Below are 57,671 nucleotides of genomic sequence, written 5' to 3' on the forward strand. Positions count from 1 at the left end.
GATCGTCCTGGCCACCAGCGAAAATCCCCGCGTCAAAGCGGTACTGGTTGCACTCGGTGTCATCGGAGCCATCGCCTTCGCGCAGAACATCCCGCAGGTGCTGGCGCCGGATATCGCTGTGGCATACAGCGATACCGACGGCAACGGCGAGCGCGGGGACAAGCGACCTCCAGGGGCCGAAGCCAATTACGCGGACATCGACCGGATCATCCGCGAACAGTTGGGACGTGAACCCCATGACACGGTGGTACTCACCGCCGACATCGGCTTCCTGAGCTTCTACCCGTACTTCGGTTTCCAAGGTCTGACGTCGCACTACGCAAACCCCCTCGCCGATTTCCGTGCCCGCGCCGCACTGATCGAGCAGTGGTCGGAACTGAAGACCCCTGACGAACTGATAGCTGCGCTGGACGCGTCGCCGTGGCGCAGTCCCGACGCCTTCGTCTTCCGCCAGGGCGCCGACGGGTACACACTGCGGTTGGCCGAGGATGTCTACCCCAACGACCCGAACGTCCGCCGCTACACGGTCACGTTCCCCAAGGAACTGTTCGACGATCCTCGTTTCACAGTCACCGAGCAGGGCCCGTTTGTGGTCGTTACCCGCTCTGACGCGATCTAACCAGGAGATACGTCACAAAAGGCTTACCGTCGGGGTCGTTGACGCGACCCCGACGCACCCCTAACTTCATACCGTGACCCGAACCGATGCCCGAGCGGCAATGATCGATGCAGCCGAGCGTCTGGTTGCCGAACGAGGTCTGGCCGCTCTGACGCTTCGTGATGTTCAGACCGAAGCCGGACAGGCCAACAAATCGGCTGCGCAGTATCACTTCGGTTCACGTGAAGGTTTGCTGGCGGCCGTCGTCGAGTCCAGAATGCGACCTGCCGGTGAGCGTCGACGCGAGTTGCTCGACACGATCGATCTCGACGCGAATCCACCGACGATGCGTGCCCTCGTCGAGGCTCTCGTCCTGCCGTTGGCGGAACAGACCATCTACCGCGAGGGCACGTTGTACGCACGGTTCCTGGTGCAGTCGATCTTCGACCCCGCCATGTCGTCGACCATCCGTGATCACATGCAGGCCGAGAGTTTCCGCGAAGTTCAGCGGCGGATAGTCACTGCGTCCTCGTTGCCGGCAGAGATCGCCGAACTTCGGGCGGCAACTCTGACCGTGCTCGCCGTCGTCACTTTTGCCACGTGGGAGGGTCGCGTCGACAGCCGAGAACGTGCTCACGTGATTGTTGCCGACCTGATCGAAAGTTGCCTCGGAGCACTCTCGGCCCCGGCTGCGCAAATCTGACACGCTGTCCGGCGAGTTTGTTTCCGAAACTGCCGGGGTACTCAGCCCCTCCAAGCGCAGTCGAGCAAACGGCCGCATCAACCACCGGCGGGGTAGGTGATGACAGTGAGCGAACTCGTTACGCAAAGCCGCGAGCTTGTACCGCATCGTGCAGTTCTCGATTCCGCAGAACATGTTCTGGTCATTGCGCGCGGCAAACCGTTCGGGCGCGAGCAGGCCTTCCACGAAGTGTTGAGCGTCGCGATTCGCAATCGCATCGAAGTACTCACTCTGGCAAGGGCACTCATCGACGTTTCCGAGTCCCGCGACTACCGCGCGATCCCGACCGACACCGCACACACCGTTGCGGTGCTCGAATGGGGTGAGCTACTCGAGATCCCGACCGAACACCACGAGAAGTCCAGAGCCGAATCGGCTGGAGACGCCGATGAATCGAACGACTTCGACGATCCGATCGAGCCGGAGTATCTGGTCGAGACCGACGTGGGAGGACGCGTCGTCTTCGTCGCCCTCGCGTTCACGATCGGCGGGATAGTCGGATTTTTCGCGCACGACTGGGCGCTTCTGCTTCTGATCACCGCCGTGTACCTCGTGTGGATCGCGGCACGGCTGGTCGCGAAACTCGTCAGTGTTTCCCGCAGTGCCCATTGGGCGGACGCCGAGCCTATTCGTGGCACCGATTCGACAACTCACAACTCGGAACGCTCCCACCACCACGCTGTTGCAGCGTGAGGGCGGGAGCGCCGGTACTGCACTACAACCGTTGCGGCACACCGTAAGTGACGACGGTATCGCCATTCGACGTGACAGCCTTCGCGTACGGCCTGATGGTCACCGGACCGATTGCTCCCTGTACATAACCGTGAACTCCGGACAGACGGACAGCGGCTTCGGGACCGTCGAACTCCTGATCTTCGAGCAGCGCGACGTCGGTGATACCGCCCGGCGCCAGGTCGACGTCCAGTTCCTGCGACGGAATGATGTCACCACCGATGACGAACCCATTGGAAATATCCAGGCCCAGTTCGAAATCCGGAACCAGACCGATCCCGAGGTTCGTTCCACTCTCGACTGCCCAGTCGAGACCAGGACTGTTGAGAACGACCGTCGCGCCGGTCAGCGCGATCGGGTAACCGATCTGATAACCGATCGTCAGCTTCGTTCCGGTGAAGCTTGCCGCGTCCGGCCCGTCGATCTTCACGCCGGCAACCCCGTCGTGGAAGAACTCGACACTCAGCGGTGAGCTGTCGAGAGGCGGAAAGACGTGGATAGCGGTATCAGCCTGGAAGACTTCTATCCGATTCCCTTTGACGTCGGTGATCGAACTGGTGTTGTCAACGCCTGCCGACGCCGTCCCACCCCCCAGGACAACGGCCAACAAGGCCACTGCTCCTACTGCGCTACTACGAACTGCTGTCTTCGACATGCACAAGCACCATCCCATCCGGTATAGGCCCCGGACGTAGGTTCCAACTCTTCGTCGAGGATGGGATTCGTCGGGGCTGCCTGAACAAACGCGAGCAAGATCCTTGTTGCGATACCCCGGTCACGAACCCGTCAAACGGTGCACGAAAACATTACTTTCCGGACAAGTCGGGCGGACCGGTTTGTCCCGCTGACTGCGCCCGCTCGCGGACGCGAACCGTTTTGTTCGTTACTCTGACAGTGGAAGTTATCGAATCGAGACCTAAGTAGGCCACCCCGAACTTCTGAGATCGCCACTTCAGGGATGGGCGCCAGAACCGAAAGGCACCGACTGCATGACCGAGACCTTGCCCGACGTCCAACTGCTCGAAGAAGCACGTCCAGGGCGAGTCCGTTCAGCAGTGCGGCGCTCGGTCGTCCAGCGCGGTCGTCTGGTCGACCTCGCGATCATGGCGACGTTCACCGTCGCGGCGATCTACGTGATGTCCAACCTGTGGAGCGATCTGCAGTCCGGCTATCTGTTCAACGCGGGCCGCGACCAGGCCATGTGGGAATGGTTCTTCGCCGATACCGCTCACGCCCTCGCCCAGTTCCGCAGCCCACTGTTCAGTGACCTGCAGAATTATCCACTCGGCGTGAACCTGATGGCCAATACCGCGATGTTCGGCATCAGTATCCCGTTGGCCCCGATCACGCTGATCTTCGGACCGACCGCCACGTATGCGATCGGGCTGACCGCCGGCCTCGGCGGCACCGCCATCGCTTGGTACTGGGCATTCTCGCGGCACGTACTGACCGGAGTCTCCGTCCGCTCCAAGGTCGCCGCCGCCGTCGGAGCGGGGTTCTGCGGATTCGCGCCCGCCATGATCTCGCATGCCAACGGCCACCCGAACTTCGTCGCGTTCTTCGTACTTCCGTTCATATTCTTGCAGGTAGTGCGCATTTCGAACGGCAAGCGTCCGGTTCGCGACGGTGTCGTCCTCGGCCTACTCGTCGCCTGGCAGATCTTCCTCGGTGAAGAACCGCTCCTCATCTTCACGATGTCAGCCATGGTGTTCGGCGCCGCCTATGCACTGCCCGGCCTGGCCAAGTCGCGCCAGGCGATCAAGCGCGCGATGCCCGGCCTCGTGATCGGCGGCGCGGTCACACTCCTGATCACTGCGGTGCCGCTGTGGTCGCAGTTCTTCGGCCCAGCGAGCTACGACGGCGTCTCACACGGTCAGGCAGGCAACGACACCGCTGCACTCACCACGTTCCCGACCGAATCGGTTGCGGGCGACCCCGAGGGCGCGGAGTTCCGAATGAACCCGACCGAGGAGAACGCGTACTTCGGATGGCCGCTGGTGCTCCTGCTTCTCGGTGCAACGGTGTGGCTGTGGCGCATCCGTCTGACCCGCGCTGCCGCCGCCGTGATCGTGGTCATGGGTGTGCTCTCGCTCGGTTCCGAACTGACCATCGACGGTGACAAGACCGGCATCACTCTGCCGTGGAAACTCCTCGCCGACCTGCCGTTGTTCGAATCGGTGCTCGAATCCCGATTCGCGATGGGCGCGATTCCGGCGATCGGGCTGCTGCTCACCCTCGGCACCTACCGCGCTTTTGTCGAACTTCGTGGACCGCGCCGCACGGCAGCCGGTGTCTGGCTGGTGGCTCTCGCCGTCGCGATGATTCCCCTGATCCCGACCCCCATCGACGCCGATCAGCGATCTGCGACGCCCGAATTCATCACCAGCGGCTCGTGGGAGAACTACGTCAGCGACGGCACCCTGGTGACGGTTCCCGTCGCGAGCGCCGAAGACGCCCGCGCACTGAGCTGGCAGGTCGACGCCGACTTCGGCTTCCCCATCGCCGGCGGGTACTTCGTCGGCCCGGATTCGAAGACCCGCGCCGGAATCTACGGCGCCGAGTCCCGGCCCACCTCGACCCTGCTGGTCAATGCCAAACAAACCGGCAAGGTCCCGTTGATCGACGTGGGCACCAGAGCGAACGCACTGACCGACCTGCGGTACTGGCACGCCGACGTACTGGTGCTTCCCCGATTCTCCGGCGACGACGCCCTGCGCCACACGGTCGACGAGCTGGTCGGCTTCGACGCCAAGCGCGTCGACGACGTGTGGGTGTGGGACGTACGAGACCTCGTGAGCGGCAAGACCTCCAACCAGAGCTGAGCGGGTTGATCAGCGGGTCATGATCACCGGACCGTCTTCGGTGATCGCGACCGTGTGCTCACTGTGCGCAGCCCGGGCGCCCGAAACGGTGCGAAGGGTCCACCCGTCGGCGTCGTGCCGGTAGTCGTCGGTTCCGTCGGCGATGAGCATCGGTTCGATGGCGATGACCAGGCCGGGACGCAGCCGGAAGCCTTTGCCTGCTCGACCTTCGTTGGGCACGTCCGGGCCTTCGTGCATCTCGCGGCCGATGCCGTGCCCACCGTGATCGGCCAGCATGCCGTACCCGCGGCCACGCGCGTACTGTCCGATCGCGGCACCGATGTCGCCCAATCGGTTTCCGGGCTGGGCAGCGGCAATGCCACGGGCAAGTGCCTCATCGGTCGCGTCGATCAGTGCCTGATCCTCACTACTCCCCCGCCCGACAGTGAAGCTGATGGCGGAGTCGCCGCACCAGCCGTCGAGTCTCGCGCCGCAGTCGATGCTGACCAGGTCACCGTCGCGAAGCCGGTACTCATTCGGGATACCGTGCACCACAGCATCGTTCACACTCGCACAGATGGCGCCTGGGAACGGCGTCGATGCCGTTGCCGGCCGGTAGTTCAAGAACAGCGCCGAGGCGCCGGCCGCCGAAATAACCTCCGCGGCAACGGCGTCCAATTCGAGCAACGTCACCCCGACGCTTGCCGCCTCACGCGCCGCAGCCAGAGCCTGCGCCGTGATTCTCCCAGCCGCCGCCATCGCGTCGATTTCCCCTGCGGTCTTGATTTCGACCATTTCGAACACCTTCCTTGTCGAATAACTATACCGGTATTACTATAAGCACATGGTGCGCGTGCCGCTGACGGCGGAAGAACTCGAACGAGGACTACGACTGGGTGAACTCCTGCGATCGGCGCGGGGGGACCGAAGCATGGTTCAGGTAGCGCTCGACGCCGGCATCTCGGTCGAAACTCTGCGCAAGATCGAAACCGGCCGCATCGCGACACCCGCCTTCTTCACCATCAGCGCGGTCGCGGAAGTGTTGGGTATTTCACTCGACACCATCGCCCGAACACTTGAAACACCACAATCCGAACAGGAAGTTGCATCCTGAGTAGTTCTCTCAGGATGTGCGGGCCCGCACTCGCCTAACATCGTTCCTTGTGCCGTCTGAAGTAGTAGTGCCCCCGAAACCCGTGCCCACTGGCCCCGAAGCTCCCCGAGAATCGGATTCCCAGAGAGTCCGGACGGCACGACTCATCGCGATAGTCACCGGCCTTCTTGGCCTGCTTCTTGCACTCGCTACGCCCTTCCTGCCCGTCAAGCAGGAAGCCGCGAGCATCGACTGGCCGCAGGGTGGGACCGTCAACAGCGTTTCGTCGCCGCTGATCTCCTACTCGCCCACATCGCTCGACATCACCATCCCGTGTTCCACTCTCGGCCAGTTGGGCGGCAGCGGCGGCACACTGCTCTCGACCATGCCGAACGGGGCGCCGGACCGAAACGCCCGCGGCCTCACCGTCCGCACCACTGCCGACCGCCTCGAAGCACTCACCCGCGATTCGGTATTGATCTCGACCCCGCTCGATCAACTGAGCGGGTGCACGGCGATCACCATCACGACCAACTCCGAGCAGACCGTCGCGGCGGTCATCGGTATCGACGGCGTCGGCACCACCCTGACCGGTGACTACCGCCCACAGGTTGTCGGCATCTTCACCGACCTGCAGGGCGCAGCGCCCGCCGGACTGTCCGCCCACATGGACGTCGACTCGCGGTTCTCGTCCAGCCCCACACTTCTCAAACTGTTCGCGATGATCGTGGCGGCACTCTCGACCATCGTCTCGCTGTACGCACTGCACCGGATCGACGGCGTCGACGGCCGTCGTGCGCGGCGGTTCCTGCCGGCGCGATGGTGGAAGTTCACCGGCATCGACGCCCTGGTTATCGGCACGCTGGCGCTGTGGCATGTGTTCGGCGCCAACACTTCCGACGACGGTTACCTGCTCGGCATGGCCCGAGTCTCGGAGCACTCCGGGTACATGGCCAATTACTTCCGCTGGTTCGGAGTCCCCGAAGCGCCGTTCGGTTGGTACTACGACGTGCTGGCGCTGTTCGCGAAGGTCAGCACCGCGAGCATGTGGATGCGCCTGCCCGCGTTGATCGCCGGCATTCTGTGCTGGATGGTCATCAGCCGCGAGGTGATACCGCGACTCGGTGTTGCGGTGCGCCGCAACAAGGTTGCCATCTGGACGGGCGGGCTCGTGTTCCTGGCCTTCTGGTTGCCGTACAACAACGGCCTGCGTCCCGAGCCCATCATCGCCCTCGGCGCCCTGCTCACGTGGTGCTCCATCGAACGCGCCATCGCCACCGGACGTCTGTTGCCCGCCGCGATGGCCGTGCTGATCGCCGCATTCTCGCTGGCCGCCGGGCCTTCCGGGCTGATCGCCATCGGCGCGCTGATCGCCGGAGCCAGGCCGATCCTGCAGATCCTGATCGCCCGCGGCAAGCGCGTCGGCTTCCTGTCCCAGATCATGCCGATTCTCGCCGCCGGAACCGTGGTGCTCGTCGCGGTCTTCGCAGATCAAACCCTCGCGACAGTTCTCGAATCGACCAGAGTGCGAACGGCCGTCGGGCCGAACGTTCCGTGGTTCGAGGAACGGTTGCGTTGGGACGCACTGATGACCATCTCCCCCGACGGCTCACTCGCACGCCGCTTCGGCATGTTCGTCATGATCGTCGGACTCGTCTTCTGCGTCATGATGATCCTGCGCAAGGGCCGGATCCCCGGCACCGCTATCGGGCCCTCGCGCCGAATCCTCGGCATCGTGTTCGCGTCGCTGCTCCTGATGCAGTTCACCCCCACCAAGTGGACTCACCACTTCGGTGTGTACGCCGGTCTGGCCGCCACGGTGGCCGTCCTTGCCGCCGTCGGTGTGAGTGCGTCGAGCATGCGTTCCAAACGAAACCGCGCGCTGTTCGCCGCGGGCATCCTGTTCATCCTCGCTGTGGCGTTCACGAGCTCCAACGGCTGGTGGTACGTCTCGAGTTACGGCGTCCCGTGGTGGGACAAGCCGCCGTCAATCGCCGGCAAGGGATTCTCGACGGCCTTCCTCGGCCTCACGATTCTCGCGCTGCTGCTGGCCGCGTGGTACCACGTCATGGAGCCGCGCCGGCGAAACGGCACAGAGGACAGCGTCAAGAAGACCAGGCGACTCCGCCTTCTCGCCCCGTCACCGTTGACCATCGCGGCCGGAGCGGTCGTGCTGTTCGAGGTGCTGTCCCTGCTCAAGGGCGCGGTCGCGCAGTACCCCGCGTATTCGATCGGCAAGTCCAACATCGAATCCGTCTTCGGCGGAAGCTGCGGTCTCGCGGGTGAGGTACTCGTCGAGTCCGATCCGAACGCCGGCGTTCTGCAATTGACGGATCGGCCCACCGATCTCGCCGGCGCAGGTGCATTCGGTGCGAGCGAATCAACCGGGTTCTCGCCGGACGGGGTTGCAGGCGACCTCACGGCCGACGCCGAGGACTCGACAGCAGGCAGTGCAAACAGCCTCGACACGACAACATCTCAGTCCGGCACCACCACGCCGGGAACCGGATCCGGCACCGCCGGTGGCTCGCAGTCGACGGCCGGCGTCAACGGCAGCAACGTCGCGCTCCCGTTCGGGCTCGACCCCGCAAAAACCCCGGTGCTCGGTAGTTACGGAGCACCTCAGAACGCGTCACTGACCACCGGTTGGTATTCACTCCCCGAGCGCAACGACGCCGCACCGCTCCTGACCGTCGCGGCCGCCGGACGCATCCGCTACGTCAACTCCGACGGCATCGTCACCCCCGGCGCAGTGCTGCAGGTCGAGTACGGCAAGAAGCAGGCCGACGGGAGCGTCGACGCACTGGGACGTGTCGATCCGATCGACATCGGCCCGTCGCCGTCGTGGCGCAACCTGCGCGTTCCGATGGATCAGCTGCCCGCCGACGCCGACACCGTGCGTCTGGTGGCCAGTGACACCGACATCAGCGCCGACCAGTGGCTGGCGGTCACACCGCCACGAGTGCCGACCATGCGCACGCTGCAGGACGTCGTCGGATCCACCGATCCCGTGCTGATGGACTGGGCTGTCGGTCTGGCCTTCCCGTGCCAACGTCCGGTGGATCACCTGTACGGCGTCGCCGAGATCCCCGACTGGCGCATCCTGCCCGACCGCATCGGCGCGGAGTCCACCAACGCCTGGCAGGACCACTACGGCGGCGGACCGCTCGGCTGGACTACCGAACTGCTCTCGGCCAGGGCATTGCCGACCTACCTGGACAACGACTGGGATCGTGACTGGGGTTCGCTCGAGCAGTACACACCGCTCGATTCGGACGCGGTTCCCGCGCAAATGAACGTCACCACCGAGACCCGATCGGGCACCTGGACACCGGGCCCGATTCGTTACCAGTCGTAACTGTTACGCGTGGACCTACCAACCACCCAGGCACGGTAGGTCCACGCTCAGCCCTGACATACCATCGGTAGCCGTGCCCGACGCCGTGACAGCTTCACCTCAGACTTCGAGTTCGCCGCCTCCTGCTGGTCAGGATGCCCGCGAGCGTTTCCATCGCACGCGATGGGTCGCGATCATCGCCGGCTTGCTCGGCTTCGTGCTCGCACTGGCGACTCCGCTGCTTCCTGTCGTGCAGACGACGGCTTCGGTCAACTGGCCGCAGAACGGCGTGATCGGCGACGTCGAGGCACCGCTGATGGCGCAGGTTCCCATCGACGTCAACGCATCGATCCCCTGTACCGCGGTCAGCTCGTTGCCGGAGGGCGGCGGCATCCTGCTGTCGACGGCACCTGCTCAGGGCGACGGCGCCGCGCTCTCGTCGATGTTCGTCCGCGTGTCCGCTACCAGCGTCGACGTGCTCGATCGCAACGTCGTCGTCGCTTCGGCGGCACGCGAGGACGTCGAGTCCAGTCGCTGTGGCGCCATCGCGTTCAGCTCTGACGTCAACCGAACCACGGCAGAGTTCGTCGGACTGACCTATCCCGACGGCAACCCGATTCGTGGCCAACTCGACGGTGACTTCCGCCCGCAGGTGGTCGGCGTCTTCAGCGACCTGCCCGACGGCGCTGCCCCCGAGGGCCTCGGCTTCTCGATGACGATCGACTCACGTTTCTCGTCGAGCCCGAGCGTCTTGAAGCTGGTCGCGATGATCGTGGCCGTCCTCTCGACCATCGTCGCGCTGGTCGCCCTGGCTCGCCTCGACGGCACCGACGGCCGCAAGCACCGACGCTTCCTGCCCGCACGCTGGTGGAAGTTCTCCGGTATCGACGGAGTGGTGGTCGGCACGCTCGTCGTGTGGCACTTCATCGGCGCGAACACCGCCGACGACGGCTACCTCCTCACCATGGCTCGAGTCTCACCGGACGCGGGATACATGGCCAACTACTTCCGTTGGTTCGGCGTTCCCGAGGCCCCGTTCGGTTGGTATTACGAAGTGCTGGCCGTGATGGCGAAGATCTCGACCGCGAGCCCGTTCATGCGTCTGCCCGCTCTGCTCGCCGGAATCCTGTGCTGGATGGTCATCAGCCGCGAGGTCGTCCCGCGTCTCGGCCGGGCGGTTCGCCGGAGCAACGTCGCCCTCTGGACCGGCGGTCTGGTATTCCTGTCCTTCTGGCTGGCGTACAACAACGGTCTTCGCCCCGAGCCCATCGTGGCTCTCGGCGCACTGCTCACCTGGTGCTCCATCGAGCGCGCCATCGCCACCGGACGTCTGCTGCCCGCGGCCACGGCAATCTTGATCGGCGCCTTCACTCTTGCCGCCGCACCCACCGGATTGATGTGTATCGCAGCCCTTCTCGCCGGTGTGCGCCCGTTGGTGCGCATCGTCGTCAAGCGTCACCGACTGGTCGGCACCCTGCCGCTTCTCGCTCCGATCGCCGCTGCCGGAACCATCGTGCTGGTGGTCATCTTCGCCGACCAGACCTTTGCCGGCGTCATGGAAGCCACGCGCGTCCGAACGATCATCGGGCCCAATCTCGAGTGGTACCAGGACTTCCTGCGCTACTACTACCTCTTCGTCCAGACGGTCGACGGCTCGGTTGCCCGACGCTTCGCGTTCTTGACGATGATCCTGTGCCTCTTCACGACGCTCTTCGTGTTGTTGCGCCGCGGCCGCGTCCCCGGCGCGGCAACCGGTCCGTCGTGGCGCCTGGTCGGCGTCGTCTTCGGCACGATGTTCCTGATGATGTTCAACCCCACCAAGTGGACTCACCACTTCGGTGCGTACGCGGGCATCGCCGGTTCTCTCGCCGCGCTGACCGCCGTGGCTGTGTCCGCGTCTGCCCTGCGCTCGCGTCGTAACCGATCGGTGTTCGTGGCCGGACTGCTCCTGATGCTCGCGTTGACGTTCGCCGGCATCAACGGCTACTGGTACGTCTCGAGTTACGGCGTTCCGTGGTTCGACAAGACCATCTCCTACGACGGCCGTGAATCCAACACACTGTTCCTCGCGCTCTTTGCTCTCGCCTTGGCCTTTGCCGCCTGGCAGTACCTGCGTGAGGGATTTGCTGCCCCGCCCGAGAAACCGAACACGGCCAAGGGCAGACGAATTCGCAAGTTCGCGGCCGCTCCGCTCACCGTGATTGCCGGTCTGATGGTCCTGTTCGAGGTGCTCTCACTACTCAAGGGCGCTGTGTCGCAGTACCCGGCGTACTCGCTGGGCCGAAGCAACATCGAGGCACTCGCGGGCAAGACCTGCGGCATGGCCGAGGACGTTCTGGTCGAGACCGACGTCAATTCCGGGAATCTGCGGCCTCTGCCCGCTCCCGGATTCAACGCCGAGGATCCGTTGTCCGGAGTCGATTCGAAGGGCTTCTCCCCCAATGGGGTCCCCAGCGATCTGACTGCGGATTACATCGAAGTCAAGCAGGGCATGGGTAATACCGACAGCCAGAGTGTCGGCCCCACCTTCGCCACCGGTTCCGGCGCCGGAACCAGCGGCGGCACCGGTAACCTCGGCGTCAACGGCAGCACGGCCAAGCTCCCCTTCGGCCTCGATCCGTCGAAGACGCCAGTCATGGGCAGCTACCAGCCCGGCGTGCAGGAACCTGCTTCCCTCATCTCGAGTTGGTACGGATTGCCCACTCGCAGTGAAGAATCACCGCTGGTGGTCATGTCCGTAGCGGGCCGCGTGTGGTCCGTCGACAACACCGGTGCGATCACGTACGGCCAGTCGCTTCTGGTCGAGTACGGCAAGACTCAGCCCGACGGAACAGTGCAGGTTCAGGGTTCGTACATGCCGCGAGACATCGGCCCGGCGCCGTCGTGGCGCAACGTCCGTATCCCGATCGACGAACTCGCGCCGGACGCCGACGCCGTTCGGGTGGTCGCGTTCGATCCCAACCTCACGGGCGATCAGTGGATGGCGTTCACGCCGCCGCGCGTGCCCAAGCTCGAGTCCCTGGACTCGTACATCGGCAGCGAGCAGCCGGTCCTCCTGGACTGGGCTGTCGGCCTTCAGTTCCCGTGCCAACGTCCGTTCACACATCAGAACGGTGTGGCCGAGATGCCGAACTTCCGCATCCTCCCGGACCGTCCCCTGGCCGTCAGCTCCACCGATACCTGGCAGTCCGCAGACAACGGTGGACCGCTCGGATTCACCGAGGTCCTCGCCGGTGCTACGACGGTTCCGACGTACCTGAAGGACGACTGGGCACGAGACTGGGGATCACTCGAGCGCTACGACCGGTACTTCCCGAATGCTGTTCCGGCAGAGGTGGAGACGGGCACCGCAACCCGCTCGGGCATGTGGATGCCCGGCGAGATGCGAGTGCACTAGCCTGCGCTACCTACTCGGGTGACTGCTCGGGTGCGACGTATGGAGACGGCCGAGACCGCTCCGACAACGACGACGCACCCGAGTAGTTGCCCAACGCCCGGCCGTTCGCCGAGCAGCACAACCGCCAGCAGCACGGCGAGCACCGGTTGCATGAGCAGGAGCGTCGCGCCCACCTCGGCGGGCAGCCGAGGGAGCGAGTGCCCCATCAGCATCCAGCCGAACACCTGGCCGACCAGCGCCAGTGCCGCGAGCCAGCCGAACGCTTCCCAACCCGGGACGAAATCGATCCGGCCCCACAGTGATCCGATGACGGAGCCGGCGATGCCCGCGGACGTCGTCGAGATCAACACCTGGCTCGCGGCCCGATCCGCCTCGCCCGTACGGCCGACCACGAAGATGTAACCGCCGTACGCGATTCCGGAGACGAGCGAGAGCGCCGTTCCCCACAGCAGTTCGTCGCCGGTTCCCCCGCCCCCGAACACGCCGCCCGCCAAGGCGATTCCCGTGAACATGAACGGTAGGGCGAAGACGAAGCGCATCGGCACCCGATTGCCGAACACCAACCAGGACAGTGCGGGCACCACGATCACCTGCACGTTCACGACGACGCTCGCCATACCCGCGCCGATCATCAGAATCGACTGCGACCACAACGCAAAATCCAGTCCGAGCAACAGACCGCCGAGCACCTGCAGAACGACTGCCCGCCGGCTCGGCTTGCCCACCCGGCGGAACTCTCGCCACGCCAACCACAACAGCGGCGGCAAGGCCAGGAAGCAACGGAAGAAGACGGCCGTCGAGGGCCCGACATCGGCCAGCTTGATGAGGAGCGAACTGATCGAGATCGCGGCTGCGCCTCCGACGACGAGCAATCGAGGGTCGATGCGCCCCCGAGGAGTTCGGGTGGGTGTCGGTGTCTGCGCGGTCGCGGAGGTCAGAGTGGTCACTCGACAATGTTCCTGCCGCTAACTATTCAGCACAAGCAAATGTTCAGACCGTATATTCGGTAGCATTTCTACTGTGTTGAATCTCGAAAGACTTCGCGCCCTGCACGCTGTCGCCGAGAACGGATCAGTAGCGGCTGCCGCCCGCACCTTGCATGTCACACCCTCCGGAATTTCGCAGCAGTTGAACAAGCTCGAGCGCGAGGTCGGTGTTCCGCTCCTCGAACCGCAGGGCCGCGGTGTACGACTCACCGAAGCGGGCCGGATCCTCGCGCGCCGAACCGCAGAGGTTTTCTCGACGCTCGCCCAGGCCGAGGCGGAAATCGCGTCGCTGCAGAGCGAGGTGACGGGCCGCGTACGCATCGGGGCCCTGGTCTCCCCCAGCAGGACAGTGCTGCCGCGAGCCATCGCCGAGATCAGGCACGCGCACCCCCAGCTCGAAATCACCTTCAACGAAGGCGAATCCGAAGAACTGCTCCCCGCACTGATTCGCCGCGACCTCGACGTCGTGGTGGTCGACAGTTGGAGCACTCTGCCCGTCGAACTTCCCGACGGAGTCTCCTTCACGCCCGTGTACGACGACGTGGCGCTGCTTGCTCTCCCCGCGTCACATCCGCTGGCGGAGAACAAGGTCGTCGCGCTCAGCGAGCTGTCCGAGCATGCCTGGGCGACGTGGACCCGGGGAACGGACTTTCACACCTTCACCGTCAGGACCCTGCGCGCGCAGGGGTTCGACCCACGAATCGAGTACGAGGTCGCCGAGTTTCCCACCCAGGTCGAATTCGTCGCTCAGGGCCTCGCCGTCGCTTTGATCCCGCGCCTGGCGAGAGTTGTACCACCGGAAGGTGTTCGAATGCTCGACACCCTTCCGCCGCTGGGCCGCGACATCTACCTCGCCTGGCGGACCGACAGCGAAAGACCTGCCGTCCTGGCGGCGATAGAAGCGCTACGCCGCCAGTTCGACGCCCTCGGTGACAAGAAGAATTAGAGCGGCATCAAGTTGTGCTTGCGCGGGTTCTTGAAAATCGTCTTGTCCTTGAGCAACTTCAGAGCCTTGCGGATTTCGAGACGCGTCTGCGAAGGCTCGATCACCGCGTCGATGTATCCGCGCTCGGCCGCGATGTACGGCGTCGCGACGAACTCGTTGTAGAAGTTGATCAACTGAGCACGCACCGCGGGTGCGTTCTCTCCCGCCTCGGCGAGCTGACGACGTCCCATGATGTTGACGGCACCCTCGGCACCCATCACGGCGATACGAGCGGTCGGCCACGCGAGGTTGATGTCGGCACCGAGCTGCTTGCAACCCATGACGGCATAACCGCCGCCGTACGCCTTACGAACCACCACAGTCACCTTCGGGACAGTGGCTTCGATGTATGCGAAGAGGAAACGCCCGCCACGCTTGATGACACCGACCTTTTCCTGATCGACGCCGGGAAGAAAGCCTGGTGTGTCGACGACAAAAACGAGCGGGATGCTGAAAGCGTCGCACAGGCGCACAAAATGGGCAGCCTTGTCGGAGCTGTCCGCATCGAGGGCGCCACTGAGGTACGTGGGCTGGTTGGCCACGATACCGACGGGCAGTCCGTCGACGCGGGAGAACCCGGTTATCACGTTGTGCGCGACCTGGGCTCCGATTTCATGGAAGGTTCCGTCGTCGAAGATCCGCAGAATGATGTCGTGCATGTCGTAGCCGGCATTGTCGGCATCCGGCATGAAGGCGTTGAGTTCGAGATCCGACTCGGTGATCTCGGGTTCGAGACCCGGGTTGATCAGCGGCGCCTTCTCCGTGCACGAGGACGGCATGAAGCTCAGGTACTCACGCACCCAGTCGAATGCAGCCTTCTCGTCGGGAGCGACGTGATGGATGTTTCCGTACTCCGCCTGCTTGCGCGCTCCGCCCAGGTCCTCGAGGCTGACCTCTTCGCCGGTGACCGACTTGATGACGTCGGGTCCGGTGACGAACATGTACGACTCTTCGGTCGCGACAACGACGTCGGTGTTGATCGGTGCGTACACGGCACCGCCGGCGCACTTACCGAGGATGACCGAGATCTGCGGGCAGACGCCGGACAAGGGCTCCTGACGTGAACCCATGTTGGCGTACCAGGCCAATGAGGAAACGGCATCCTGGATTCGAGCTCCACCGGAATCGTTGATACCGACGACCGGGCAGCCCACCTTCAGTGCAAAATCGTTGACGGCTGCGACCTTACGGCCGAACATCTCTCCGGCGGCACCGCCGAACACAGTCTGATCGTGCGCGAACACGGCAACCGGACGCCCGTCGACAGTTCCGTGACCGGTCATGACGCCGTCGCTGTACGGGTTGTCCTCGCCCGCCATCTTCACCAGGGCGCCGACCTCGACGAAGCTACCGGGATCGAGCAACATGTCGATGCGCTGGCGCGGCGTACTGTGCCCTGCTGCATCGCGCTTCGCAATGGCCCGAGCCGAGCCGGGTTCCTTTGCCTTCTCCAACTTTTCGCGGAGTTCAGCGAGCTTCTCCGCGGTGGTTGTCGTCACTTCTGAACTCCGGTTTCCGCTGCTTTGGTCTGAGCTGTCTCGATCTGGGCCAGCTTGGTGGTGAGGTCTGCCGCAACCTTCGCGATGTACGGCTCGTCGACGATCTGCAGGTGGTCCCCGCCGATGTAGACGACCTCGAGGTTCTTCACGTAGTCACCCCAACCACCATCTGCCTTGCGGGTCTTGAATGCAGGCTCGAGCGTCATCAACTCGTCGTGGTACTTGTCGGCCATGTAGAGCACGACGTCGCCGTCGTAGCTGCTGAACTCGGCCGTCTGGATGGCGCGGTTGTCCAACCACGACGTCCGCTGATGCTCGATGATGCCGCCGGGAATCTTGGCGCCGCTCATCTTGATCATGTCCATCAAGATCTGGATCTGATCCTCGTCCGCTTCGGTGGAGGCCAGAACGTCAAGCGGCAGCGGAACATCCAGGTTGTAGGTGCGCTTGGCGAACTTGCCGTAGCGCTCCCAACGCTTGCGTCGTTCCGCCTCGGTGTCCGGCACTACCTCGCCGGCCATGACGGTGTCGAGCAGTCCGACCACACGCACGTCAGCGCCCTGCTCACGCAGCAACTTCGCGACCGCATACGACATCACGCCGCCGAACGACCAGCCACACAGTACGTACGGTCCGTCGCCCTGGATCTCACGCAGCAGCGGAACGTAAGCAGCAGCACGGGTTTCGATCGAGCCCTCGACCCGCTCGAACCCGTACATCGGCGTGCCGGCGGGCAGGCGCTTGAGCAAAGGCTCGTACGTCACCGTCGAACCACCGGCAGCATGGAAGACGAATACCGGTACGGCAGTGGAGCCTTCGGGACGGGCACGCAGAGTGCGTACGAGTCCGTCGATCTTGCCGTCGTCCTCGAGGTACTGGCGCACGACGTCCGCGAGCTCTTCGATGGTGGTGGAATCGAGAACGTCGTCGAGAGTGATCTCGCCGCCCGCACGCTCGGAAAGCCGAGCAGCAAGCTTCTCGGCGACCTCGTCACCGACGATCGGCAGATCGTTGAAAATACCCTTGGCGGACTTCCCGGTGACGACGGCCCACGTCGCAAACGTCAAGCGCTCGGCCGCATCTCGCGGCGGAACATCGGAGCCGGCATCGTCGGCAGTTCCGGCTCGAGAAGGATCGGAAGGCGCAGCAGCAACCGGAGCAGTCGCCGGCAGTTCCACCGACTCCTCAGCGGGAGCAGCGTCCTCGTCAGCCGCATCGGCTGCCAACTTCTCGGCAGCCTGCTTGTCGGCCATCGCCTGAACCTCTTCGCGATTGTCGATCGCGTAGCGCAGGTACTTGTTGACCTCGTTGAGGCTCGCGTCCTTGACTGCCTGGAGCTGGAGCTGCGGAATGTCGAACTCGTACTCGACGCGGTTCTTGATACGCATCGCCATGAGCGAATCGAGACCCAGTTCGATGAGCGGAACCTCGGCCGGAAGATCTTCCGGCGAGTACCCCATCGACTCGGCCACAACGATCTTGAGGCGGTCGTCGAGGCTCTGTGAACCGTTCGGATCCCACTTGTCTCCGGCGTCTTCGACGACCTCGGCCAGGGTTTCCATCGGCGCACTGGTCTTGACCGGCGCGCTGACGACCAGCTCGGGCAGCGGCTCACCGGACGTGACGACGGCGTCGAACAGCAAACGGAACGTAGCGCCCTCACGAGCATGCACCTGCACCGAGGCTCCACCCGGGTGCGGGTTGAGAGTTGTCGTCAGGGTCGCAGCGCCGGCCAGTTCACCGTGCGGAACGGCAGCGGTGAGAGCGACATCCGAGAGCACCTGTCCGGCAGCAGCGCTCACGAGCACAGCCAGATCGGTGACGGCGGATGCGTCGACCTCCCACACGTGGCGGCCGTCGGGCAGAGCGACGTGCGAACCGGGTACGCGAGCCGAACCGCCGGCACTGACGCGAATGTCGAGCCAGTACGGCTTACGCAGGAATGCAGTACGCGGAACCGAGGCGAAATCGCCTGCAGGAAGCAAGGACTCGAGGTTCACGGCATGGCCGTGCACGTACAGCTGCGCGAGAGCGGCAAGCACACCCGCGGACTCGTCTTCCTTACGCTTGAGCGTCTGGATGAGTTCCATGTCGTGCAGGCCCGAATCGAAAGCGGTAGCCGCCACCGACATCAGCGTCACCGGGTTGGGTGCAAGCTCGACAAAAGTGGTGTGGCCGTGGGCAACTGCACCGCGTACCGCATTGGTGAAGTACACGCTGTGGCGAAGGCCCTTGACCCAGTACGCCTCTTGATGGATCGGCTCGTGACCGGGACGGTAGAAGGTGTCCTTGTCCACGGACGAGTAGACGCCGAGCTTCAACGTGGTCGGCTCGATACCGGCCAACTCCGCGGCAAGCTCGCCGAGCAACGGATCGACCTGTGAGGTGTGGCTGGCGCCCTTGGTCTGCAGGACACGCGCCATCTTGCCGTCGGCCTCGGCGGCCGCGACGATCGCCTCGATGTCCGGCTGCGGTCCACCGATCACCGTGTGCGTCGGAGCTGCGTAAACGCAGACCTCGAGCTTGGGGTACGTGGGCAGCAGCGCCTCGATCTCGGATGCGCTGTACTCGAGCAGTGCCATCAGACGGATGTCGTCACCGACGAGTGCGCCCTCGGCCTCACCCATCAGCCGTGAACGTGAACAGATCACGCGCACAGCGTCTTCCAAGTTCAGACCACCGGACACGTATGCGGCAGCGGCCTCACCCATCGAGTGCGGAACCACGGCTTCGGCTTCAGCGCCGTGGTGACGCAGCAATGCGGCCAGACCGACCTGGATGGTGAAGATTCCCACCTGTGCGGTCTCGACGTTGTACTCGATCGAATCGTCGAGGAACATCTCGACCATCGAGTAGCCGGCCTCGTCCTGGATCAGCGCATCGACCTCGTCGACGGCTGCCTTGAAAGCCGCGTTCTCCGTGTAGAGCTGCTTGGCCATCTTGCGGTGCTGCGAGCCGAAGCCCGAGAACACCCACACCGCGCCCTTGGGCGACGGCGAGTCGGCCGAGAAGACTCCTTGAGCCGGCTTGCCTGCGGCGACGGCGCGCAGCGAGCTGATGGCCTCGGATCGCGTCTTCGCCAGAACAGCGGCACGCGAGCGTCCGTGGTTGCGACGCGCGAGTGTGCGGGCAACGTCGGCGAGGGGCGTCTTGCTTCCCTCTTCGGTTTCGAGCCAGTCGGCCAGATCTGCAGCTGCGCGGCGACGACGCGAAGGCAGCGCACCGGACACAGCCAGCACAACGGTGCTCTCGTCCTCTGCTGCCGGTTCGTCAACTACCGGGGCATCCACGACTGGTTCATCGACTGCCACGTCGGCGGGCACGTATTCCTTGACCACGACGTGCGCGTTGGTTCCGCCGAAACCGAAACCGGAAACACCGGCGACAGCCTTGCCGGTGTAGCGCGGCCAGTCGGTGGCCTCGGGCGTCACCTGCAGGTGCGCCTTCTCGAAGTCGATGTGCGGGTTCGGGCCCAGGTAGTTGATCGTCGCGGGAATCTTGTTTTCCTGCATCGCCAGAACGACCTTGATCAGGCCGGCGGCGCCCGCAGCTGCTTCCAGGTGCCCGAAGTTGGTCTTCGCACTACCGAGCAGAGCCGGCTTGTCGTCGTCACGGCCACGACCGACGACACGGCTGAGCGCGTCGGCCTCGATGGGATCACCGAGATCGGTGCCCGTTCCGTGCGCCTCGATGTAGTCGACTGTGGTCGGCACGATGCCGGCGTCGCGGTACGCAAAACGCAACACGTCGGCCTGGGCGTCAGGGTTGGGCGCGAGCAATCCGTTGGAACGGCCGTCCTGGTTGACCGCGGATCCGGCGATCACCGCGAGGATGGAATCGCCGTCACGCTCGGCGTCTTCGAGACGCTTGAGCACGACGAGTCCGCCACCCTCACTGCGAACGATGCCCTGAGCGTGTGCGGAAAATGCACGCAGTTTTCCGTCGGGAGCGAGCATCCCGGTCTGATCGAAACCGAGGGTTCCGGGAGGTGCCAGCAGCATGTTGACGCCACCGGCCAGCGCGATGTTGGAATCACCACTGCGCAGCGAACGTACAGCCTCGTGAACGGCAACCAGCGAAGACGAGCACGCGGTGTCCAGAGCGATGGACGGTCCACGGAAGTCGAAGAAATACGAAACCCGGTTCGCGACGATGGCCGTCGACGTTCCGGTCAGTGCGTACGGGTGCGCCGTCGTCGGATCACTGACCGCGAGCAGCTGGTAGTCGTTGGCGGAACTGCCGATGAAAACACCGACCTGCTTGCCCTTGAGCCCGCTGGCCGGAATGCGCGCGTGCTCAAGCGCTTCCCACGCGAGTTCCAGGGCGAGGCGCTGCTGCGGATCGACGTTGACGACCTCGAGCGGAGACATCGCGAAGAACTCGGCGTCGAAGCCCTTGACGTCGTCGAGGTACCCGCCCTTGGTGTTGGCATTCTCGACCGCGGCCTTGATGGCGGGATCCGACATGAACTCGGCCCAGCGGTCCTCGGGGAGGTCGCTGATGCCGTCGCGTCCGGCCGCCAGCATTTCCCACATGTCCGAAGGCGTGTGCCCGGCACCGGGGAATCGTGTGGACAGACCGACGATGGCGATGTCGTGGGCGTCCGTCGTGGCGCCTGAGACGTAGTACGACGCGTCGACGGTCTCCTCCGGCGCCTCGGGCTCACCTTCGATGATCCGAGTAGCCAGCGAGGCGATGGTGGGGTGTTGGTAGACGATCGTGGCGGTCAGCGTGACACCGAGCAGATCCTCGATGTCTCCGCTCAGAGCAACTGCGTCCCGCGAGGCGAGTCCGAACTCGTCCAGCGGCCGGTCGTCCACAATCGTCGACACCGGCTGACCGGTCGCGTCGGCGATCCAGTTGCGAAGCCACTCACGCAACTGCGCGACACTCATCTCGCTCACAACGTCTTTGCTCTGCACACCATCTTGTTCAACCATCAACTCACCAAGCCACCGATCATGAAGGGACTGCTCCTCAAACGCTATCGGGGAATGCGGTCTGCTGATAGCCGCCTCGCAACGTTCCCTCGATATAACTCGCCTTACACGCGCGGCGAGCGATCTTGCCGCTGGACGTACGCGGAATCGAACCCGCGGGGACGAGCAGGATGTCTCGGGCCGTAACACCGTGACGGGAAGAAATCGCCGCACGCACGGTGTCCGCGATCGGCTGCGGATCGGCCTTGCCTGCGCCGGGAGCACGCTCGGCCACGATGACCAACTGCTCCGAGGAATCGTCGTCGTCGAACTTCAGACCCGAGTGCGTGTTGGAGAACACGACAGAAGGCAGCTGGTTGGCCGGGACGGCAAACGCAGCGATGAAGCCGGGGCGCAGGGCGGGGCTGGCTTCCTGAGCCGAAGCCTCGAGGTCCTGCGGGTAATGATTGCGACCGTCGACGATCACGAGGTCCTTGACGCGACCGGTGATGTACAGCTCGCCGTCGACGTAGACGCCGAAGTCGCCGGTACGCATCCAGTTGGCATCCGCCGGCGTGCCCTCGGTGTGGCTGTCTTCGCTCAACCGATTGTCCAGCTTGTTGTGGAAGGTCTCCGCCGTCTCGTCGGGGCGACCCCAGTAGCCGATGCCGATGTTCTCGCCGTGCAACCAGATCTCGCCGACGTGATTGTCGGGGACCTCGGTCAGAGTTTCGGGATCGACGATCGCCGCCCACTGACTGCGCGAGACGTACCCACAGGAGACCTGTGCGATGGCGTTCTCGGAGTACTGGTCGACGATGACCATGCGGCCCTTGTTGAGTTCCGTGCGGTCGACGTAGATGACCTTGGCCTCGTCGGAATGCTTGGTCGAGGAGACGAAGAGCGTCGCCTCGGCCATGCCGTACGACGGCTTGATCGCAGTCTTGGGCAGACCGTACTGAGCAAAAGCGTCGTTGAACTTGCGCATCGACGACGTCGTGACCGGCTCACTGCCGTTGATCAGGCCGATGACGTTGCTCAGGTCCAGGGTCTCGCCGTCCTTCGGCAGGCCGCGCGCGGCAGCGTGCTCGAAAGCGAAGTTGGGAGCGGCGGCAAAGGTGCCTGCGCCGTCGGAAACCGCAGCCAGTTCCTTGATCCACCGGTACGGCCGCTGCACGAAAGCGCGCGGGCTCATGATGGTGATGTACTTGCCGCCCAGAGCAGGCAGGATGACCGTCAGCAGGCCCATGTCGTGGAACAGCGGCAGCCACGTGACGCCGCGTGAGTCCTCGTTGAGTTCGATGGAGTCGACCATCTGGAGCGCGTTCGTTCCGACAGCGCGGTGGGTGATCTCCACGCCGGCGGGAACTCGGGTCGAACCGGAGGTGTACTGCAGGTACGCGATGTCGTCGAGTTCGATGTCGGGACGAACCCACGTTTCACCGACGGTGTCGGGAATCGCGTCGACGGCGATGATGCGCGGACGCTCGGCAGCGGGAAGCGAGCGGAACAACTGACGAACACCGGCAGCCGACGAAGCGGCAGTCAGAATCGCAGTCGGCTTGCAGTCACCGAGAACAGCGTGAAGACGGTCGGTATGACCAGGCTCGTCCGGATCGAAGAGCGGCACCGCGATGGAACCTGCCTGAATGGCGGCGAAGAACGAAATGACGTAGTCGAGCCCCTGCGGCGCAAGAATCGCGACACGGTCGCCACGCTTGGTGACCTGCTGCAAACGGGCTGCAACAGCGCGCAGACGCACACCGAACTGCTCCCAGGTCAGCTCCAGGGCTTCACCGTCACGCTCGCGTGAGTAATCGATGTACCGATACGCGAGCTCGTCCGCGTTGACACGCGAGTGTTGCTCGACGTAGTCGACCAGCGTGAAGCCTGGTTGCAGGCGGATCTGGCCCTTCTCGTCGAGAAAGCCATCGAACAGCGCGTTCATTCCATCTCCTCCGAAGCGATCACACAAGCACTGTCTTTCATGCCTGCGCCCCAGACTTCCTTCGCTCTCTCGGGTCCATCTTCGATCAATCGAATCGCACTTTGTGCGCAACTCACCTGAATCACTTCATCGATCCCAAACCATCGATATGTTACAGATTCGCATCGTCCGTATTCTCCGGCCTACTCGCCCGCCAGTAACGGGATGATCGGGGCGAACGCTTCCATCTGCGTCGGGAAGACCCCGACGTACGACATCGACGTCTTCTCACGGACCAGTCGAATCTGGTCTGCGATTTCCTCGAAAGTGCCCACAGCCAGGTATGGAGAGTTCAGCAACTCCTCCACGCTCAGCTTACGATCCACTTCGATGTTCGGCGGAAAACCTTGGTCCAGAGCGGCGATTGCCATCTCGGCAGCCTGCTCTCGATCGTCGGTGATCATGATCATGGTGATGGTCCAGTTGAGTTCGATCTCATCGAAACGCTCGCCGGCAGCTGCGCGGATCCGCTCGACACGTTCGATGGTCTTTTCCATCGTGATTCCGGAGAGCAGAAGCCGCCCGTCACGGTTGGTCGGTGTGGCGACCGAGATGATGTCCGCGTACTTCGCGGCGAGAGTGAGCATCTTCGGTCCGCCGCCACCGACGATGATCGGCGGCCGCGGGCCCTGCCGCGGTCGCGGGCTGCCCTTGAGGCCACGCACCTGATAGTGCTTGCCTTCGAAAGTGCATTCCTGCCCGCGCAGCAGTATGTCGAGAATCTGCAGAGACTCCTCGAGTTTCTCGATGCGAACGCCGGGGCTTTCGTATGCGATGCCGCCCTTGTCGAACTCTTCCTTCATCCAGCCTGCGCCGATACCGAGTTCGAGTCGACCACCGGACAGCACGTCAATAGTCGCCGCGTCCTTCGCGAGCACAGCAGGATGGCGGAAGCCGTTGGCCAACACGGCAGTGCCCAGACGGATCTTGTCCGTGGCCACTGCGAGCGCTCCCAGAGCGGCGATCGGTCCGACCTGATTACCCAGGTGGTCCGGAATCATGAACGAGTCGTAGCCGAGTTCCTCGGCCTTCTGCGCAAGCTTGACGAAACGTCGCGCACCACCCTCTTCGGCGTTGCCCTCGCCACCGGCCGCAAACCGGAATTTGCGTAGGGCATCGCTGCCGTGGGTGGAACTCATATAGCGATTCTCCTGTGATGGACACGTACGTCGTACTCGGACTTCGAAACCGGACAAATCGAACCTACTCGCCAGTCACTTACGTGACAGCACTGTAGAGGACGCCCCCGGACCGTGCAGCACTCTACCGGGACCAAACGAGCAGATTACCCGCGAGCGAACTCCCGAGACGCCCGATTGTGACGAATCAACAGTGCGGCGGTGACTCAACTGTGGGGCGGTGTCGGTGCGGCGTCGATCTTCTCCGCAGCCCACTGTGCCATCCATTGGGTGGCCGTCGTGCCGTTCGGATCGACTTGGAAGGAGTTGTACATCGCGTGCACAGGGTTGTTGTAGTACTCGAGAAGCCGCGGCGCCGAACTCAACCAGTTGGTCGGATTGAGAGCGGCGGCCGGAGCGTCGCAGATACCGTCACTCGGCGCGCAGATCTGATAAGTCCGGTCGTTGAGGTCGCCGAATCCGCCTGGCCTCGGGCCGGTCATCGTGAGACCGGGAAGCTTCAGCCCGTTCAGCGACAGCTCGGCGCCGACACCGGCAACGCTCGGGCCAACCGTGTTCCCGAACGCCGGATCGCGCCGACCGTCGGCAATCAAGCCCACGCCCAGAACCAGATCGGCAGGCACCGCGCCGGTACCGTCGCCGATACTCGCGGCGACGTCACCTGCGATCACCGCGCCCTGGGAAAATCCGGTCAGGACGTAGCTCGTGAGCGGGCACTCGGCGTGCCGCTTCATCAGAAAGTCGTTAGTGGCAGCAGTTCCCGCAGCCCGGCTGTTGTTGTAGGACTGCTGTCCGTCCGGCGGGATCGCAACCGGATTCGAAAACTGTGCGACGTAAGGAACGGTGTAGACGTCGGCCCTCGAACTATCGAACTTCTCCTGAAGAGGGCGGGTCACGTTCAGCATCAACGACGCCGGATTGGCCGTCGGGTTGTACGGGTCGTCGGTAGCGCTCGACTCCCACGTGCCCGGTATGGCTACTACCTGGACATCGGGGCAACTGGCCGGCTGAGAGACCGGTGGCTCCGGACTCGGCGGGATCGGAGTCGGCGAAGGCACCCGCCCGGCCAGGATGTACCAACCGCCGATCACGACCGCTGCGACCACAAGAATGATCAGCAGCGGGATCAGGCACCCACGACGCTTTCCAGACCTCGCCATGACCCGCGCCTACTTGCAGTAGGTGGTGTTGGCGACGTCGATATAGATCTGAGCGTTCGCACCTGCCTGCTCGGGAGTGATCTGCTTGCCTTCCGCCGACGCTTCCTGGCCGACGAAGGCAGTCACGAAGGTCAGGACCTCGTCGTCGGTCTGAGGACCGGCAGCGCAGATGTAATTGGCCGTGTTGACGGCGATGCTTCCGTCACCGGCTGGGGTGATGCCCTTCGCCTTCAGTCCGTCGAGGAACTTCTGTGCCTCTGGACTGACCTCGACGACTGTGGGGCCCGGGAAGCCTTCGATGCTCTGCGGCTGCTCCGGCGGCGCAGTGGCTGCTGCTCCTGGACTGGTGGGCGCAGCCGACGCCGTCGTGGTCGCAGAGGCGGACGAAGACGCCGAACCACTCGAGGACGAAGCCGCAGCGGACGTCGTGGTGACCGGATTGGAGGTTGCAGTGGAGTCGTCACTACCGCACGCGACCAGCGCGCCACCCGCGGCGAGCGCCAAGGCGCCGACCGCGATCGCGCGTGCACAAGTGTTTCGGTTACCCGAGAAAAGCGACATCAATGTCCGTCCTTGCCTTCAGTCGAAAGTCCATCAACAGGTTACGCAACGCACGCGGGCGGGCACCGATCCGTGATCGGGCCCGCCCGTCGTGCACCACTGTGAGTTAGTGAACTTCTGTCTTGTCACCGATCACCGTGATGTAGCCGAACTGGAAGTTCTGCTGGACACCACCGGGAATGTCGAATTTGTCACTGATCGGGAATCCGAGGCGGCCGCCTTCGTATCCGACGCTCTTCCAGCCGTCGAAGAGCGGGCCGTTCTCGACGGACCATGCACCGGTGCCGGGGCTCCAGTAGATGTTGCCGCCCTCGAACTCGGTGAAGCGTCCGTTGTCCTTGATCGGAACCTCGTTCGACTTCGGGAATCCGAGCCAGCCGTTTTCCCAACCGAGTTCGCCGTACTTGCCCATGATCATTCCGAGAACCGCGTGAGTTCCGTTGGCGCTGCTGTACATCGCGCCGATCTCGAATCCCTGAACCTTGCCCGGCTTGCCGGGGGTCGCGATCTCGTCGGCGGTCGGGTAGCCGAGCGGGCCACCTTCCCATCCCTGTGCGGACCACTCGGCGAGGATGTCGCCGCTGACGGGGTGAGCGCCGGTCTGCGGGGTCCAGTAGATGGAGCCGTTCTGGAAGTGGTTGAAGCGTCCGCGTCCGTCGGGGGTACCGAGTTCGGGAGTACGCGGGAAGCCGAGCGGGCCGGCCGCTGCTCCGGTGTTCATGTACGCGCCGGCGATACGACCGGCTACAGGCTGGGCGCCCGTTCCACTGGTGAAGTAGATGCGACCGTTGCGGAAGTCCTGTGCCAGGCCACCCGCGACGCTGTACTCGGGGGTGATGCAGTCGCCGATCCAACCGTTGGCTGCGGCCGTCGCACCGATCTCACCCGAAGTGCCGCAAGCCGGCTTCTCCACCTCGACGCCGATGGCGTTGGCCAACTGCGGCCACAGCTGATGAAGCTCGAACTGCCAGTACGGCCACGAGTGGGTTCCTGACGGGCGGTAATTGACCTGCGCGGGGATGCCGAGCTGGTTGAGCTTGGTCGCGAAGGTCTGCGAGGTCAGGCGAGCGAGGATCTCGAGGCCCATACCTGCGTAGTTGGTGCTGACGCCGGGAATTCCCGACGGCTGGTCGTACGGGCCGGTCGTACCGCTACCACTCGAGACGTACAGGCTGACGCCCTTGAGCTTCTCGGCGAGCGCATACGGATCGTGTGCAGCCCACTGCGCGTTGGACGGCGGTCCCCACATCGCGGCGGAGTTGTATCCACCGGCGTCGGTCATCGCGAACTGGATTGCCTGAGGCATGCCGAGCGAAGTGGTGGTGAGGATGCCGGACAGCGAAGCCGCGAACTTGAAGAAGCCGGGGTTACGCGCCGTGAGGAACATCGCGGACGTTCCGCCCATCGACAGTCCGACGACACCGCGCGTCTGCGTGGTGCGCCAGTCCTTTTCGAGGATGGAGGGCAGTTCCTTGGTCAGGAACGTCTCCCACTGGTAGTTCTTGCCGTTGTCGGGCTCGAGCCAGTCGGAGTAGAAGCTGGACTGACCGCCGACGGGAAGAATGACGTTGACGTTCTTGTCCGCGTAGAAGGACTCGGCGTCGGTTTCGTAGGTCCAGGCGTTCTCGTTGTCGGTCGCGCGAAGACCGTCGAGCATCCAGACCGAGGGGAAGCTGGCCGACGGATTGACGTTCCAATCGCGAGCCAAGAGGATCTGCACCTGAATCGGGGTGCCCATCGCGGGAGAGTTCACCCACAGCGCGACGCGACGCTCACTGAGCCAGTCGACCTTCGTGACCGCTGCGCCGGTGGGGTTCTGGGTCACGGCCGGTGCGGCCTGAGCAGGTGCCGGCGCGGCTGCCGCGGTTCCGGCCGTCGTCAAGCCCGCGGCGATCGGCAGTACCAGCATGGCTGCCAGTGCGCCGACGACCTTTGTCCGGAAGGTTGCCCGGGACCGGCGACGGTCCTCCGTGGCAAGGCCTACTCGCATGAGCTCACTCTCTTTCCTTACGTTCGGTCCGCGCGTCGATCGTGTAGCCGCCTGAGCAGCCAGACCCCCGTTGAAACTATTTCTACACGCAAACGATCCCCGCTTGGGGTAGCCGCGCTGTTACTGGTGGTGCAATTGTTACTGACCTCAGGCGATCGTGCAGCACCTGAATACACAAGTGCCGTCCCGGTTTCCCTTGGAGGGAGTCCGGAACGGCACTGGTGAAGTGACTAGGTCACGGGATGGCGCACGATCACCAAGCGTTCATGGTGTCGAGGATCTGGCCGCGAGCCTTCCACAGCTCTGCCGACCAGTACGGCCACGAGTGCGTGCCGTTGGACGGGAAGCTGTAGGTGGCCGGGATACCCAGCGAGTTCATGCGGATCTGGAATGCACGGGTGTTGACCAGGGCGAGAGCTTCGAGGCCCATGCCGTTAGCCGTGTTGTAGTAATCGATCGGTGCGCGCGGGTGGTCGTATTCACCGGGCAGGCCGCTTGCCGACGAGATGTACATCGACAGGCCCTGCAGACGCGGTGCGAAGACGAACGGGTCGTTGCGCAGCCAGGACGGGCTCCACGGCGGTCCCCACATGGAGTCGACGTTGAAGCGACCGGCATCGAGCATTGCGACGCGGATTGCCTCGCGCATGCCGGGAGCCGAGATGTTCAGGTAGCCCGACAGAGAGCCGGCGAACTTGAACTGGTCGCGGTGGTAAGCAGCCAGCGTCAGAGCAGCGCTGCCACCCATCGAGAGACCGAGAACCGCGTTGTTGTTCGGCGAGACGCCGTAGTTCGCGAGGAAGTTGGGGAGTTCCTGCGTGAGGAACGTTTCCCACTTGTACGTGATCTGCTGGCCGTTGAAGTTCGACGGTGCATACCAGTCGCTGTAGAAGCTGGACTCGCCGCCGACGGGCATCACGAGGGTGATGTTGTCGTTGCGGTACTGGTCCATCGCGTTGGTCTCGAAGCTCCACGCGTTGGCGTCGTTGCGCGCACGCAGGCCGTCGAGGAGGTAGAGGGCAGCGTTTCCGCCGCGTGCGGCCCACTGGACCTGGACCTTGATGTTGCCCATCGAGGAGGGCACCCACAGCTCGTCGTATCCGCCCGAGGGGGCGGTGTGGCTGGGAGCAGTGTGCGCGGGCGCAGCAGAGGCGACAGCACTACCGGCAACTCCTGCAGCAAGGGGTAGCACAAGTGCTGCGGCACCGATGGCCAACGCTCGGTGCTTGAGGCGCTGGGTCAGCCTCTTTCTGGCAAAACGCATGGATACTGCTCTCTCTCTTCGTCTGCGGCACTCACTCGGTGGAGTGGCTCCGGCGGATTCCGTCGGGGAACAGGCTTTTCTGCCAGCCCGAACAAGTTCGGGTCGGCAGCGGACCTCTTCCAAGTCACACTGCGCTCGCTGGACTTTATGTCACAGGTTCAGCTGTGACAAATAGACAGACCGTTACGTCTCAGTCCGCGGGCGACGCCGTCATCACCCGCAGGGAGTGATTCAGGTTAGGTGAATCGTCTTCGAGTACATCGTGGCCAATCGATTCGGTGTTACTGAATCGAAATATTCAAACCTTCAACCGTCGGTGATGCTGATCACATCACTTGGGTGGCTCCGGCGGAACGAGCCCGCAACGTTCCAATTCGTAGGCCGGAACCCGGTCGAATCGGTACTTCGCGAAGTCGAAAGCCTGCTGGAAGTTCTGTTTGAATCTGGCCCAGGTCAGCTCGGAGCGATACGACGTGAGCAGCTCCTGCGTTTCCGGGCACGTGATGGCCAGCTTCGCGTCGGCAACCCAGTCCTCGTCGAGGAAGAACGGCAGCCACGGGCGAACGTCGATCATTCCGGTATCCGCGACCACCCAGTCCGGGTAAAGGTTCTTGTCGTGCCCGATCCGGCCGTCTTCGAGGCGCTCGGTGTGTGCTGCCAGGGGGTACGCCAGCCCCATCTGATCGAGCACCCGAACGTCGAGGCCCACGTTCATGCTCGTCATTCCGAGGTTGAGGAAGAAGACGACGTGCTCGGCAGGCTCCTCGAGCGGCCCTGGCGGTGGGACGACGAACCAGGAGTCGTAACTCGCCGACGGCAACAGCAGCCCACCCTCCGGAGTCCGCGCGATGGTCTCCACCATGGCACGCATTCGCGGATAGTCGAGGTAGTCCTCGGCAAGAATCGGGTGCTTGTGACCGGTGTTGAGTGCATAGAACGCACGCTCGTCGACGATTCCCGAGCGACCCACCACGGAGCCTTCCGGCATGCCCGTCGTGTTGGCGGCGAAGAAGGCCCAGATGATCGTGCCGATCCACAGCACCGCCGAGACTCCGAAGATCGCGGTGTCGCGGTTACTGCCGAACGCTGCCCGCGCCGGAACCCGCAGCGGAATGACGGCGACCGGGATGAGCAGGCAGAACAACACCGGCAACAGGACGCGGCCGTGCATGAAGTCGCCGCCGACGCGCAGAGAGTAGATCCCGAGAATCAGCCCACTGCCGAGAATGAAGGTGACAATCGCCCGCGGCGTGCGCAGAAACTGCTGAAAGCGCTCCCACAGCGGGCGTACAGGTTGATCGGCGGCGGTGGCAGGTGCGTCCGCTCGGCTCCGCCACACGAGCAGCAGCGCGCCGATGAGCAGGAAAAGCAGCGGCAGCCAGAGCAGGTACGGCCCGACGAGGTTCCACAGGTACGCAAAACCCTGCGCCCACTTCGCGCCACCGGCGTCCTTCGACACCGCGGTGTTCGGGTACGGCAGGGCGTAATAGCCCATTCGCCAGATCTGATAGCCCACCGGCACAAGTCCGGCGACGACCACGATCAGTGCACGAATCTTCCAGGTCAGGCCTGCGGAGAGAACGATCATCATCAACGCGGCAGCACCGGGAATTGCCATCTCGGGTCGAACCAATGGTCCGAGGCCTGCCACGAACGAGAGAGTCAGGATCGACGCCGTGGACGGCGTCGACGCCTGCGCCCACCGAACGAGCAGTAGCCACAGGAGCGCGATCCAGAAGATCACCAAGCAAGTCTCGAGCCCGGAAGTGGCGAAATCTCGCGCAGGCGGAACCGCGATGTAGACGAGAACACCTGCCGGCACCAGCAGGATCGTTCCGCCCGCCGACGGCCGAACGCCGCGGTACAGACGACCGGTGCCGAGCATCGCCAGCACGACGGCGGCAGTCGAGAGTACGAGCGCGATCGTCAGAACGACGTATTCGAGGCGGATCTGCGTGAGCCAACTGAACGCGTAGACGATGTACGTCCACGCGGTACTCGTGTTCGCCTCGACACGCTCACCCGCATTGAAGACCGGGCCGTTCCCCGCGAGCAGGTTGCGGACGGTTCGCAAGACGATGAGTCCGTCGTCGGCGATCCAGCGACGCTCCCACGCCCCCCAGAACATGAGGGCAGCAGCAAGCACCACCCCGCCGAGAAAAACTCCTCGACTGAGGGTGGTGCGGTTCGCCGCAGTGTCGACGTGCGGGTCGGCCTCGGTGCGTGGCTCAGACGAGGTAGACAGCGACACCCACTACTCCGATCCACGCAATCGCGAGGAGTTGCAGCACCCGGTCACCGAGCGCGATCTCCTCAGGCTCTCCGGCTTCGCCGCCGTCGACGTCCACCGCGTATCGCAGCACCGCGATGGTGAAAGGCACCATCGAGATGGCATACCAGTTAGTGCCCTTGATGGCGTCCTGTTGGAACGCCCACAGTCCGTAGCAGAGGACCAGCGTCGTCGCTGCCATCGTCCACACGAAACGCAGGTACGTCATCGTGTAGCTCTCGAGGGACTTACGAATCTTCGCGCCGGTCTTCTCGGCCAACTGCAGTTCGGCGTAGCGCTTGCCTGCCGCCATGAAGAGTGAACCGAACGCCATCATCAGCAGGAACCACTGCGAGAGATCGATCTCGGCGGCAACGCCACCGGCGATCGCTCGAAGCAGGAAGCCGGACGAGACGATGCAGATGTCGATGACGGCCTGATGCTTGAGACCGAAGCAGTAGGCGAGCTGGATGACGATGTACACGCCCATGACCACGGCGAGTTGCCAGTTGGCCAGGAAGGACAGCCCGATCGCACCGGCAAGCAGCACGACTGCCATGCCGTAGGCGATGTTGACGGGTAGAACTCCGGCCGCGATGGGACGGAATCGCTTCGTGGGGTGAGCACGGTCGGCTTCGACGTCCATCGCGTCGTTGACGAGGTAGATGCCCGATGCCGCCATGCAGAACACGACGAACGCCAGCGCGACGGGTAGGAGCACGTCGGCTTCGGTGGCGGTTCCGGCCGCGATGGGCGCTGCCAGCACAAGGACGTTCTTGACCCACTGACGTGGGCGAAGCGCCTTGACGATGCCGGCGGGCAGGGACTTCGGGGGTCCGCTGACCGTAGCCGGTTCCTCGCTCATTTATCTCCACATTTCTGTTCGGCTCTGGCTTCTTCGACCCGGCGAACTACCGCCGCGGATGCGGCTCCCAGTGCCGCTCCGGCGAGTACGTCGGTCGGGTAGTGAACTCCCAGGACCAGACGCGAGAGCATCATCGGGGGCACCAGCAACGCCGGTAAGGGTAGCCCGGTGAGTCGACCGATCAGCACAGCCGCCGCCGTCGTCGACGTCGCGTGTGACGACGGGAAGCTGAGCTTGCTCGGTGTCGAGACGTTGACCTGCACCGAAGGATCGGAAGGTCGCTTGCGCCTGACGACTCGTTTGATCACCACGGAGGCGGCGTGTGCACCGAATGCTCCGACGGCTGCTCCGGCCCATTCACGTCGACGCGGCTTGTCCACGGCAGCTCCGACGGCAGCGATCGCTATCCACCCGAGGGCGTGCTCACCGAAGTGAGACATACCGCGCGCGACCTTGACGGCTCCCGGCAGCTGCCCGACGGTCGATTGAATACCGGCCAGAATCTGTACTTCAGGAGATGCCGAAGACACGTTCCCACCTTTCCGTGCTGGTCAGTGAAGGAACGGCGTCCTGGTACTGCTTCTTGAGCTCGGGGAAACGCGCGGCGAGTTCGCGGCGCAACCGTGTGGCTTCCTTGAGCAGTTCGAGTGCAAGCTTGGGGTTTCGCTTGCGGTAGACGACGCCGCGACCGTCAGCGGTGGTGACCGTGACGCCGTCGACCTGTGAGAGCAGGAACCAACGGGCGTCGATGGTCGGCACGTTGAGCTGAGGGCGCTCGAGGTGTTCCGGCTTGGCCGGCTTCACGTTGTGCACTCCGGCCTTGAGGACCCGGGTGATCTTCGCGACGGTCGACAACGGCAGGCTCACGTCCCCGACGTCGGCACCCGAGGGCAGCGGAAGCGCAGTCGACGAAGGCAGTACGACGGCATCGGAGAATTCCTTGCGCTGGGCGTGGACCTCACCGAGTGCTGTCGGCAGCATGTTCGCGACGTGCTCGGGTCCGGCAAGGAAGTCTGCGATTGCCTTGTTCTGGATCGCGACGGTGGAGTACTCGAGGCACAGCAGGTGCTTGAGCGTTGCCTTCACCGTGTTGACCACGAGGCCACGGCCGTTGCCCGGCATGTGGAGCGCTGCCACCACCAAGCGGTTACGGAGGTGGAAGTACGCCTGCCAGTCGATGGCGTCGTCCTTGTCGCTCCACGCCATGTGCCAGATCGCGGCACCCGGAAGCGTGACGGTCGGGTATCCGGCTTTCTTTGCGCGCAAACCGTATTCGCAGTCGTCCCACTTGATGAAGAGCGGTAGCGGCTGCTTGATTTCTTCGGCGACCTGGCGCGGGATCATGCACATCCACCAGCCGTTGAAGTCGACGTCGATGCGGCGGTGCAGGAGTTTCGACTCGCGCAGCGGCTTCTTCGAGAAGTCGTGGTCGTATTCGACGTTCGGTGCCGCGGTCCACATGAAGATGCCGCGGTTGACCACTTCACCCATCACGTGGAGGTGGCTTCGTTCCTGCAGGTTGAGCATCTGCCCACCCACCAGCATCGGCGACTTCGCGAAACGTGAGAACGAAAGCGCACGCAGAATCGAGTCGGGTTCGATCTCGATGTCGTCGTCCATGAACAGGATGTGCTGGCACTGCGTCGTCTTGAGCGCCTCGTACATGATTCGGCTGTATCCGCCCGAACCACCGAGGTTGCCCTGATCGTGAATGGCGAGCCGATCACCGAGCGCTGCAGCAGCTTCGGCAAATCCGGGTTCGTCGCGCACCTTGCGCGTGCCCTGATCCGGCATGATGACGGCCTTGATCACGTCCGACACCAGGGGATCGGAAGCAAGTGCAGCGAGAGCCTTGACCGCGTCGGTCGGACGATTGAACGTCGGAATACCAACGGCAACAGTCGCTTCGCCGGGAGCCTCGACGGGCGCGTACCAGCCACCACTCTCGACGACGACGGCCGTATCAGTGGTGATGTCGAACCAGATCCAGCCACCGTCCTCGAACGGCGCCAGTTCCACCTCGAACTCGACCGCGGCATCGCCGTCGGCAAATTCCTTACCTTCCACGTGAATTCGCGAGGAATCGGCCTTGGAACGATAGATGTCGACGCGGCCGTGTCCGGACAGTTCGAGTCGAAGGACCACCGATCTCAGGATGGACCAGCGCCGCCAGTAGCTGGCGGGGAACGCGTTAAAGTAGGTCGCGAACGAGACCTCGGTCTCGGCGCCGAGCGCTACCGACGTGCGCGAGGTCGAGTGCGCCCGTCGACTGTTGGACCAGGACTCTTCCAAGTACAACGTGCGGACGTCGAGCGGCTCACCGGCACGGGGCAGGATGATCCGCTGGAGCAGGGACTTGCCGAGGTAGGTCACCTCGTCGCCGCTGACGGCTTCTTCGCCTTCGAGTAGATGACGTGCGTTCATTCGCTCTCCCCTGCCAATTCCGCACCCGTTTCGAGATGCGGGCGCAGGGTGTTCTCGAACATCGTCAGTGCGCTGGCGATCGCCATGTGCATGTCCAGGTACTGGTAGGTGCCGAGACGCCCACCGAAGAGGACCTTGTTCTCCGCGGTCTCCTTCTTGGCGCGTGAGCGGTACGCGGAGAGCTTCTCGCGATCCTCGGGAGTGTTGATCGGGTAGTACGGCTCGTCCTTCGCCTCCGCAGCACGTGAGAACTCACGCATGATGACGGTCTTGTCGGTCGGGTACTCGCGCTCCGGGTGGAAGTGACGGAACTCGTGGATGCGGGTGAACGGGACGTCCGCGTCGTTGTAGTTCATGACGGGGGTGCCCTGGAAGTCTCCGGTGGGCAGAACCTCGGTCTCGAAGTCGAGGGTGCGCCATCCGAGCGAACCTTCGGAGTAGTCGAAGTAGCGGTCGAGCGGGCCCGTGTAGATGACGGGTGCCTCGGGGCTGGCGGTGCGCAGTTCGTCGCGAACGTCGAAGTAATCGGTGTCGAGGCGGACCTCGATCTTCGGATCCTTTGCCATGTTCTCGAGCCACGCCGTGTAGCCGTCGACGGGCAGGCCCTCGTACGTGTCGTTGAAGTAGCGGTTGTCGAAGTTGTAGCGGACCGGCAGGCGGCTGATGTTCGCCGCGGGCAGCTCGGTGGGGTCGGTCTGCCACTGCTTTGCCGTGTAGTCACGCACAAATGCTTCGTAGAGCGGGCGTCCGATCAGGGAGATCGCCTTCTCTTCGAGGTTGGAGGCGTCCTTCGAATCGATCTCGCTGGACTGCTCGGCGATGAGGGCGCGCGCCTCTTCGGGAGTGAAGTACCGACCGAAGAACTGCGACACGAGGCCGAGGCCCATCGGGAACTGGTACGCCTGTCCCTTGTGCAGCGCGAAGACGCGGTGCTGGTAGTTCGTGAACTCCGTGAACTGGGTGACGTAGTCCCAGACCTTCTTGTTGGAGGTGTGGAACAGGTGGGCACCGTACTTGTGGACCTCGATGCCGGTCTCCGGCTCAGCCTCCGAGTATGCGTTCCCCCCCAGGTGGTGACGGCGGTCCAACACCAGCACACGCTTACCCAGCTGGGTAGCGGCACGCTCGGCGATGGTCAGCCCGAAGAATCCCGAACCGACGACGATCAGGTCGTACTGGGCACGGGCGGTCTCTGAATTTGCAGCGGTCACGATGAACCAGGGTATCGGACCTGTTCGGAAGCCGAGGGTTGGATGCGTCACCAGGGACGATGCGGCAAGTCAGGACGTTGCAAGACCGATCAGACCGGAAGCACTGGGTGCACCGCTCGAATCGAAATCGATGGTGATCGGTTCGTCGACGGGGAAGTGTGCGGGAAGTAGAAGCAGTCCCTCCGACGCGCAGCGTTCGAGAAGTTCGCGGCGGGTGACCCCGGCGATCTCGGGATCGGCGTCGCCGCCCTGGCTGAGGTCCGGGTACAGAAACTGGATCGGATGGTGGATCACGTCGCCGGCGATGACGGCGCCGCCGTCGGCAGTGCGGATCTCGATCACGATGTGGCCCGGCGTGTGACCGGGCGCGCTGCGCACGACGACGCGTGTGCCTTCGGACTCGGCCAGGACGTGGCCGTCGTCGACCGCCTCCCACTTCGCCCCGTCCAGAACGGGACGGACGCTGTCCTCGAAGGTCTGCGCCAGATCCGAGACCACTCCTTCGTGTGGACCGTCGGCGGCGAGTTGTTCGAGCGCGGCCAGTTCGGTGCGGTCGAAAATGTAGGTCGCGCGGGGAAAGGTGGGCCGCCAGGTTTCGGCCTCGAGGTTGGTGTTCCAACCACAATGATCGGGGTGCAGATGTGTGCTGACCACCAGATCGACGTCGCCCAAGTCGACGCCGGTGTCGGTGAAGCGCGAGAGGTAGTCGGTGCCGAACATGTGGTGCGGCAGGAGGTTCGGCCGGTGCTTGCTGTTCCCGTTGCCGGTGTCGACGACGATGGCCTTGCCGCCGATTTCCACCAGGTAGGTGTGGATGGCAAGTACGAGGTCACCGCTACCCGCGTCGAAGAACTCCGGTGTCAGCCGCGCCGACGCGTCCTCGATCTCCGCATCACCCGCGTGCGGAAAAAGCTCTCGCGGCGGAAACGGCCAGTGCGCCAGCTCCGTCAGTTGGGTGACGCGCGCCGATCCGACGTCGATGGTGAAGCTCATCAGTGATTGCCTTCCGAACAACTCGATACCGCTTGTAGGCACACACAAAGGCACCCACCGAAATGCTCGGTGGGTGCCTGGTCGGTGTCAATGGTTTTCGACGCCGGTGATCAAAGACTCTTCGCGATGATGCCCTTCATCACTTCGTTGGCGCCGGCGTAGATCTTCTGGACGCGGGAGTCCTCGTACATGCGCGCGATCGGGTATTCACGCATGTAGCCGTATCCGCCGTAGAGCTGCACGCACCGATCGACGACGGCGCACTGCTGTTCGGTGAGCCAGTACTTGACCATCGCGGCGTCTGCGCCGTCCAGCTCGCCATTGAGGTGATCCTCGATGCAGTTGTCGAGGAAGACACGGCAGGTGCGTGCGATCGTCTGGCACTCGGCCAGCTCGAAGGCGGTGTTCTGGAACTCGAAGAGGCTGTGCCCGAACGCTTGACGCGCCTTGGTGTACGCGACGGTCTCCTCGACGGCACGCTCGATGGTGCCGATGGCCTGCGCGCCGATGATGAGACGTTCCTGCACCAGCTGCGCCATCAACTGACCGAAACCGAGCCCCTCGGACTCGCCGAGGAGGTTCGAAACGGGAACGCGGACATCGGTGAAGGACAGCTCCGACGTATCGGCGCCGTGCTGACCGACCTTGTCGAGGACGCGGCCGACCGCAAAGCCTTCGCAGTCACGCAGATCCACGATCAGGAGCGAGACACCCTTGGCGCCCGCCTTGGGATCGGTCTTGACGGCGAGCACGATCATGTCTGCGCTGCCACCGTTGGTGATGAAGGTCTTCGACCCGTTCACGACGTAGTGGTCACCGTCGCGGATCGCGGACGTGGTGATGGCCTTGAGGTCGGAACCTGTTCCCGGCTCAGTCATTCCGATGGCGCCGAGGATTTCACCCGTCGCCATACCTGGCAGCCAGGCCTTCTTCTGCTCTTCGCTTCCGTACTCGAGCACGTAGTGGGCGACGATGCCACTGTGCACGGAGTTACCGAGTGCATAGTCCCCGCAGTAGCCCTGCGCCTCGAAGACTGCAAGATCGTGCGCGAAAGTTCCACCGCCCCCGCCGTATTCCTCGGGAATCGAGCAGCACAGCAGGCCGAGCTTGCCGGCTTCGAGCCACACGGACCGGTCGACGCGATGCTGAGCGTCCCACTGCTCACGCTTGGCGATCAGTTCACGATCGAAGAAACCACGGGCCAGTTCGGCTACTGCGGTGATCTCGTCGTCATGCCACGACGGCTTGCGCTTGGTCGCCATGATCAGACCCGCTTCAGCAGGGCAGCGAGTGCCTGACCGCCGCCGATGCACATGGTGACGATGCCGAATTCGAGGTCGCGACGGACCATGTCGCGTGCCGCGCGCAGCGTGAGGATGGCTCCGGTAGCGCCGACCGGGTGTCCGAGGGCGATTGCTCCGCCGTACGGGTTGGTCTTCTCCGGATCCAGGCCACTGTCACGGATGACGGCGATGGCCTGCGAAGCAAAGGCCTCGTTGACCTCGGCGGTGCCGATGTCGGACGGCTTCAATCCTGTTTGCGCAAAAAGCTTTTCGAGAGCGAGCACGGGAGCGTAGCCCATCAGGCCGGGCTCCATGGCTGCCGTCGTGACGGTTTCGAGCGTGACCAGTCCGGTGAGGCCGCGCTTGGCTGCCTCGGTGCCCGTCGCGAGGACGAGGGCGCCGGCGCCGTCGTTGATGCCCGACGCGTTGCCGGCGGTGACGGATCCGCCCTCTTCGAATGCGGGGCGCAGCTTGGCGAGGGTTTCGACAGTGGTTCCGGGCTTGGGGTGCTCGTCTTCGGTGACGGTGACGGAGCGCCGACCACCGGTCTCGACGGGAGTGATCTCCTCGGCGAATGCTGCCTTGGCTGCGTCGGTAGCAGCGCGGCGCTGAGATTCCACGGCGAACTCGTCCTGCTGCTCGCGGCTGACGCCGTACTTGCGGGCGACGGCTTCGGCGGTGCGGCCCATATGAGCCTTGCTGAACGGGTCGGTGAGCATGGCGACGGTGCCGTCGACGAGGCTGCGATCGCCGAGCTTGTAGCCCGAGCGGGCGGCGAAGTCGTAGAACGGCATGCGGGACATGCTCTCGTCGCCGCCGGCGAGGGTGATGGCAGCTGCGCCCCAGCGCATCTGCATCGCCGCCGACCACACGGCCTGCAGGCCGCTGCCACAGAGGCGGTTGACGGTGTAGGCGGGAACGTTCTCGGGCAGTCCGGCGGCGATGCCCACGCGGCGTGCGTTGTAGGCGTCTGGGCCGACCTGGCCGATGCAGCCCATGACGACCTCGTCGATGTCTTCGGGTGCAACGCCGGCGCGGCTCAGCGCGGCCTTGGCTGCTGCGGCACCCAGCTCGTGTGCGGGTACGTCCTTGAAGACGCCGCCGAAGCTACCGACGGGGGTCCTGGCCCCGTCGACGATGACGATCGGTTCGGGTGTGGTCATGATTGTCCCCATCTGCTGTGCTCACGTCGATTTCTCTGTCCGTGGCCGATACTAGGACATCTAAGTATCTCGCAGATGGGGACGTTGGTGTCAGGGTGTGGGAGCGCTCTCGGACACGGGTACAACCTCGGCGTCGGCGCCTTCGGCGTCCTCGGTCTCTTTGTGGTTCCGGTATCGGTAGATCCCGATGCCCACGAGGATCGCTGCGAGCCCCAGGGACACGATCATCTGACTGCGCGTCGAGTCCAGGGTGAGCATGCCGATGCAGAGCGCGATGATGGCGGCGATCGTCGCGTAGGTCAGGTACGGGAAGAACCACATCTTGAGTTCCAGTTCCTGGCCCGAAGCTTCGAGCTTGCGGCGGGTGCGCAGCTGAGACACCGAGATGACGAGCCAGACGAACAGCGCGATCGCACCGGAGGAGTTGACCAGGAACAGGAAGACCTTGTCCGGGGAGAGGTAGTTCATGCCGACGGTCAGGAAGCCGACGATCGTCGAGACCAGGACAGCGCGCATCGGGACGCCGGTCTTCTCGATACGTGAGAGCGACTTGGGGGCGTCGCCGCGGCCGGCGAGAGAGAAGATCATGCGGCTCGCGGTGTAGAGACCGGAGTTGAGGCAGGACAGAACCGACGTGAGGACGACGACGTCCATGATGTTGCCCGCGGCCGGAATGCCGTAGGAGTCCATGACGGCGACGTACGGGCTGAGCGCGACCGATGCGCTGTCCCAGGGAAGCAGAGTGACGACCACCGCGATCGAGCCGATGTAGAAGATGAGAATTCGCCAGACGACGGACTTGACGGCAGCGCGAACAGCTTCGAGCGGGTTGGCCGATTCACCGGCGGCGATGGTGGCGATTTCGGCGCCGAAGAACGAGAACACGACCACAAGGACTGCGGCGAGCATGGCTCCTGTTCCGTTCGGCAGGAAACCGCCGTGACCGGTCAGGTTGGTCATTCCCGGTGCTTCGACGCCGGGCATCCATCCGCAGATCGCCACGATGCCCATGCCGAGGAACGCGATGATGGCGACGACCTTGATGGAAGCGAACCAGAACTCGAACTCGCCGAACGACTTGACCGAGATGATGTTGGTCAGCGTCAGCACGATCATCAGAATCAGAGCCCAGGTCCACTGGGGAACGCCGGGAACCCAACGATTCATGATGAGGGCACCGGCGGTGGCCTCGATGCCGAGCACGATGATCCAGAACCACGCGTACAGCCAGCCGATCGAGAAGCCCGCCCAGCGGCCGATGGCCTTGTCGGCGTACGACGAGAACGAGCCGGTTTCCGGCGACGCTGCCGACATCTCGCCGAGCATGCGCATCACGAGGATGACGACTACGCCGGCCAACGCGTAGGAAACCAGGACACCCGGTCCCGTCTCCTGGATCGCCACACCGGAGCCGACGAACAGTCCGGCGCCGATGACGCCCGCGATCGCAATCATCGACAGATGCCGCTTCTTCAGCGTGTGCTGAAGTGCCGGCTGGTCTGTACTGGACATCAGTACTCCTTGTGGGCTGTTCGGGAGGGTGGATCTCGGTGACGCTCTTCTGGAGCGCATTTTCGATAGCGCCAGTGTCGGACCTTCGGCAAGCTCGCGTCAGGCTCCACTTTGTACAAACGTGACCGCAGGCACTACAAAGTGGCGAGTCCGAGGTGTCAGACTGGACCCATGCCCATCACGCTCCGCCAGCTTTGTGCGACCGAACAGTTCGGCCTTCGCGTCCTGGCGGGGCACGATCAGCTCGATCGCACCCTGACCTGGGCACATGTCTCCGAACTTCCCGACCCGACGCCCTTCCTCGACGGCGGCGAACTACTACTCATCACCGGGGTGTCGCTACCGACGACGGCCGCGGAAACGACCCGTTTCGTACGCACCCTGGTGGCGGCCGGAATTGCCGGAATCGGTTTCGGAACCGGCCTCGGATACGAGCAGGCGCCGCAGACTCTGGTGGATGCGGCCACCCGTTTCAGTGTGCCCCTACTCGACGTCCCATTGCGAACACCTTTCATCGCCCTGACCAAAGCGGTGTCGAAGGCGCAATCCGACGACGACATGAAAGCGCTGCGCAGCAACTACCAGAGCCTGCGGCGACTGCTTCAAGCTGCAGTGACGGTCAACGGCACCCGGGCAGTCGTACGACGGGTGGCGGAATTGATCGGCGGATGGGCGGCCCTGCTGGACTCGGCCGGCCATACCGTCGAGATCTCACACACCGCTGCTGCCGCAGGAATCGAGCGAACGGCTCCCGAGCGCGACGCCCGCCCGATGGAAGTCAGTTTCCTCACGAGTGAGAACGAGGACGTCATCTCGCACCCTTTGATGACGTCGAGGGGAAAGCTGATGGGGTATCTCGTCGCCGGCTGCCCCGGCGCCGTCGGCTCTCTGAATCAGGGCATCGTCATCGCCGCCGCGTCTCTGCTCACGTTGATGACGGCTCGAACCCGAGATGCGCAGTTGACGATGAACCACTTGTGTACCGTGGCGATGCATCAGCTGTTCGAAGGACAGAATGCGCTCGCCCGCAACATCTCCGGGGAACTGTGGGGAGGATTTCCGGTCGAACCTTTCCAGGTCTTCCACGTAGCGGGCCCGAGTGGCCTGCTCGAGAGCGTGTCCGTCTCACTGCTCGACGGTCTCAGCCGCGATCTGGCGTTCGGCATCACCGACGGAGCGTTGATCGCCGTCGTCTCGGCTACCGACAGCGGGCGAATCCTCGCCCGTGTCAACGAAATCGACGTAACCGTCGGCGTGTCGGACATGCTGTGGTGGGACGATCTCTCGCGCGCCAGACGCCAAGCCGCGCAGGCAGCAGCCGAGGCCGGCGCCCGCAACCTGCCTTCGATGCGGTTCGCCGAACTCTCGGAGAGCGGATTGTCCGCGTTTCTCGATCAGGATCGCTCGACGGCATTCGCGGCGGCACACTTGCGCCCGCTTCTGGAAGCGAAGGGCGGTAGCGATCTCTACCGAACCTTGGCCATGTGGTTGGCACACAACGGTGTGGGCGACGCCGCAGCCACAGCGCTGAATATTCATCGGCATACGTTGCGCAGCAGACTCGCTCGGATCGAGAGCCTTCTCCAACTGGACCTCGGCTCCCCCACGGAACGTGCGGAGTTGTGGCTCGAGTACCGCTTGCTCGGCGACGCTCCGACCATCTGACCGACAACCAATGAGCCCTGAACGACCTGAAGGGCCTCCGCCGGGTTACGGCAGAGACCCTTCAGAGTCGATACGTGCGAGTCGCTACCGACCGACCTTCCCCTAGCTTCCGCCCGTCGGTATCCACTCGCGGAGCACGTTGGCATCAACTACCTGCGCACCCAAAACCTTTGTCCAGATGATGGTTCCGTTTTCGTAGACACGGAAAGTGCCTGCTTCGGAGGGCAACTGCATCTCCGGGCCGGCAGGAGCACCGAGAGAGCCGCTTTCACCGCCGAGCTCCCGATACTTCTTCTCGATCTGCGTCTCCGTAACCGTACCCGATGGATCGCCGGATGGCGAATTGGATTCCGGCACTGTCGATTCCGAATCCGGTGCCACTACCACACCAGCGCCGTCGCCGACGGTAAACCAGTCCGATTTCAGGCCGAGTTTCTGACGGAACTGCATTCCGGTGGCGCCAACAGTTGCATCTGTTCCGACCACCTCGACTGCCGTCACTCGCCCGCCGTCGGTACCGAATCCGTTGCGCGAGAGAATCTTGAGCGATTGGAGCTCGCCCACATCGAAGGCGTCCGCAATCTCACCCGCGGTCAGATTCACTGTCCAGTCGTGATTGGGCGAAAGGGCGTCACCGAGATCCTCGACGGCCGGGAATTCACCGCCGGAGCTGTAACCTCCTGTGGACGAAGAGAATTCGGTGGCAACGATCTTGCCGTCACGCGACAGAACGGCGCCGGCGGTGGACCGAACGGCTTCAGTGGTCCGGGGATCTTCCTTGCCAGCTCCGCCGTAGACCTGGCAGTCCTGAGTGTCGCACGTGTCGGCGTACGAGCTGCGATGCTCGGTCGCAGCGTACGAGCGCGCCGCCACGGCTTGCGCCCGTAGTGCTTCGGCCCCACCGGAATCGGCCCATTCGGCTTTCGCCTCGACCGGCACCACGCCGAGCAGGTAGTCCTCCATGTCGAGGAGATTGACCGTCCGAGCCGAGCCGTTGTCGAGCACTACGCCGAGGGCGCCGCGATAGGGCGCGTCGTTGTTGCACAGCTTCAGGAACTGGTCGGCGGGTCGATCGGGACTGAGATCCACAGGATCCACCCACGGATGCTCGGTGACCGCTTCCCAGACAACCCCGCCACCACACCCGCTGGTGACAACCACCTGCGCACCGCCACCGGGCAGTGCAGTGAGATGGGCAGCCTCGCCCGGCGCGGTGCGCTGACCGTTGACCACGAGGCCGGCGTCGGAGTAGACGTCGAGCGTCGAGTTGTCCTGGGCTGTGAGCCGCACACTCATCTGGGCGGGCGGCAAGGAGTCCAGGACGGTTCCGCCGTAGTAGTGACTGAGGATTCGCTCGCCGGACCAGCCGTCGTTCTTGGCGTAGCCGTAAGCGCCCCACTGCCCCATTCCGCGGCCGTGTCCGTTGCCATGACCGGAGAGCGTGAATTGTGTATCGGCGGCGACGGCGTGCAGGATCGACGGCTCGTCAGCGCGGATTTGCGTGAAACCTCCGATCGCGACGCCGAGCGCAAGAGCCGGAACGAGACCGAGGACCGAGACCCGCATCAGCGAGGTTCGCCTCCCGGGTCCGCCCACCAGAAAGCGACCTGCGCGACCGGACACAGGCTTCTTACCTGCAGTTCCGCTTCTTCCGCTACTCGCCATCAATGCTCTCCTCATCGCTACCGGCCCCACGAGTCCGCGAAGTCGGTACTTCGCGCGCAGGCCAGTCCACAACGATTTAACTAAAGTCTCACCCTAAGGTTGAGCGTTATGGACTTTTGTGACTAGTGTGGCAAGAGTGTTTGGAGTTAGCAACACCAGTCACACGAGTCACATCAGCATCACGAGTTGCAGACGTACGCGTCCGAAAACTGGAGTTCAACCCCAGAACATGGCATCCGACCTGCTCGGATCCGGTTTTGAAGGATTCCGTTCACGGCCGTCATCGGCCATGAAGTTCGCTCGCAAGTAACTACAACCGAGGAGTAATCCCTTGCCACACCGTCGACCGAAGCCCTCGCTCGTACTCGGGGCTGTAGCCGCAGTGGCTGTCGCAAGTCCTTTTGCGGTCTACGGCTTCACGAGCACTACGTCCGATGTACGTTCCGCGAACGAAACGACGTCAGTAGCAGTGCCGACCCAGATCGCAGAGGTGCTCCTCGCGTCGGTGCCCGACATCATCATTCCGGTCAAGGAGCTGACCGGTCTCGATCTCCCCGACATCAACCTGGGCGATCTCAGAAACCTCAAGCTCCCGACCGAAATCCCGCTACCTCCAGGGATCACGTTGCCGACCGAGCTCTTCCCGGCACCCGCTGCTCCCGGGGCCCCGACCGAAACCGCTCCGGTTCCCTCCGAGGAAGAGCCAGGTGCCGTGGTCAAGGAAGTCACCCGCGACACTCCGTTCAGCATGGTCGCGTTGACCTCGGACACGCTCGCCTCGGCGCAGTCCAAGGTCCGCGCCCTGGCCGAGGACGGCACCTGGGGTCCGTGGTTCACCCCTGACGCCATCGACTCCGCCAGTTCGGATCAGGCCACCAACGCCGGTACCGCCACCGAACCTGTCTTCGTCGGCGCCACCAAGTCCATCCAGATCCTCACCCCGCAGGGTGTCGCTGCCCCCGCGGCCGAAGCTGTGCCGGCTCCGGAAGCCACACCCGCACCTGTCGAAGCACCTGCTGAAGCGCCTGTGCCTGCCGAAGCGCCGGCCGAAGCGCCGGCCGAAGCACCTGTGCCTGCGGAAGCACCCGCAGCCACCGGCGAACTCGGGTACACCCCGGCTTCGGTGTCCAAGCCGCTTCGCCAGGCGACGACGGCAGCAGATACCGTTACCGCAGTGTTGATCGATCCGGGTACCAGCGACGCGGACAGCAATCTGCAGGCAGTCGCGGCACCGCTCGGCGGCAGTGGACCCTCCGTCATCACCCGCGCACAGTGGGGAGCCGACGAGTCACTTCGCTGCGACTCCCCCACGTACGACGACTTCACCGGTGGAGCAACCGTTCACCACACCGCGGGCAGCAACAACTACACCAAGGAAGAATCGGCCGGCATCGTCCGCTCTATCTACGCCTACCACGCACGGACTCTCGGCTGGTGCGACGTCGGATACAACGTCCTCGTCGACAAGTACGGTCAGACCTTCGAAGGCCGCGCAGGCGGACTCGACAAAGCAGTTCAGGGCGCGCACGCCGGCGGCTTCAACGAGAACACCACCGGTATCGCGATGATGGGTGACTACTCCACCGTCGAGCCTTCGCAGGCGACGCTCAATGCCGTCGGCAAGTTCCTCGGTTGGAAGCTCGGCCTGGCCGGCCTCGACCCGAAGGGTCGAACGACGATGTACTCCGAGGGCACGGAGTTCACTCCGTACCCGCAGGGCGCAGCAGTGGATCTGCCGATCATCTTCGCCCACCGCGACGTCGGAAACACGGCTTGCCCTGGTGATGCCGCATACGCACACATGAACGACATCCGGAACATCGCGGCCGCGAATATCGGGGGATCGTTGAACCCGTCGAACCCCTCCAATCCGTCGACGCCTGCGCCCAAGCCGACCACTCCGGTCGACACGGTCACCGGTGGCACCGGATCGTCGATCCCGGATCTGGTCACCCAGATTCTGAAGATCACCGACAATTCACCGCTCGCGCAGAAGTGGATCGCCGAAGGTGGTGACCTCGGACGCCTCGGCCAGGCGCTGTCCGGAATCCTGCAGGCGAAGCTCGGCAACCAGGGTGCGTTGTTCCAGAACGGCGCTGTCTACACCTCACCCAACGGCGGAGTGTTCACCGTGCTCGGCGAGATCTTCAAGTCGTGGCAGAGCTTCGGTTCCGACGCGGGTGAACTCGGATTGCCGATCTCGGACGAATACTCGATCCCGGACGGCCTGCGCAGCGACTTCGAGAACGGTTCGCTGATCTTCAACCAGATCACCGGCATGGTCACGAAGGTCCTCAAGACCTACAACGAGACCTTTGCCCAGGAAATGGCCAACAGCGCGCCTGTCGGCTGACACTCGAGCAGTACACGTCCTCGGGCGCTGGTGGGTTCTACGACCACCAGCGCTCGAGGACTTTTGCGACCCCGTGCGCCGAATTGGTGTCGGTGACCTCGTCGGCTGCGGCTTTGGCTTCGGGGTGAGCGTTGCCCATGGCAACGCCGAGGCGTGCCATCCCCAGCATCGGGATGTCGTTGGGCATGTCCCCGAAGGCAACCAGACCCGACAGGTCGAAGCCGAACCTTTCAGCGGCGGCAACCAGGCCGGACGCCTTCGTGATTCCCGGCGCCGAGAGTTCGATCAGTCCGTTCTCGGTGGAGTACGTCATGTCGGCGAGCGCACCGACGTGCGGGGCGAGCGTGTCGTACATCGCCGTGCTGGTCATGCCTGGACGGCGAATCAGGAGTTTGACGGCCGGCGCCGCAAGCACTTCGTCCTCGGACATCTCGGTGTTGTCCGGGTTGAGCCAGGCGTGTTCGTAATCTGGTGAGCTGACGAACTGTGGGGTGGCGGCGTCGTGTGCGCTCTCCCCCACCCGTTCCGCGGCCAATCCCGACCCGGGAAGTGCAACCAGAGCCAACTCGGAGAGTTCGGTGAGTGCGTCGACCGACAAGGTCGCGGCGCTGAGGACGCGGTCGGCGTAGCTGTCGTAGACAACGGCTCCATTGGCGCAGACGGCGAGTGGCGCGTATCCCAAACCTTCGACGACTGGCGAAATCCATCGCGGAGGACGCCCGGTTGCCAGCAGGAACGGCGTGCCGGATTCGACGACGGCATGCACGGCGGCGCGGGTGCGGGCACTGACCAACTCGTCGTGATCGATGAGGGTGCCGTCGACATCGGTCGCAACCAAGGTTGGGCGGTCAGGGCTGATACGACGGTCTGGGCTCACACCGCCATTGTGCCTGCCCGGTACGACGGTCTCGCTCAGCGCGCCCGCTTCGCGCGCTCCTGGGCATCCATGGCCGCGGCTTCCGCCGGCGTCGGCGCGCCACCGCCGAGTCGGCGAGGCACCCAGTACGCCCCGGGCTCGTGCACGAACCCGTCCTGAACGTGGCGCAGGATTGCATCCATCTCGATGCGCAGGATCTCGCTGAGCGCTTCGGCGGGTTCGACCGGATCGATCGGTGCACCCACCTCCACCGAGATCGGGAAATGATTGCGGCCCAGATTTTTCGGTCCGCCCTTGGTGACGATCCGCTGGGCGCCCCAGACGATCAGCGGAATTATCGGCACGCCGGCGTCGATGGCCATCCGAGCTGCTCCGGATTTCATTTCCTTGATCTCGAAGCTCCGGCTGATCGTCGCTTCCGGGTAGACGCCCACCAATTCGCCACGCTTGAGGGCGTCGACTCCGGCTCGATACGCCTGCGCTCCGGCGGAGCGGTCCACTTCGATGACGCCGCATCCACGCATGAGGAAGCCGAGGACCTTGTTGTCCGCCAGCTCAGCCTTGGCCATCACTCTGAGCTTGCGTTTCGCGGTGCCGACCGCCAGGGCCGCCGGTATGAAATCGAGGTAACTCGTGTGGTTGATCGCGATGACGGCACCGCCGGACACCGGGACGTGTTCCGTCCCGGTGCGGGTGACTTTCACGCCCTGGAAACCGCTCAGACCACGCGCGACTACCTCGACGGCGGTGTAAACGGGTTCGAAGGACATGGGTCAGCCTTCGGACTTCCGCGCCTCACGTGCTTTGGCTTTCGCCTCGGCCTCGTCGGCATCCATCTTGTCGGCCTGCTCGAGCGTCGGCGCGCTGCCACCGAGGCGGGCCGGTACCCAGTACTCGCCGGCGGGATGGTCGTAGTCCTTCTGCAGATCGAGCAGCAACTCCTGCATCGTCGACCGTAGCTTCGCCGTCAGCTCACTCGCCGGTTCGAAGGGTGCAATCGGCTCGCCGACGGCAATGGAGATGGGAGTGTTGGTGCGGCCCAACCGCTTCGGATAACCCTTCGTCCACACGCGCTGAGCGCCCCAGATGACGACGGGAACGATCGGGACGCCCGCCTCGATCGCCATCCGGGCGGCGCCGGACTTGAATTCCTTGATCTCGAAGCTCCGACTGATCGTCGCTTCGGGGTACACGCCCACCAATTCACCGCGCTTCAGGAAATCTACGGCCGCCTTATAGGAGTCGGCGCCCGCGCCGCGGTCGACCGGGATGTGCTTGAGGGCCCGCATGATCGGTCCGGAGATCTTGTTGTCGAAGACCTCCTTCTTCGCCATGAACCGGATGTAGCGCTTGGGGGTCCGCGCCGGCAGTCCCGCATACGTGAAGTCCATGTATCCGGTGTGGTTGATCGCGATCACGGCGCCACCGGACGCCGGGATGTTCTGCTCTCCCTTGACGGAGAACTTCAGGCCCTCGAAAGCGAAGACGGTACGGGCGATGCCGATGACTGTTCTGTAAACGGGATCCACAGTTCGCTAGCGTAGACGGGAATCCGTGATCTGACCCGCAGCAGTTATGGGGTGGATGTTGGTCAGAATGTCGCAAAAGGGGCGTAAGAACGAATGAAGTCGGCAGGACGAGCGGCAGTGGGGGCAGTCGCACTCGCCATGACGTTGGCGATAACCGCATGTGAGGACGACGGACGGACAGGAATCCTGACGGACGAACCGTCTCCGCCTACGACGGAAACCACGACGACAACCACTCTCGCGCCCACGACCACCACTGCGCCCGCCACGCCGGTCGCGCCACCTCCGGTTGGTGACGTGCCCGGTAATCCGGCTGCTGCGCCGGCCTTGGCGGCCTGGGCAACGGACCTGGTGTCTTTGGACGTCGACGCGCTCACGAACGCATGCTGGACGATGCCGCCCACAACAATTGCCGACCGATACTCGGATGTGCCCGCCATCTTGACGGCCATCGCCGCGCCAGGTGTCGACGGCCAGTACGCGGTCACCTGGAGTGGCGGCGGACTCTCCGTCGCCGCCAAACGCTCGGAGATCGCTTCCGGCTATGCGTGCCCGTTCGTCTTCCCTGCGGGGCAATCCAACTTCTACACCCCGGCCGACGCTTCCCATGCCGTCGTCCGGTTTCTCTCACGCGCCACGGGACGGCCGGTCAACACCCGCGACGTCGAGACGTTCTATCCGCTGATCTGCCCAGGCAACAGCCCCTGGGATCCGGACGGCACCGGCGCCACCGGCCAGCCGCCGCTCAAGCTCGATCCGAATCAACTGGCCGGTATCAAGTCTTTTGATGCCGCCGCCGCAACAGTCACCCCGGTTCGCGGCGACTACCTCCGTGTCACCCTGCCCGTCACTGACGGGATCGGTAACTCACGCCCGATGCAGTTCACCCTGTCGATCGGCCCCGAGGGATACTGCCTCGGGGCCGCGACCTGAACTGTTCCGGTCAGGAACCGAAGGGAAGGAAATCGCTCGAGCCAGCGCTGCCTGAACCGAGGCTGCCCGTGCCACCGCCGGTTGCAGCCTTGATCTGAATTGCGTGGGCCGCCGAGGTGGAGCCTGTGAATCCGGCTGCGCCGCTGTAGATTGCCGAAATCGAATGCGCGCCGGTTGTGGTGAAGGTGTGGTTCAGCGCCGCGATCCCGTTGACCACTGGCACAGCGTCACCGATCGGGGTGTCCCCATCCATGAACTGCACCGTTCCACCGTTCTGCACCGAACTGACAGTCGCCGACAGGGTCACCGACTTGTTCACCACACCATCGGCAGGCACCGTCACCACAGTCTCCGTGGTGACATCCGAAGGCGCAGGGTCCGTCACATTCACCGTCCGCGCCTGGGCCGAGGACCCGACTACACCGGCTCCTCCCGAGTAAACCGCCGTGATGCTATGCGCACCCGCAGAGGTAAACGTATGCGACAGACCAGCAGCGCCGGCCGTAACCGGTTCAGGACCGCCGATCGCGACGCCACCGTCGTAGAACTGCACGGTTCCGACGCCGACAGCGTCATCCGACGACGTTCGGACTGTTGCCCACAAGTCGGTCGCCACACCAGTTTTGGCATCGGTGGGGATATTCAGTTCGACGACGGATTCCTGGTCGGCAACACTCACCTGAACTGACTTCGCACTCGCAACCGAGTTCTTGAATCCGGAACCAGCGGTGAAGTCCGCGGTAATGCTCTGAGCACCAGCAGCATCGAAGATGTGCGAGAGCGTCGCGGTCCCACCGGACACCGTGACCGGTGAACCAATGGCCGTGCCGTTCGACTTGAACTGCACCGAACCCACCGCATTGTTCGGAGCAACCGTCGCAGTCAGATCAACCGCCGCGCCCGTGATCGCCGTCGCCGGAACCGAGAGCGACGTCGTCGTCTCCACATCGATGGGAGCCGGATCGGACACCGTCACCGTCTGGGCCGATGCCGAGGAGCTGACGAAGCCTGCACCGGCGGTGAAGTCCGCCGTAACGCTCTGAGCGCCAGCGGCATCGAAGGAATGCGACAGCGTCGCGGTTCCACCGGAAACCGTCACCGGCGAACCGATCGCAGTGCCGTTCGACTTGAACTGCACCGTACCGACAGCGTTGTTCGGAGCCACCGTTGCCGTCAGATCAACCGCCGCACCCGTGATCGCCGTAGCCGGAACCGACAACGACGTCGTCGTCTCGACATCCACCGGAGCCGGATCAGAGACCGTCACCGTCTGAGCAGATGCCGACGAACTCGCAAACCCTGCACCAGCGGTGAAGTCCGCCGTAACACTCTGAGCACCAGCAACATCGAACGAATGCGACAGCGTCGCAACACCCGCGGAGACTGCCACCGGAGTGCCGATCGCAGTGCCGTTCGACTTGAACTGCACCGTACCGACAGCGTTGTTCGGAGCCACCGTTGCCGTCAGATCAACCGCCGTACCCGTGATCGCCGTCGCCGGAACCGACAACGACGTCGTCGTCTCGACATCCACCGGAGCCGGATCAGAGACCGTCACCGTCTGAGCCGACGCCGACGAACTGACAAACCCTGCACCGGCGGTGAAATCCGCCGTAACACTCTGAGCGCCAGCAGCATCGAACGAATGCGACAGCGTCGCAGTCCCACCGGACACCGTGACCGGGGAGCCGATCGCCGTGCCGTTCGACTTGAACTGCACCGAACCCACCGCATTGTTCGGAGCAACCGTCGCAGTCAGATCAACCGCGCTGCCCGTGATCGCAGCAGCCGGAACTTGAAGCGTTGTAGTCGTACTCAGCGCGGAGCTCGAGATCTCGATGGTCTGAGCTTGCGCGGTCGAACCACCAAAACCGGCAGTGCCCGAGTAGACCGCAGTGATCGAGTGCGATCCCGTCGTAGTGAACGTGTGATCCAGGGTCGCCGCTCCGGCAGTCACCGCGATCGGTCCGCCGATGTCTGTGCCACCGTCCTTGAACTGGACCGTTCCGCCGTCAGTTGCCGGAGAGATGTTTGCGGTCAGCGCGACCGAGGTCTGCTCGACGGCGCTGCTCGGAACTGTCAGCGCCGTGGTCGTCTGTACATCGGCAGCAGCCACGCTCACTGTGCGCGCCGGTGACGTTGAGGTCAGGAACTCGAGAACTCCGTCGTACACAGCGGTGATGGAGTGATCTCCCGCCGCGGTGAATGTATGTGGCAGTGTGGCAACGCCATTGACGACGGCCACCGGGGCGCCGATGTCAGTCCCGCCATCCTTGAACTGAACGGTGCCGCCTGTCGGCGCCGGGGAGACCTGCGCAATCAAATCCGTCGATTGACCGATCGTTGCCGACGCGCCGGACGTCACTGCGGTCGTGGTCGCCACCTGCGAGACGACGTTGACGGTGGCCAATGCCTGACCACCCGCATTCAATCCCGCGCTGCGTGAGTCATGCGGAGAGCAGTTGTACCTCTCCCAGTATGCGACGGTGAAGACGTCCTTCTCGCGCTGCAAGAAGGTGAAGGCATTTTTCGGAGAATCAAAGGATCCCGAATTGCCATCCGTCACCCTTAACTTCGGCTGCACAGTGCTACCCGCACCACCCGCAATCACCGTCACATCGATCGCCGGCAACCGGAAAGTCTTTCCAGCCTCCGCGCCGATTCCGCCATCATCGTTCTTACTTGTACTCGGACCGTTTCCACCACCGCCATTGGAGTCAGCAGTCTGATTGTTCCCCGAAATACGCAAGTGAGTGCCCGCAGCATCCGGCGAACCACCGTCGTCGATTCGAATTACCGAGGGCGCCGCACCCGACAAATTCGACGACGTACCCGCCACTACCTGAGCATCGACCAACGACACCCCCGCAGGAATGTCGAAGTCGTACTTCATCCGTGTCCACCTGATCGCCGAACGCCCCGCATGACCACTCGTGGGAACAGTCATCGCACCTGGCTGGACTCGGTAGGTGAACGTCGACCCCGCCGCGACCTTCTCCGGAGCCGAGATGGTCACGCCCGTGGAGTGGAATTCGTCGGAGATGCTGCCCAAGCCAGGGTGCTCGTAACCATCGCAACCCAGTTTGAACCCGATCGTGTTCTCCACCGCGGGAGATGACGTCGGAGCAGCCGAAGCAACACCACCTGCCACCAGCACGCCACCGACCAACGCCGCCACCACAACCGCGGAACTTCTTCTCACCAACACGAACTCTCCTCAGCTAGCAACAGACGTGGATCGGGAACCGCACGGAAGGAGGTCACTCGAACAGAGCGGAAATCAGAATGGAGCTGGACGCTCGTACAGTACCCGTCGAAAGTAGTACTTGTATCAGTTATTTCAGACAAATATTCACGAATTGCCGATAGTTCTGCTAACGACCAATCATCGATTCGCGAAGAGCGATGCCCCTTGCACCCGTCGGGCGCAAGGGGCATCACCTCATCGGAGAATCAGGACCCGAACGGCAGCGACAACGATCCGAGCGAACCGAAGTCACCGCCCCCGTTACCGACGTTCACAACCGATGCAGTCGACGTGGAACCCGTGACGCCCTGGGCTCCGCTGTAGACCGCGGTGATCGAATGGTTGCCGGTCGTGGTGAAGGTGTGACTCAACACAGCCTGCCCACCGACAACATCGACGGCCGTTCCGATCGGAGTCGTTCCATCGAAGAACTGGACGGTTCCCGACGTCGCGCCGGAAGAACTGACCACAGCCTTCAGCTGCACCGACGTGCCGACCTTTGCCGAAGACGGAGCCGTCAACGACGTAGAGCTTTCGACATCCGACGGGGTCGGAACCGTGACATTGACGTCGACGGATTCCGCGGTGGACGACGTGAACACGCCGGAGCCACTGAATACAGCCGAGACTACAAAGGTGCCTTCTGCTCCGAACACGTGCGGCAGCTTGGCAACTCCGTCAACAACCGCGACCGGGGCACCCTGATCGACTCCACCGATCTTGAACTGAACCGTTCCGCCGGACGGCACCAGAGCGTCCGAGGGATCTTCGGACACTGTCGCGAAGAGATCAACAGGCAGTCCGACCTTGGCTTCACCCTGAACGCTCAGAACCGTCTTCGTCGCCTTGTCGACCGGAGCCGGATCGGACACCGTCACCGTCTGAGCCGACGCCGACGAACTGACAAACCCTGCACCAGCGGTGAAGTCAGCCGTAACGCTCTGTGCACCAGCAGCATCGAACGCGTGGCTCAATGTCGCAACACCCGACGTGACCGTCACCGGCGAACCAATGGCCGTGCCGTTCGACTTGAACTGCACCGTACCGACAGCGTTGTTCGGAGCCACCGTTGCGGTCAGATCAACCGCGCTGCCCGTGATCGCCGTAGCCGGAACCGACAGCGACGTCGTGGTCTCGACATCGACCGGAGCCGGATCGGACACCGTCACCGTCTGAGCCGACGCCGACGAACTGACAAACCCTGCACCAGCGGTGAAGTCCGCCGTAACACTCTGAGCGCCAGCAGCATCGAACGAATGGCTCAATGTCGCAACACCCGCGGAGACTGCCACCGGTGAACCAATGGCCGTGCCGTTCGACTTGAACTGCACCGTACCGACAGCATTGTTCGGAGCAACGGTTGCAGTCAGATCAACAGCCGTACCCGTGATCGCCGTCGCGGGAACCGAGAGCGACGTCGTGGTCTCGACATCGACCGGAGCCGGATCGGAGACCGTCACCGTCTGAGCGGACGCCGAGGAGCTGACGAACCCTGCACCGGCGGTGAAGTCCGCCGTAACGCTCTGAGCGCCAGCAGCATCGAAGGAATGCGAGAGCGTCGCAGTCCCACCGGACACCGTGACCGGGGAACCGATCGCCGCACCGTTCGACTTGAACTGCACCGTACCGACAGCGTTGTTCGGAGCAACGGTTGCCGTCAGATCAACCGCCGTACCCGTGATCGCCGTAGCGGGAACCGAGAGCGACGTCGTGGTCTCCACATCGACCGGAGCCGGATCAGAGACCGTCACCGTCTGAGCCGATGCCGACGAGCTGACAAACCCTGCACCGGCAGTGAAGTCAGCGGTAACACTTTGTGCACCAGCAGCATCGAACGCGTGGCTCAATGTCGCAACACCCGACGTGACCGTCACCGGCGAACCAATGGCCGTGCCGTTCGACTTGAACTGCACCGTACCGACAGCATTGTTCGGAGCCACCGTTGCCGTCAGATCAACCGCCGTACCCGTGATCGCCGTAGCCGGAACCGACAGCGACGTCGTGGTCTCCACATCGACCGGAGCCGGATCCGAAACGGTCACCGTCTGAGCCGACGCCGACGAGCTGACAAACCCTGCACCGGCAGTGAAGTCAGCGGTAACACTTTGTGCACCAGCAGCATCGAAGGAATGCGACAGCGTCGCAACACCCGCGGAGACTGCCACCGGCGAACCAATGGCCGTGCCGTTCGACTTGAACTGCACCGTACCGACAGCGTTGTTCGGAGCCACCGTTGCGGTCAGATCAACCGCAGTACCCGTGATCGCCGTAGCCGGAACCGACAGCGACGTCGTGGTCTCGACATCGACCGGAGCCGGATCCGAAACGGTCACCGTCTGAGCCGACGCCGACGAGCTGACAAACCCTGCACCGGCAGTGAAGTCAGCGGTAACACTTTGTGCACCAGCAGCATCGAAGGAATGCGACAGCGTCGCAACACCCGCGGAGACTGCCACCGGCGAACCAATGGCCGTGCCGTTCGACTTGAACTGCACCGTACCGACAGCGTTGTTCGGAGCAACCGTTGCGGTCAGATCAACCGCCGTACCCGTGATCGCCGTCGCCGGAACCGAGAGCGACGTCGTGGTCTCGACATCGACCGGAGCCGAAGCAATGCTGATGGTCGCGAGCGGACCCGCGCCGGCATTGAGCGGTGTGGTGTCCTTGTTCTCGCGGGGCGAGCAACGGGTCGGCGCCCACTGTGTACCAAGGAAACTCGCCTTTGCGAGCTGAGTGCTGAAGTTTTCGCTGGCACCGAGGTTGCCGGCCGTACCCGCGGTCCTCACCTTCGGTTGGATCACTCCCGTCGCACCAGCGACCATTGTCACGTCGACTGCGGGAAGCCGGAACCAGGTGTCTCCGTTGCCGTTTGTCGAGCCATCGAGGTTCTTCTTGGACTTCGGTACTCGAATACCTCCCTCCGAGTTGGTACTCGTCGTCGGACTGTTGCCGATCACCTGGTTGTTTCCGGACAGCCGAAGGATCCCGCCGCTACCGTCGACGTTGCCAGAGTCGTTGACCCTGAGAACGTTCGGTGCGACGCTGTCGAGTCCAACCGAGGTGCCCGCGACGACGGCCGCGGAAACGAACGTCGCGTTGGCCGGGATTGCGTAGTCGACCTTGAGACGTGACAGGTTCGTAGTCGTCGCGCCGGAATCCTTGTCCGGATACGACGTTCCGCTCGGCTGAATTCGGTAGGTGAAAGTCTCGCCGGGTTGGACAGAAGCGGGTGCGTCGACCGTGATGAGGTTGTCGGTGACCTTGTGGACGTCTCCGATGATGGAGCCTGCGACACACGCTGTTTTGAAACCGGTGGTCGAGATCGCGGCGGATGCGGGCGTGCCGATCAGCAGCATCCCCGCGACCATGGCGGTTCCGGTTATGGGCACGGCGAATCGCCGCAACTGAGAGATTTGGGGCATGGGCACTTCCTTCGGAAGGGCAAACATAAGCAGTGGATTCGGACAAAACGTGTGCGCGCCGTCACAACATAACGAAAAAACTAGTACGTGTACTACTTTTGGCAAGACACTTGTCCAATTCACCCCGGACTCACCCTCACATCACCTGACGGGGGATGGAAAAGCAGGGTATGGAAGCCCGATTGAACGCAAAACTAACGCCAAAGCGGTCTATCGACAACGCTTTTGGTGGTCAACTCGTCAATCGGCGGGAAAAATTTGATATTCCGCCAGTTCGGAAAAAGTTCCAAACCTACCAGTACGAAAGTACGAATCAGGGCCGCGACGGAGTCCGTCGCGGCCCTGATGGTGTTGGTTCAGCGTGTCAGCGAAGCACATCCGTGCCGACAAACGGCACCAATGCCTCGGGCACTCGCACCGAGCCGTCGGCCTGCTGATGGTTCTCGAGAATCGACACGATCCAGCGCGTCGTTGCCAGGGTGCCGTTGAGAGTGGCAGCCGTCTGCGGCTTGCCGTTCTCGTCGCGGTACCGAACTCCGAGGCGGCGGGCCTGGAAAGTCGTGCAGTTGGACGTCGATGTCAGCTCGCGGTAGGTGCCCTGCGTCGGAACCCATGCCTCGCAGTCGAATTTACGCGCAGCCGAAGAACCGAGATCTCCGCCGGCGACGTCGATCACGCGGTACGGAACGTCGATGGCCGCCAACATGTCTCGCTCCCAGCCGAGGAGACGCTGGTGTTCGGCGTCGGCATCCTCGGGACGGCAGTACGTGAACATCTCGACCTTGTCGAACTGATGGACACGGATGATGCCGCGGGTGTCCTTGCCGTAGCTTCCGGCCTCGCGGCGGAAGCACGACGACCAACCGGCGTAGCGCTTCGGGCCTTCGTTCAGTTCGAGGATCTCGCCCGAGTGGTAGCCGGCCATGGGTACCTCGGAAGTTCCGACAAGGTACAGGTCGTCATCCTGCAAGTGGTAGATCTCGTCCGAGTGAGCACCGAGGAAGCCGGTACCCGCCATGATTTCCGGGCGTACGAGCACCGGCGGAATCATCATCGTGAATCCGTTGGCG

General features: G+C 63.7%; 38 protein-coding genes (2 of these 38 only partly in view). 11 read left to right on the forward strand and 27 right to left on the reverse strand.

All coding sequences use genetic code 11. The annotated features are described in order from the left end of the window. The 3 genes from CPI83_RS27730 to CPI83_RS27740 form a co-directional block, all read left to right on the forward strand. Nucleotides 1-619 carry the 3' portion of a galactan 5-O-arabinofuranosyltransferase gene (locus CPI83_RS27730; RefSeq protein ID WP_097388265.1) on the forward strand. It extends 1,235 nt beyond the left edge of the window, so the window shows 619 of its 1,854 coding nt (coding positions 1,236-1,854); its start codon lies off the left edge, out of view; its stop codon occupies nt 617-619. A gap of 73 nt (nt 620-692) precedes the next feature. After that, the gene (locus CPI83_RS27735) at nt 693-1,301 is read left to right on the forward strand and encodes a TetR/AcrR family transcriptional regulator (protein WP_024487671.1); all 609 of its coding nucleotides are present in this window, start codon (nt 693-695) and stop codon (nt 1,299-1,301) included. 99 nt (nt 1,302-1,400) lie between these two features. Continuing rightward, complete coding sequence (locus tag CPI83_RS27740) at nt 1,401-2,033, forward strand: hypothetical protein (RefSeq protein ID WP_198586327.1); 633 nt, start codon at nt 1,401-1,403, stop codon at nt 2,031-2,033. 22 nt (nt 2,034-2,055) lie between these two features. Here the strand turns inward: CPI83_RS27740 and CPI83_RS27745 are convergent, their stop codons facing one another. Beyond that, nucleotides 2,056-2,745, reverse strand: a complete 690-nt coding sequence (locus tag CPI83_RS27745) for an MspA family porin (RefSeq protein WP_037126068.1) — start codon at nt 2,743-2,745, stop codon at nt 2,056-2,058. Between the two features lie 316 nt (nt 2,746-3,061). Between CPI83_RS27745 and CPI83_RS27750 the strand changes: the two genes are divergently transcribed. Continuing rightward, entirely contained in the window at nt 3,062-4,894 is a 1,833-nt protein-coding gene (locus CPI83_RS27750) for a hypothetical protein (RefSeq protein WP_042921226.1), read from the forward strand. A 9-nt stretch (nt 4,895-4,903) separates the two neighbouring features. Here the strand turns inward: CPI83_RS27750 and map are convergent, their stop codons facing one another. Beyond that, a complete protein-coding gene (map, locus tag CPI83_RS27755) occupies nt 4,904-5,668 on the reverse strand; it encodes a type I methionyl aminopeptidase (RefSeq protein WP_030535815.1) in 765 nt (254 codons plus the stop codon). Nucleotides 5,669-5,717: 49 nt separating this feature from the next. On the opposite strand from map, the gene CPI83_RS27760 reads away from it, so the two are divergent. From CPI83_RS27760 to CPI83_RS27770, 3 genes are all read left to right on the forward strand, one after another. Then, on the forward strand, nt 5,718-5,987 hold the full coding sequence (locus CPI83_RS27760) for a helix-turn-helix transcriptional regulator (protein WP_003943854.1): 270 nt from the start codon (nt 5,718-5,720) through the stop codon (nt 5,985-5,987). Between the two features lie 82 nt (nt 5,988-6,069). Further along, nucleotides 6,070-9,324, forward strand: coding sequence for an arabinosyltransferase domain-containing protein (locus CPI83_RS27765; protein WP_097388034.1), 3,255 nt, complete (start codon nt 6,070-6,072; stop codon nt 9,322-9,324). A gap of 73 nt (nt 9,325-9,397) precedes the next feature. After that, nucleotides 9,398-12,700 (forward strand): arabinosyltransferase domain-containing protein, encoded by a 3,303-nt coding sequence (locus CPI83_RS27770; RefSeq protein ID WP_097388035.1) that lies wholly within the window; start codon nt 9,398-9,400, stop codon nt 12,698-12,700. Here CPI83_RS27770 and CPI83_RS27775 read toward each other — a convergent pair. Beyond that, nucleotides 12,697-13,647 (reverse strand): DMT family transporter, encoded by a 951-nt coding sequence (locus tag CPI83_RS27775; RefSeq protein ID WP_097388036.1) that lies wholly within the window; start codon nt 13,645-13,647, stop codon nt 12,697-12,699. The two genes, CPI83_RS27770 and CPI83_RS27775, sit on opposite strands and share 4 nt — an antisense overlap. Nucleotides 13,648-13,720: 73 nt before the next feature. Between CPI83_RS27775 and CPI83_RS27780 the strand changes: the two genes are divergently transcribed. Beyond that, on the forward strand, nt 13,721-14,632 hold the full coding sequence (locus CPI83_RS27780; RefSeq protein WP_097388037.1) for a LysR family transcriptional regulator: 912 nt from the start codon (nt 13,721-13,723) through the stop codon (nt 14,630-14,632). Here CPI83_RS27780 and CPI83_RS27785 read toward each other — a convergent pair. The 17 genes from CPI83_RS27785 to CPI83_RS27865 form a co-directional block, all read right to left on the reverse strand. Then, on the reverse strand, nt 14,629-16,170 hold the full coding sequence (locus CPI83_RS27785; RefSeq protein WP_097388038.1) for an acyl-CoA carboxylase subunit beta: 1,542 nt from the start codon (nt 16,168-16,170) through the stop codon (nt 14,629-14,631). The genes CPI83_RS27780 and CPI83_RS27785 overlap by 4 nt on opposite strands. Further along, nucleotides 16,167-21,110, reverse strand: coding sequence for a polyketide synthase Pks13 (gene pks13, locus CPI83_RS27790; RefSeq protein WP_097388039.1), 4,944 nt, complete (start codon nt 21,108-21,110; stop codon nt 16,167-16,169). Before pks13 ends, CPI83_RS27785 begins: the two co-directional genes overlap by 4 nt. Before the next feature lie 37 nt (nt 21,111-21,147). Further along, the gene (gene fadD32, locus CPI83_RS27795; RefSeq protein ID WP_003943899.1) at nt 21,148-23,037 is read right to left on the reverse strand and encodes a long-chain-fatty-acid--AMP ligase FadD32; all 1,890 of its coding nucleotides are present in this window, start codon (nt 23,035-23,037) and stop codon (nt 21,148-21,150) included. A gap of 182 nt (nt 23,038-23,219) precedes the next feature. Beyond that, nucleotides 23,220-24,215, reverse strand: coding sequence for an LLM class F420-dependent oxidoreductase (locus CPI83_RS27800; RefSeq protein ID WP_097388040.1), 996 nt, complete (start codon nt 24,213-24,215; stop codon nt 23,220-23,222). Between the two features lie 206 nt (nt 24,216-24,421). Continuing rightward, nucleotides 24,422-25,375, reverse strand: coding sequence for a cutinase family protein (locus CPI83_RS27805; protein WP_019746409.1), 954 nt, complete (start codon nt 25,373-25,375; stop codon nt 24,422-24,424). Between the two features lie 9 nt (nt 25,376-25,384). Next, nucleotides 25,385-25,936 (reverse strand): DUF732 domain-containing protein, encoded by a 552-nt coding sequence (locus tag CPI83_RS27810; protein WP_021332817.1) that lies wholly within the window; start codon nt 25,934-25,936, stop codon nt 25,385-25,387. Between the two features lie 106 nt (nt 25,937-26,042). Next, nucleotides 26,043-27,926, reverse strand: a complete 1,884-nt coding sequence (locus CPI83_RS27815; RefSeq protein WP_021332816.1) for an alpha/beta hydrolase-fold protein — start codon at nt 27,924-27,926, stop codon at nt 26,043-26,045. 253 nt (nt 27,927-28,179) lie between these two features. Then, nucleotides 28,180-29,190 (reverse strand): alpha/beta hydrolase family protein, encoded by a 1,011-nt coding sequence (locus CPI83_RS27820; protein WP_020905770.1) that lies wholly within the window; start codon nt 29,188-29,190, stop codon nt 28,180-28,182. A gap of 331 nt (nt 29,191-29,521) precedes the next feature. Continuing rightward, on the reverse strand, nt 29,522-31,441 hold the full coding sequence (gene zomB / locus CPI83_RS27825; RefSeq protein WP_097388041.1) for a flagellar motor control protein ZomB: 1,920 nt from the start codon (nt 31,439-31,441) through the stop codon (nt 29,522-29,524). Beyond that, the gene (locus CPI83_RS27830; protein ID WP_003943808.1) at nt 31,419-32,324 is read right to left on the reverse strand and encodes a decaprenyl-phosphate phosphoribosyltransferase; all 906 of its coding nucleotides are present in this window, start codon (nt 32,322-32,324) and stop codon (nt 31,419-31,421) included. The genes zomB and CPI83_RS27830 overlap by 23 nt, the downstream gene beginning before the upstream one ends. Further along, nucleotides 32,321-32,854 carry a phosphatase PAP2 family protein gene (locus CPI83_RS27835; RefSeq protein WP_041814488.1) on the reverse strand — a complete coding sequence of 178 codons (534 nt, stop codon included), beginning with the start codon at nt 32,852-32,854 and terminating at the stop codon, nt 32,321-32,323. The genes CPI83_RS27830 and CPI83_RS27835 overlap by 4 nt, the downstream gene beginning before the upstream one ends. Beyond that, nucleotides 32,835-34,748 carry a glycosyltransferase gene (locus CPI83_RS27840; protein ID WP_097388042.1) on the reverse strand — a complete coding sequence of 638 codons (1,914 nt, stop codon included), beginning with the start codon at nt 34,746-34,748 and terminating at the stop codon, nt 32,835-32,837. Before CPI83_RS27840 ends, CPI83_RS27835 begins: the two co-directional genes overlap by 20 nt. Continuing rightward, complete coding sequence (glf, locus tag CPI83_RS27845) at nt 34,745-35,959, reverse strand: UDP-galactopyranose mutase (RefSeq protein ID WP_097388267.1); 1,215 nt, start codon at nt 35,957-35,959, stop codon at nt 34,745-34,747. Before glf ends, CPI83_RS27840 begins: the two co-directional genes overlap by 4 nt. A gap of 69 nt (nt 35,960-36,028) precedes the next feature. Continuing rightward, nucleotides 36,029-36,952 carry an MBL fold metallo-hydrolase gene (locus tag CPI83_RS27850; RefSeq protein WP_097388043.1) on the reverse strand — a complete coding sequence of 308 codons (924 nt, stop codon included), beginning with the start codon at nt 36,950-36,952 and terminating at the stop codon, nt 36,029-36,031. A 110-nt stretch (nt 36,953-37,062) separates the two neighbouring features. Further along, nucleotides 37,063-38,214, reverse strand: a complete 1,152-nt coding sequence (locus tag CPI83_RS27855) for an acyl-CoA dehydrogenase family protein (protein WP_007731824.1) — start codon at nt 38,212-38,214, stop codon at nt 37,063-37,065. A gap of 2 nt (nt 38,215-38,216) precedes the next feature. Next, nucleotides 38,217-39,398, reverse strand: a complete 1,182-nt coding sequence (locus tag CPI83_RS27860; protein ID WP_007731825.1) for a thiolase family protein — start codon at nt 39,396-39,398, stop codon at nt 38,217-38,219. Between the two features lie 90 nt (nt 39,399-39,488). Beyond that, on the reverse strand, nt 39,489-40,910 hold the full coding sequence (locus CPI83_RS27865; RefSeq protein ID WP_097388044.1) for an amino acid permease: 1,422 nt from the start codon (nt 40,908-40,910) through the stop codon (nt 39,489-39,491). A gap of 171 nt (nt 40,911-41,081) precedes the next feature. On the opposite strand from CPI83_RS27865, the gene CPI83_RS27870 reads away from it, so the two are divergent. After that, complete coding sequence (locus CPI83_RS27870; RefSeq protein WP_097388045.1) at nt 41,082-42,575, forward strand: PucR family transcriptional regulator; 1,494 nt, start codon at nt 41,082-41,084, stop codon at nt 42,573-42,575. Between the two features lie 102 nt (nt 42,576-42,677). Here CPI83_RS27870 and CPI83_RS27875 read toward each other — a convergent pair whose 3' ends face one another. Next, complete coding sequence (locus CPI83_RS27875; RefSeq protein WP_097388046.1) at nt 42,678-44,240, reverse strand: SpoIID/LytB domain-containing protein; 1,563 nt, start codon at nt 44,238-44,240, stop codon at nt 42,678-42,680. A 331-nt stretch (nt 44,241-44,571) separates the two neighbouring features. Between CPI83_RS27875 and CPI83_RS27880 the strand changes: the two genes are divergently transcribed. Beyond that, nucleotides 44,572-46,593 carry an N-acetylmuramoyl-L-alanine amidase gene (locus tag CPI83_RS27880; protein ID WP_097388047.1) on the forward strand — a complete coding sequence of 674 codons (2,022 nt, stop codon included), beginning with the start codon at nt 44,572-44,574 and terminating at the stop codon, nt 46,591-46,593. A gap of 37 nt (nt 46,594-46,630) precedes the next feature. Here CPI83_RS27880 and CPI83_RS27885 read toward each other — a convergent pair whose 3' ends face one another. The 3 genes from CPI83_RS27885 to CPI83_RS27895 are packed head-to-tail and all read right to left on the reverse strand — an operon-like array spanning nt 46,631 to nt 48,999. After that, nucleotides 46,631-47,452 carry a Cof-type HAD-IIB family hydrolase gene (locus tag CPI83_RS27885; RefSeq protein ID WP_024488043.1) on the reverse strand — a complete coding sequence of 274 codons (822 nt, stop codon included), beginning with the start codon at nt 47,450-47,452 and terminating at the stop codon, nt 46,631-46,633. Between the two features lie 53 nt (nt 47,453-47,505). Next, nucleotides 47,506-48,240, reverse strand: a complete 735-nt coding sequence (locus CPI83_RS27890) for a lysophospholipid acyltransferase family protein (RefSeq protein ID WP_020905758.1) — start codon at nt 48,238-48,240, stop codon at nt 47,506-47,508. A 3-nt stretch (nt 48,241-48,243) separates the two neighbouring features. Further along, complete coding sequence (locus CPI83_RS27895) at nt 48,244-48,999, reverse strand: lysophospholipid acyltransferase family protein (protein ID WP_020905757.1); 756 nt, start codon at nt 48,997-48,999, stop codon at nt 48,244-48,246. Nucleotides 49,000-49,092: 93 nt separating this feature from the next. On the opposite strand from CPI83_RS27895, the gene CPI83_RS27900 reads away from it, so the two are divergent. Continuing rightward, entirely contained in the window at nt 49,093-49,932 is an 840-nt protein-coding gene (locus CPI83_RS27900) for a hypothetical protein (protein ID WP_097388048.1), read from the forward strand. A 10-nt stretch (nt 49,933-49,942) separates the two neighbouring features. On the opposite strand, the gene CPI83_RS27905 is transcribed toward CPI83_RS27900, so the two are convergent. The 3 genes from CPI83_RS27905 to serS all read right to left on the reverse strand — a co-directional run. Continuing rightward, entirely contained in the window at nt 49,943-53,134 is a 3,192-nt protein-coding gene (locus CPI83_RS27905) for an Ig-like domain-containing protein (RefSeq protein WP_097388268.1), read from the reverse strand. Between the two features lie 251 nt (nt 53,135-53,385). Next, the gene (locus CPI83_RS27910) at nt 53,386-56,601 is read right to left on the reverse strand and encodes an Ig-like domain-containing protein (RefSeq protein WP_097388269.1); all 3,216 of its coding nucleotides are present in this window, start codon (nt 56,599-56,601) and stop codon (nt 53,386-53,388) included. A gap of 364 nt (nt 56,602-56,965) precedes the next feature. Then, nucleotides 56,966-57,671, reverse strand: the 3' portion of a protein-coding gene (gene serS, locus CPI83_RS27915; protein WP_003945400.1) for a serine--tRNA ligase. It continues 548 nt past the right edge of the window; the window shows 706 of its 1,254 coding nt (coding positions 549-1,254); its start codon lies beyond the right edge, outside the window — the gene reads right to left on this strand; the stop codon is at nt 56,966-56,968.

Source organism: Rhodococcus sp. H-CA8f (assembly GCF_002501585.1).
In the GTDB taxonomy this organism is placed as follows: domain Bacteria; phylum Actinomycetota; class Actinomycetes; order Mycobacteriales; family Mycobacteriaceae; genus Rhodococcus_F; species Rhodococcus_F erythropolis.

Bases quoted from the DNA above. Each gene is read 5' to 3' on its own strand.
- CPI83_RS27890 (WP_020905758.1), bottom strand. From the start codon at position 48,240: ATGTCCTTCGAACCCGTTTACACCGCCGTCGAGGTAGTCGCGCGTGGT.
- CPI83_RS27810 (WP_021332817.1), bottom strand. From the start codon at position 25,936: ATGTCGCTTTTCTCGGGTAACCGAAACACTTGTGCACGCGCGATCGCG.
- CPI83_RS27910 (WP_097388269.1), bottom strand. From the start codon at position 56,601: ATGCCCCAAATCTCTCAGTTGCGGCGATTCGCCGTGCCCATAACCGGA.
- CPI83_RS27850 (WP_097388043.1), bottom strand. From the start codon at position 36,952: ATGAGCTTCACCATCGACGTCGGATCGGCGCGCGTCACCCAACTGACG.
- CPI83_RS27855 (WP_007731824.1), bottom strand. From the start codon at position 38,214: ATGGCGACCAAGCGCAAGCCGTCGTGGCATGACGACGAGATCACCGCA.
- CPI83_RS27740 (WP_198586327.1), top strand. From the start codon at position 1,401: ATGACAGTGAGCGAACTCGTTACGCAAAGCCGCGAGCTTGTACCGCAT.
- CPI83_RS27840 (WP_097388042.1), bottom strand. From the start codon at position 34,748: ATGAACGCACGTCATCTACTCGAAGGCGAAGAAGCCGTCAGCGGCGAC.
- pks13 (WP_097388039.1), bottom strand. From the start codon at position 21,110: ATGGTTGAACAAGATGGTGTGCAGAGCAAAGACGTTGTGAGCGAGATG.
- CPI83_RS27875 (WP_097388046.1), bottom strand. From the start codon at position 44,240: ATGGCGAGTAGCGGAAGAAGCGGAACTGCAGGTAAGAAGCCTGTGTCC.
- CPI83_RS27860 (WP_007731825.1), bottom strand. From the start codon at position 39,398: ATGACCACACCCGAACCGATCGTCATCGTCGACGGGGCCAGGACCCCC.
- CPI83_RS27820 (WP_020905770.1), bottom strand. From the start codon at position 29,190: ATGCGTTTTGCCAGAAAGAGGCTGACCCAGCGCCTCAAGCACCGAGCG.
- CPI83_RS27830 (WP_003943808.1), bottom strand. From the start codon at position 32,324: ATGAGCGAGGAACCGGCTACGGTCAGCGGACCCCCGAAGTCCCTGCCC.
- CPI83_RS27900 (WP_097388048.1), top strand. From the start codon at position 49,093: ATGAAGTCGGCAGGACGAGCGGCAGTGGGGGCAGTCGCACTCGCCATG.
- CPI83_RS27745 (WP_037126068.1), bottom strand. From the start codon at position 2,745: ATGGGATGGTGCTTGTGCATGTCGAAGACAGCAGTTCGTAGTAGCGCA.
- map (WP_030535815.1), bottom strand. From the start codon at position 5,668: ATGGTCGAAATCAAGACCGCAGGGGAAATCGACGCGATGGCGGCGGCT.
- fadD32 (WP_003943899.1), bottom strand. From the start codon at position 23,037: ATGAACGCGCTGTTCGATGGCTTTCTCGACGAGAAGGGCCAGATCCGC.
- CPI83_RS27815 (WP_021332816.1), bottom strand. From the start codon at position 27,926: ATGCGAGTAGGCCTTGCCACGGAGGACCGTCGCCGGTCCCGGGCAACC.
- CPI83_RS27805 (WP_019746409.1), bottom strand. From the start codon at position 25,375: ATGGCGAGGTCTGGAAAGCGTCGTGGGTGCCTGATCCCGCTGCTGATC.
- CPI83_RS27800 (WP_097388040.1), bottom strand. From the start codon at position 24,215: ATGAGTTCCACCCACGGCAGCGATGCCCTACGCAAATTCCGGTTTGCG.
- CPI83_RS27870 (WP_097388045.1), top strand. From the start codon at position 41,082: ATGCCCATCACGCTCCGCCAGCTTTGTGCGACCGAACAGTTCGGCCTT.
- CPI83_RS27750 (WP_042921226.1), top strand. From the start codon at position 3,062: ATGACCGAGACCTTGCCCGACGTCCAACTGCTCGAAGAAGCACGTCCA.
- CPI83_RS27865 (WP_097388044.1), bottom strand. From the start codon at position 40,910: ATGTCCAGTACAGACCAGCCGGCACTTCAGCACACGCTGAAGAAGCGG.
- CPI83_RS27760 (WP_003943854.1), top strand. From the start codon at position 5,718: ATGGTGCGCGTGCCGCTGACGGCGGAAGAACTCGAACGAGGACTACGA.